Source organism: Pseudomonas sp. Sample_23 (assembly GCF_004307595.1).
In the GTDB taxonomy this organism is placed as follows: Bacteria; Pseudomonadota; Gammaproteobacteria; order Pseudomonadales; family Pseudomonadaceae; genus Aquipseudomonas; species Aquipseudomonas atacamensis.
The window spans coordinates 1-57,388 of sequence record NZ_RCNX01000036.1; the positions used below are offsets into that span (position 1 = coordinate 1).

The window sequence follows — 57,388 nt, forward strand, 5'->3', positions numbered from 1 at the left end:
TCACCCACACATTCACCGGATGGCATTAAAACGGTCTTGCTGCCACCAGAATCGAGCTGTAAAAAGGGGCCATCTTCGATGGGTGCGACCGCAAAGCGCGGCAGGCAACCCACCACCCGACCCGGCCATAGCGCCGGCTCTTTTTGTTTAAGGGGCAGGGCAATGACGAACGAGCAGCAGGCACTGTCAGAGATGCCGATCTGGTTAGTGATTGCCCTGTCATTGGTTGGCGGCGTTTCCGGCGAGATGTGGCGCGCTGAGAAGGACGGGGCGCGAGGGCTGGTCGTTACTGCGCCGCCTCGCACTTCGGTCCGGTGCCTGCATCGTGTGCGGCGTGTCAGCGATGATGTTGCTGTTCGGCGCGGGCCTGTCGATCTGGACGGCGGGCGCCTTGGGTTGCCTGACTGCGATGGCCGGCGCCGATGTCGCCATCGGCTTGTACGAACGTTGGGTAGCCAAGCGCCTGGACCTGAGCGAGGCGGAACCGAAGGCATGAGCCGGGCAGGCCGGGTAGGGGGCAGATTTCACGGGTCCTCCCCAAGGGCCGCCCCCTACACGGGTTATCGAACTCGCGGATTCTCTCTAGCTGAAACCTTCGCAGGGATGTCCGTCTTTCCAAAGGGATGGGGCAGGGCATGGCACTCGGATGTTGAGTCGACCGACCGGACCGGGCAGAAAACCGCCGGGGACCCTGGGGACTTTCGAAGGGTACGGGGTCGGAAACCCGCGGGATCGTGTTAGTGGGAGGCCCTCCAGCTTACTGAAATTTCAATCATTGAAATCTTGAAAGGATTCATTGAAAAATCGCTGAAAGCGGGCTTATGAACGCAGTCACATACCAGCCCAAAAGCGGCTTCGCCGCGCACATCGGTCGGTCACCGAGTTACATCTACATCACGTGGCTTTAGGAAAACGGCCGACTGCTCCTGTCGCCCAACGGCGCGCAGGTCGACGTGCTTGCGATTGAAGCGTGGATCCGCGATACCGCCGACCCAAGCAAGGCTTCCGTCGCTGCTCGCCATCTACAGGAGCGGCTTCAGCGTGATGTCTACAGCCACGTCGCAGCCCAATCCGAACCGACTAACATGGCTGCGCCGCCGCCCGTTTATCCTGCGCAAGGGCAGTCTTCGGACTTTCAGAAAGCGCGTGCACATCGAGAGCATTATCTAGCACGGATGGCGGAGGTGGAGTTTCGCAAAGCACAGGGAAGCTGGTGGAAATCAGATTCGTGCAAAATGCCGCTTCTGAAACGGCACGTTCCCTCAATCAGTCGTTGATGAGCCTGTCGCAACAATTGGTACCGCAATTAGATGTCTTGTCGGACCCATTGGGAGTGGAGCACCGACTGGCCGCAGCGCTGCGCTAACGGTTGAATGAAGCAGCTCAAGTGTCCATCGACGACTTTGGTTTTGCATTGGACGATTGCTGACGGTATGCCGAGCTCATTCGGCTTGCATCATTGTTCGGCTTCGTCTGCTATCGGCCAATTCTGTTGAAAAAGTCGGCCATGGCTGCCACGGCAGAAAAGTACGCGCCTGAGATCGAAATCTTTACTTTGGGCAGAGGCTTCCAGGCTCAGATTTCACTTAGCAGCGTGTAAAAAAGGCGTTTTCACCGGCCAATATTTAGGCCATTTGGGCGAACCGACTTATTAACAGAATCGGCCAAAACCAGCCGTTCAGCAAACGCTGTGATTGGCTAAAGTGAAGCACGTTCTAGCTGCGGGGCGACATGGGTGCTCCAATACCGCTGCAGCGGCAAGCACATCAGGTAGTAAATGAACCAGCACGCGTAGGGGCTGGAATGCAGGTAGCAGGCACCAGCTTGCCGTGTGCTATCTCGTGGCGCAGACACGGACCGCCTTTGAAATTGAACAACAGGTCAATAGTGTAGATCAGGTCGAGGCCGAAAACCGACTCTAACTGTTCTCGTCGGTTACTCAGCAGCCCGCTAAGTGACCAGTCTTCTTGCAGCATTTCTTCGTCCAGCTTTGATGTATCGATTCCAGCGTCACTGAGCACATGGCGTAGCGAGTTTTCGAGCTGTGGGAACAGCAGATGGCAGGCGGATACCATGTCGCCTTGTAGGAAACGCGCGAGGCCCGCATGTCGCGAAGCGCTGCATTCGACTGTGGATTCAACCGGTCGATGCAACACACTAGATTCTGAGTAAGTAGGAGGAGAGTTACAGATCGCCGCTGGCGTGCCGCCACAGTGCGACGAGCCGGCGGACTTCCAGACCTTCCGCGTGGGCGTGTTCGGGCTGGATGAACTGGGTAATATCGAGCGTACTATGGCTAGGCTGGAACAGGCACTAGATAAGAGGTTGGCGGGGTAGTTGTGATTTGTAAGCGCACAACAAAGCAGTGCAGTACGTGCAGTGCCTTGTTATGCGGTCTGATTGAATCACTTTGCGGTTCACACTAAGGCTGGCAGGCCTAGCTCTTTTAGGAACGCATTGTGTTTTTCCCGTGCCTCCTGAATGGTTTTTTCCAGTGTGACCAGTTCGGCATTCACGATTTGTAAGTCAATCTCTACCTCTGCGCTGGCCGTGCTGATGTAGCGAGAGATATTCAGATTGTAGTCGTGCTTCTCGATCTCCTCCATCGTCACCCGGCGGGCATAGCGGGGCTCTTCCTTGCGAAACTGGTAAGTCTCGATGATCTTGGCGATGTTCTCATCCGTCAGCTGGTTCTGACGCTTGCCTTTAACGAAGTGCTCAGCCGCGTTGATGAACAGCACGTCGTCCGGTTGCTTGCATTTTTTTAGCACGAGAATGCAAACCGGGATACCGGTGGAGTAAAAGAGGTTGGATGGCAAGCCGATCACGGTGTCGATGTGGCCGTCCTTTAGCAGCTTGGTGCGGATGCGCTCCTCAACTCCGCCACGGAATAGCACGCCGTGGGGCAGGATGATGGCCATCACGCCCTCGTCTTTCAGGAAGTGAAAGCCATGCAGCAGAAAGGCAAAGTCGGCAGCCGATTTGGGGGCCAGGCCGTGGTTTTTGAAGCGCACGTCGTCGGCCAGGGCATCGGTGGGCTCCCAGCGGTAGCTGAAGGGTGGGTTGGCCACGATGGCGTCGAACGCGGGTTTTTTGGCAGGATTCAACTCGCGCAGGATGTCCCAGTCGTTGGTCAGGGTGTCGCCATGATAGATCTCGAACTCGGTGTCCTTAACCCCGTGCAGCAGCATGTTCATGCGGGCCAGGTTGTAGGTGGTGATGTTCTTTTCCTGACCGTAAATCTTGCCAATTCCATGCGATCCCATACGCTTGCGGACATTAAGCAGCAACGAACCGGAGCCGCAGGCGAAGTCCATCACGCTTTCCAGGCGCTGCTTACGACCAGTTTTCGGATCCTGGCTGTCGAGGGTCACAATGGTGGAAAGGATGTCGGAAATTTGCTGGGGCGTGTAGAACTCTCCCGCCTTCTTGCCTGAGCCAGCGGCAAACTGACCGATTAGGTATTCATAGGCATCGCCCAGCGCATCAATGTTCGTGGAGAAGTCCGCCAGACCCTCAGCGATTTTTTGAATGATGCTGCAGAGCTTGGAGTTGCGATCCGTGTAGTTTTTGCCCAGCTTTGGGGAGCTCAAGTCAATTTCCGAGAACAGACCCTGAAAGGTGCTCTCGAAAGACTCGGTTTCGATGTATTTGAAACCCTCCTGCAGTGTGTTGAGCAGTTCACCGTTCTGAGTGCGGGCCATATTGGCAATGCTGTTCCACAGATGCAGCGGCTCGATGACGTAATGCACCTTGCGGCGCATCTGCTTTTCAAATTCGATGATGTCGTCCGGGTTGTTGGCGTACCAAAGGGCCAGCGGTACACGGCGATCGTCACCTTCAACTTTGGGGTAATCGCTGCCTAGCTCCTTCTTCGCCGCCGCCTCATAGTTGTCTGACAGGTAGCGCAAGAAGAGAAAGGACAGCATGTAGTCGCGGAAATCATCCGCATCCATGGCCCCGCGCAATTGGTCGGCAATGGCCCAGAGGGTCTTGCCCAGTTGTATTTGGTTTTGTTCGGACATGGTAATTAATTCGCTTCGCTGGAAAACAGCATCTCGTTAAAGGGATGGGTAGCAATAAATGTTCGGAAGATCCTCCGAAAGTGATCTTTGTTCTCGTCCATCATTTCCCTGGGCTCGTACAACGAATAATCGCCGTGACTCATTAAGTCGATGATTCGCTTATGTAGTGTCCTGTCGGGATCATCTTCTTCAACCCTGATGCAGTCACTCCAGCTATTCAAACCGAAAAAGTTAGCTGTTTGCTCCATGACGCGGCGCAGCATATTGAAATGGTGTGTGTACAGGGCACCTGACGACAGTAATTCGTTCAGCTCTACCAACGTTGCAAGATGGTGCAGAAATGGCTTGCTGGTCGTATCTTCAAGTATATATTTATCTGACGTTGCTCCCTTTTTGAGGAAGTGCCGATGAGCCTTGTTTTTCAACTCATTGCTTAAGACGTTAAAGAACAGAACGTGATGCGACGAAACAACCGTCCTCGGCCCCTTGTCTGTTCTCGTTAACAACTGTGCCAGATGATTCGCTACCGTGATTGCGTTGTGCTCGTCGAGGGAGGAAATCGGGTCGTCGATATAAATGTATTTTACCCAGATATAGGTATCCGCTCCGTCCAGGACGAGCTGAACGACAGCAAGAAAGAAGCACCAGATGAAAATATTCTCCTCGCCGCGGGAAACCTTAATGTGTGTTTCCATCTGGGTTCGTTCTTCGAGGGGATTCGCTACATTCTCGTCAAAATTTGGATTCGTCACCTTTCGAGAAAAGATCACCTCCCAATTGTCGGTATCGATTCGAAAATCAAAGTCCGCATAGCGATCGAGGAAGGGACGGATACGGGTTTCCATCTCCAGTTCCCACAGTGCGGTGATGAAACGCGAGTTTCGGTTTATTTTAAGCTTCCGCTCACGATCTTCTTCGAGGTCGTTGTCCCAATAAAAAAGATCTTCGGTGAACGCATTGAAATAAAGGGTGTCAGGCTGATCGTCGACCTTGCCTAAGTCTTTAAAAGTTGTAGAGAGGCGTGTTTTTCCAGTGCCGTTATAAGCGTAGAGAATGACAAATTTTTTGCTCGTCAGCTCTTGGCGCAGATGGGATGCTAAATCCTTTAAATTGGCAAAAGACCGTGGCATTACGCTTCGACCTCTTCTGGCAATGGAAAAATTTTCTGCATCAACCCCTTTTTATGGCTCTTTATGGTATCGAGCTTGCAGCTTTGGGCAACGATCAGATCATCAAGCGACGAGAGGAAGGCGGAAATTTTTTGTTGTTCCAAATCGGATGGCACCAGAATTGGCAGGTTTTTCAAAATACTTCCTGTTATCAATGGTTGTCCTGAACCGAAAATCAGCCTATTTATATTTATTTTTCCTAGATAGTGAAAGAGGAAATCAATATTGGTTGAGGGCTTGAGGCTGAGCACAAGAGTGTTGTCAGTTACACCAAACGCACCTTTAGCTTTAGTCAATAGCCCGGCGTTCGCGCCTACCCTGGCGACTAATATTCGCTCACCGCTAAAGCTCGGGTTTTTCGTTTTGCCAATTACACTAGTCGAACCGTAAAGATCAAAGGCTCCATCAGGGTCAAGCTGATCTCGGCCCGATGAAATACTGCTGCAAAGATAGTTTAGTTGGCTCTCGGCCCATGGTTCTCGGAATTCGGAGAAGCGCAGACTAGGTTGAGTTTCTCCCTCACGGGGAAAAAGTTGCTGCATCAGCCCTTTTTTATGGTTCCTGAGCGCGTCAACTTTCCTGGCTTGCAAGGCAAGCAGCTCGTCTACCGAATCAAGGCAATCAGCGATTTTTTGTTGCTCTTTCAGTTCGGGAACACAGATATCTCCTTTAAGAACATCTGCATTATTTACCTTCATGTCATTCTTCGCGCCCTTTTTTACAATGGGCTGCAAATACGAATTTAGGTTGAAATCTCCGGAGAAGAAGTGATCCAAGTACGTCGCAGAGCAACATTGGAAAGGCCGATAGACGGCATATAGGGTCGAAACGATACCTCGCTTCCCTTTGTTTTCTTTGATTATGCCGAAAGGGTTCCTTTTCAGCGGGCTCTTTGTGTAAACAATGTCACCGTGCTCAACAACGTGATAGTCCTTCACGCTCACTCCCGCATATGAGCGTCCCATAAATTCGATTTGATTGACGCAGCCATGCTCTCCAGACACCGACAGCACATCGCTTGGGCCAAGTTCGAGTGTCCTATTTCGATGTTTCGCCTCAAATAACAATTCGTTGAGTTTCCTAACACGCCAACCCTCCGCGTTTCGAAACTGCGGAAAACGCAGTTTTGGCATCAGCGTGGATTGGCCGTTTTCGTTTTGGCTCGTGCTCTTTGTCTTACTGCTCATACGCGCTGAGTCCCGATATATCGCGGCCTTGGGCACGTTTGCTGAGTAGGGGGTGTAAATCTTCCATGAGGGCAAGTTCGGCCTTGGTGCGGGCTTTCCAGCCAAGCTCCAGCGGGGCCATAAGGTCGCTAAGCTGTTCCCCATCGAAGATCATGCGTTGCAGGATGCTGTCTACAAAGCTATGTAGGGCTGCGGGGGGCAGGTGGTGTTTGCTCGCGATGGCGGCGAGTTCGACGGAGTCTTTTTCTTTTTTGAACCGGGCATAGCCGTCGCGGATGGCGGTTTCACTCAGACCTTCTCCGGCTTTAAGGGTTGCGATGTAGGCAGCAATGTCCTCGCGTTCGTTCATAAACTTGGCATCGGCCTGGATCAGGCCGATAAGCTGCTCGCGGCTCATCTTCTGCTTGCCCGGACCCTGCTGCGAGAAGCGGGACATGAGCCCCACAATGTAGTCGTAGTCAATGACAGCGGAGGCGAAGAGGACGAACTCGAAATCGAGCTGGTCCACCTCGTCTGCTGGGCCATCTGCGTCTTTGCCGCCCTTGCCCTGCTGGGCCTTGATTCGCTGGGCCGTTTCCAGATAAGCGCCGCGAAAGCCGAGCAGATTTTCCTTGGGCAGGATGTGCTCAATAGCGACTGCGTTGTCCTCAGTGAGGTCGGTGTATTGGTCAAGCTGAGTCTTGAGTCGCTGCACTTCCTTGAAGCGGCTGATGAAGGCTGCGCGGGCTTCGTCGCCCTTGAGGTTGGGTACAGCCTCGGGGGCGCAGCTGAGGCCCTGCGATTGCATGAAATCGTCCAACTTTTGCACGGCAGCTTGCAGTTTTTCAATAACTACGGGGGCCTTGTCCACCAGCCAGATTTCTCGTGCCTGCGGGCCAGATTTTTCGCCAGAGAACCGAGTGATAGCGGTATCCACAGCCTCTTGCTGCTGGCGGAAGTCGAGGATGTTGCCGTAGGGCTTGGTGCTGTTGAGTACGCGGTTGGTGCGCGAAAAGGCCTGGATCAAGCCGTGGTACTTGAGGGGTTTGTCCACGTAGAGCGTGTTCAGGTATTTGGAATCGAAGCCGGTCAGGAGCATATCCACCACGATGGTGATGTCGATTTTCTGCGCGTGCGGGTGGTCGGTATTGGGCCACTGTTGGTCTTTGATGCGCTTTTGCACATCCTGGTAGTAGAGGTCGAAGTCACTGACGCTGTGGTTGGTTCCAAAGCGGTTGTTGTAGTCGGCAAGGATGGCCTTCAGCGCAGCCTTTTTGCTCTCAGGGTCTACCTCGTTGTCTTGCTTTTCCTGCGGTAGGTCTTCCTGAATCTGCTTCACATCAGCATCGTCCTCGGCGGGCGGCGAGAACACGCAGGCGATGTTAAGCGGCCGAAAGTCGGGGTCGGCAAGCTGCTTGGCTCTTTGCAAATCGGCAAACAGTCTGTGGTATTCGATGGCATCGTTAATGCTGGCGGTGGCGAGGATGGCATTGAAACGGCGCTGGCCGGTGGCCATGTCGTGCTTGGCCAGGATAGCTTCGATGACCGCTCGCTTGGCCAGGCCCTCGCCGGGCTTGGGTATCTTTTTGCCTTCTGGCTTGAAGTAATCGATACGGAAGCGCAGGACATTTGCGTCTTCAATGGCGTGGGTGATGGTGTAAGCGTGCAGTTGCTTCTGGAAGAGTTCCTCTGTTGTTTGGTACCAGGCCTGCTGGTCTTCCACCTTAACGCGGGAGGCATTGTCTTCAAAGATGGGCGTGCCGGTGAAGCCGAATAGTTGGGCCTTGGGGAAGAACGCTTTGATGGCCTTGTGGTTCTCGCCAAACTGGGAGCGGTGGCATTCGTCAAAGATGAAGACAATGCGTTTGTCGCGCAGCGGGGCCAACTGCTCTTTGTAGGTAAGCTGATCGTTTCTTTTGCGCTGCTTATTGCGCTTGCTGTTTTCATCCAGGGCGAGGCCGAGCTTCTGGATGGTGGTGACGATGACTTTGTCGGCGTAGTCCTCGGAAAGCAGGCGACGCACGAGTGCTCCGGTGTTGGTGTTTTCCTCGACGCAGCCCTCTTGGAACTTGTTGAACTCCTCGCGCGTCTGGCGATCGAGGTCTTTGCGGTCCACCACAAAGAGGCATTTCTCGATGTCAGGGTTGTCCTTGAGCAGGGTTGAGGCTTTGAAAGATGTGAGCGTTTTGCCGCTGCCGGTGGTGTGCCAGATGTAGCCGTTGCCGCAATTTTGATGGATGCAGTCCACGATGGCCTTGACGGCATAGACCTGATACGGGCGCATCATCATGAGCTTTTGCTCGCTGGCAATTAGCACCATGTAGCGGCTGAGTATTTGGCCGAGTGTGCATTTGACGAGGAAGGTCTCGGCGAAGCTGTCGATGTGAGTGATTTTCTTGTTCGCCTCGTCGGCAAACTGGTAGATGGGTAGAAAACGCTCGTCGGCGTTGAATCCGAAATGGCGGGCGTTATTGTTGGCGAAGTACCAGGTGTCAGTGCGGTTGCTGACGATGAACAGTTGGAGAAAGCACAGCAGGGTTTTGGTATAGCCGTTGCCGGGGTCGTTTTTGTATTCGACGATCTGCTCCATGGCTCGCCGTGGGCTGATACCAAGCGTCTTCAGCTCCACTTGTACGCACGGAACACCGTTGATGAGGATGAGAACGTCGAAGCGGTGGTGGCTGTTGTCGGTGTTAATGCGCAGCTGGTTGACGACCTCGAAGGTGTTTTTGCACCAGTCCTTGATATTTACCAGCGTGTAGTTTAGCGGGGTGCCGTCTTCGCGGGTGAAGGCATTACGCTCGCGAACGGTGCGGGCTGCGGCGAAAACATCGGGAGTGACGATCTCGTCGAGCAAGCGCGCGAATTCGCCATCGCTGAGGTGAACGCGATTGAGCGCCTCGAATTTTTCGCGGAAGTTGCGCTCCAGTGAGGCGCGGTCTGTGATATCTGGGCGATAGGCATATTTGAGCTCAATTAGCTTGTCGATAAAGCTTTGTTCGATTTTTTGCTCACTCATTGATGGTGCTCTGCAATCTTCATATGGCCAGTAGTAAAACATGACTATTGTGAATCTCCACGTGCCAACCGGAAAAGGGCCTGCAGTTGAGCTGCGCGGAGATACAGAATCCATGGCGCTTGGCCAGGACCATGCTGTTCTTGTCGTAGCCGCTACCGATCAGTCCGGCCACTTGAATGTCGCGACCCAGGCATTGGTTGAGCATGGCTTCGTCGCGGGCGGCGATGCCAGCATCCGTGTGTGGGGAGGCCGGCCAGATGACTCTCAGATTTATTTAAAGGGCAACCGTCTGCTTTTGGCCGAAAGCGGTCAGTACACCCGCCTGTTCGCTTTCGACATTATGAGGTTCGTCTGGCATCTGGTAAGTCGCCCGATTTGGAGTTAACGCTGCGCGGGATTCGTCGCTGGTTTTCCGTTCGCATAAGATGAATGCTAATCGACAGCAGGTGGTTGATTTTTTACTTAGCATTGATTCGACGAATGGAATCCAAGTGGAAAATGGAGCGTCTTGATAGGGTGGCACGAAGAGAGGGCGTATTTTGCGAGGTGCGCAAGAAGTTGCGCAGTTGGTCATAATATTTTGCTGTCCAGTTGCCCTACAGGCCACGATTCACGTGGTCTGGAGCCAAGTGCGCAAAAAGTTGCGCAGTACTGCGCAAAAAGTTGCGCACTTTTTCTAAGATTTCCTCAGGTTGGCGCTCAGAAAATCATGAGAACTCTCTCAACCTATTGATCTGTGAAGGTATCTTTAGAACTGGCATATTTTTTGATTGTTGGTTGCCACTCTGGCAGGCAATGGTGCCTGCCAGTGTTATGTCCCGAAGCAAGGAGAGCATCCCCATGGCAACACCAGCGTACATGTCGGTTACCGGCGAAAAACAAGGCCTGATCACTGCCGGCGCTTTCACCGCCGACTCCGTTGGCAACACCTACCAGGAAGGCCACGAAGACCAGGTCATGGTTCAGGCTTTCACCCACGACGTGATCATCCCGCGTGACCCGCAATCCGGTCAGCCAACCGGTCAGCGCGTTCACAAGCCAGTTGTGATCACTAAGGTCTACGACAAGGCTTCGCCACTGCTGCAAGCAGCTCTGACTTCCGGCGAGCGCATGAGCGAAATCGTTATCCAGTGGTACCGCACCTCGGCTCAAGGCACCCAAGAGCACTACTACACCACCAAACTGGAAGACGCGATCATCGTCGCCATCAACAACAAAATGCACAACTGCCAGGATCCAGGCAACTCGCACTTCACCCACCTGGAAGAAGTGCAGTTCACCTACCGCAAAATCACGTGGACCCACGAAGTATCCGGTACTTCGGGTTCTGATGACTGGCGTGCTCCAGTCGTTTAATTACGGCTGATGTTTTATTCGCCCCGGTCGGTATGGCTGATCGGGGTGGCTTGATCTAAAGAATTCTTGCGTGCATCAGGCTTGTTGACTGATGCCCGACGCAGCATTGCGCGAGGAACAAGGGATGTTCTCACCGGCCAACCAGCCTCATTTCAATCTGACCATCGATGGCATCGACAGCGATTTTCAAGTGCTGTCCTTCACGGGTCGGGAGGCGCTCAATACACCCTTCGAATTCGAACTGGAACTGGTCAGCGAAAAGGCTTCGATCAACCTCGAAAGCGTGCTGCATAAACTGGCGTTTCTTCAGCTGTCTCCGACCGGCACCGGTATTCATGGCCTGGTCTACAGCATTGCTCAAGGCGAAGCGGGCAAGCGCCTGACGCGCTACAAAATTTTTCTGCGTCCGCAACTGGCGTATCTGGCGCATCGGGTCAACCAGCGCATATTCCAGCAGATGACCGTGCAGCAGATCATCAGCAAGGTACTGGAAGAGCACGGGATCCTGGCCAGCGATTACCATTTCCAACTCAGCGCGATTTACCCGGAGCGCATCTACTGCGTACAGTACGATGAGTCCGACCTGCATTTCATCCAGAGGCTGTGCGAAGAGGAGGGGATTCATTACCACTTCCAGCACACATCCAGTGGTCACAAGCTCAACTTCGGCGATGACCAGACGGTATTCCCGAAGCTGGCGCCTGTGGCTTATCAGCAAGATTCTGGGCTCGTTGCCGACAAGCCTGTCGTCAAGCGTTTCGGCTTGCGGTTGGTTACCCGCACGAGTCGCACCACACGGCGCGACTACGATTTCGTCAAACCCAAGATCGAACTGGAAAGTGATGCAAAGAGCTCCGCTCAGCCGGATCTCGAGGATTACGATTACCCGGGCCGATTCGTAGATCGTGACCGTGGCAAGCACTTGGCCAATCGTGCGCTTGAGCGCCATCGAACTGACTACCGTCTGGCGGAAGGCAACAGTGATCAGCCGATTTTGGTCAGTGGACATTTCCTTGCGCTGACCGATCATGCCAATCCGACCTGGAATGACCTCTGGTTGCTTACCGAGATCTTCCACGAAGGCAAACAGCCTCAGGTGCTTGAGGAGTCGGTGACGAGTGACACCACTGATCTCAAGGATGATTTCCATCAGGGCTACCGCAATCGCTTCAGCGCAATCCCTTGGGACGTGCCGTACCGTCCACCACTCGAACACCCCAAGCCAAAAGTTCTCGGCTCTCAGAGCGCTGTAGTTACCGGTCCTGAGGGTGAGGAGATCTACTGCGACCAATACGGACGAGTGAAGGTACAGTTCTTCTGGGATCGCGAAGGCCAACATGACGACATGACCACGTGCTGGATGCGCGTAGCGTCCAGTTGGGCGGCCGAGACGTTCGGTTCGATCAACATTCCGCGCGTCGGCATGGAGGTTTTGGTCAGCTTCCTCGAAGGCGATCCCGATCAACCTTTGATCACCGGCTGCCTGTACCACGGTGCGAACCTGCCGCCGTACAAACTGCCTGACTTCAAAACTCTCGCCACGGTCAAGAGCAAGGAATACAAGGGCAGCCGTGCCAACGAGTTGCGTATTGATGACACGACCAGTGAAATCAGCATCGCTCTTCGCAGCGACCACGGTGCGAGTGCAATCAATCTCGGCTATCTGACTCATCCGCGCCCAAGTGGCGGCCAGCCGCGCGGCGAAGGTTTCGAACTGCGTACAGATCGTCATGGCGCGGTGCGAGCTGGCGCGGGTCTCCTGATAACCACGGAGCCTCGGCCCAACGAATCCAAACACCATAAGGATCTGCCGGAAACCGCTGAGCGTCTGGCCACCGCGAGCGACCAGCAGGACGGTTTCGCGGTTCAAGCCAAAGAACTGCAGGCGCAGGAAGCTGGCGATCAGGACGATGTGGCCAAGGCATTGCACGCTCAGCATCAAGGCGTGCTCGGCAGTGGCCCGGCCAACCTCACTGCTAATGAGTTTCCAGAGTTCACCGAACCGCATCTGGTGCTTGCCAGTCCGGCCGGCATCGCCCTGACCACGCCGCGCTCCAGCCACATCGCTACGGGTGAACATCTGGCATTGAGCAGCACCGGGCATACCAGTCTGTCGATCGGTAAACGTCTGCTGGCCAGTGCTAGTCGAGGAATGCGCCTATTCGTTCAGAGCATGGGATGGCGTCTGGTCGCCGCGTCCGGCGATATTGACGTGCGGGCACTCAAGGACAGCATTAACTTGCTGGCCAAGCTCAATATCACTGCCAATGCTGACCGCATCACCATCACGGCCAAAACCGAATTGGTGATCCAAGGGGGCGGCAGTGCCACGACTTACAACGCTGGTGGCATTACTCACGCTACCAGCGGCCCGTACACGGCCCACGCGGCCAACTTCGCCTATACCGGAGCGAAGAGTTTGGCCGGCGTGTTCCCTGATCCCCCGAAACCAGGCAAGGGCAATCTTGAGTTGTTCAACCAGTACGCCGGACGCCAAGGCATCAAGGAAGGTGATTACGAAGTCATCGATGCGCTGGGCAAAAGCATCAAGGGCAAACTCGACGGCAAGGGTTTTGCGAGCGTTTCTGGTGCTGCACCGGGACCGGCGCGCGTGCTGTTCGGCAAGGATCCGGCCGATACCTGGAGCGAAGGCAGCTATATCGGCAAGCCGGAGTGGCCATTGAATCCGCCAGGCGCGGACGAAGCTCCAAGCCAAGTGCAAGCAATGGTTGCTCAGGTGTTGCCAAGCAAGAGTTGGGATGTGCTGGAGAAGGGCAAGGATATGGCTCAGACAGAGATGAGTGCTGTACAGACGGCGCAAGGTGCAATGCAAACGGCGCAACAGGTCAAAGGTGCTGTACAGGGCGGAGTGGCTGGCTTGCCAAAACTGGCGAGTGCAGCGACACCGAGCGCGTCGAGCATTCTTAGCGCAGCCAGCAAGGCGGGCAAGCTGCCAAGCCTTCCGGCCCCGTCCTTGCCCAAACCAGCGTTTAAGACAGCTGACCTGTTGAATGGAGAGGTGCTGTCATGACTGAAGCTGCCGTTGCCAAGAAGCGCGAGCCTCAGGTAGCCGTCGTTCCGCTCAACACGCTGGATGTGCAGGACGTGGGTCGTGGTGCCGCTCGGTTTGATGCCTGGCTGCGATCCATCAGCGGTGATGTGGTCACACTTGATCGAATCAAAGGGGTCGCCGGGTCACTGCCGGTTGTAGGCAACATCATGGCGCTGGTCGATGCGCTTGGCGACATCGTCACGCTTACCAAAAGCAAGCAGCGGGAGTTGCTTGATTGGGTCAGCCTGGGTATCAACCTGATCGGTGTTTTACCAGCCCCTCCGACCATGGCTGCTGCTCGTATGAGTTTGCGCCCGACCTTGTTTTTGGTACGTCAGGAGCTGCGTAACAGCGCCAAGATGCTGTTAGGCGACTCAATGATCGAAGTGCTGGTCGGGCACTTGAACGCCACCATCGTCGGCACGATCGATGACTTCGTAAAACAGGCCCAAGGCAAACTTTCGGGCATTCTCGCCGATGCTGGAAAACTGGGCGAGAGCGCAGTTACCGAAATCGCAAAGGGTCTCGAGGTCGTTGTAAACGGCAAGCTCGACTCTAAAGGCGATGCGCGTGCAGCGGGGCAGAAGATCACGGCGGCGGGCAATCAACTGCTTAGCGATCCCAAGGCGGCCATCAGCAATATCTTTGGGGCTGCATTCAGTGCCTACAAAGCCGTCGGTAAAGGGGTGGCCAACAGCGCGGCGAAGAACCTTCTGCCGGACCAGGCTAAAAAACTGGTGATGACGCACACCGGCACGTTGAGAGCGATGGGGCCGGAAATCAAAACCCAACTGAGTAAGTTGGGTGACCCGGGAACGCGGCACTCCATCGGTTGGTTGTTGCAAATGCTCAGCGGTGCCGTGGAGACCTGGCGTAAGCGCCGAGGGCATGGACAGAGCGCTAGCGTGAAACCCAATGCCACAAGTAAGGCGCAGAACAAAGCAGGTGAAGGCCGGCTCGAAGCCAGCAGCCGTCAGGCTCCTGCGAACGCTAACGCCAATGGCCAGAAAAATGGTGCATGCGCGGGTACTTGCAACAGTATTAGCTTCGCGTTGGGCTCCGAGTCGCTAAGCCATACCGATTTCAGCCTCCCAGGTCCATTTCCTATTGAATGGGTGCGTACCTACAGCTCCCGGTTCGATGCCTTTGACAATGGCGAACTGGGCGCTCGGTGGGTGACAGAGTTCACCACCCGATTTGATTGCAAGGGCGATGGTCTGGTTTTCTTTGGCGCCGACGGTCGTAGCATCGATTTTCCTCTGCCCAAGGTGGGCCTCTTTCACTATGACCCCGTAGAGAATCTCACGCTGGTTCGCTCCGGCGAGGATCAACTGCTGGTCTGCTTCGGTTTCGAGCGTAAAGAAACCTATGTCCGTCGTGGTCGTTCCTTCTGGCTGACGGATGTCAAAATGCGCAGTGGCGCGGGGCTGATGCTGCACTATGAGCATCGGCACGGGGACGCCCTGGTATTGTCTGACCTGATTACCTATCAAGGGGATATCACGCAGGTCCACTTGCACGTGGGAACCCTGCTTGATGATCAAGGACGGCTGGCCGGTCTTTGGGAAATCCGTGACGGCGCGCCTGTACGGCAACTCTGTGATTACCAATACAACGTCCACGGCGATCTGATCCAGGCTCAGGATGAAAACGGTGCTGCCTGGAACTATCAGTATCAGCATCATCTGCTGACTCGATACACCGATCGCACCGGCCGCGGATTGAATCTGGAGTGGGACGGCCACACCTCACACGCCAAGGCCGTGCGCGAGTGGGCGGATGACGGCAGTTTCGATACTCGTCTTGAATGGGACGAAAACATCCGCCTGACATATGTCACCGATGCCCATGGCAACGAGACTTGGCACTACTACGACATCAAAGGCTACACCTACCGGATTCGGTATCCCGATGAACGTTCAGAGTGGTTCTTTCGCGATGACGCAAAAAACATCATTCGTCACGTTCATACAGACGGGACCTCCGATCGATACAGCTATGACGAGCGCGGTAATTTGCTCGAGCACATCAGTCCCGATGGCAGTGTCGCTCACTACGCCTACGATGATCTCAATCAACTGATCAAGGTTAGTGATGCAGAAGGTGGGCAATGGCAGCGAGCTTACGATGATGCCGGCAATTTGGTGGAGTCGGTCGATCCGCTTGGAAACAAGACGGAGTATGCCTTCGACAAAGCAGGTCAGTTGATCGCTATCAAGGACGCAATCGGCAACGAGAAAGCGCTTGAGTACAACGATGCTGGTCAGCTTCTGAAATATACCGATTGCTCTGGCAAGACCAGCGAATGGGAATACAACGATCGCGGTCAGATGATCTGTTTTACCGATGCAGCAGGACAAAGCACCGAGTATGAGTACAAGGCTGGACATATCGCCCTGATTACGCATCCAGATAAAACTCAGGAGCGATTCGAGCGTGATGCCGAAGGGCGTCTGCTTGCCCATATTGACGGTCTGGATCGCTGCACGACATGGAGCTATAACGCTGCCGGGTTGATTGCCGAGCGCGTAGACGCCTGCGAGCAAACGCTTCGCTACCGTTGGGACCGGCTGGGTCGTCTTGTAGCGCTGGAAAACGAAAACGAGCAGCGCACCCAATTTCACTATGACCCTGTCGGAAGGTTGCTTGAGGAAAAAGGATTCGATGGCGTTGCTACGCGCTATCAGTACGATTCCGAGAGCGGGCGTTTGGCGAGAGCCATTACCGGTGAGCGTGTCATTTCGATGTCGTTTGACCCCATGGGACGGCTTGTCGAACGCCATGCGAGCTTGGGCAATACGTCTCAAAGTGAATCCTTTGCGTATGACGGTAACGGCAACATGGTTTTGGCCACGAATGACCAAAGCCGGCTGCTGTGGTTCTATGATTTGGCCGGTAATCTGATCAGAGAGCATCAGCATTACCAGAGCCTGGATGCACCGCTCGTTGCAATCTGGAGGCACGAGTACGACCCCCTCAACCAGTGCGTAGCTACGACCCGCCCGGATGGTCACCGGGTGAGCTGGCTGACGTACGGCAGTGGGCATTTGCTTGCGTTGAAACTCGATAATCACGAGCTGGTCGGTTATGAGCGAGATGACCTACATCGTGAGGTAGTTCGTCATCAAGGCAATCGTCTGCGTCAGACTCAAAAATGGGACCCGGCAGGACGCCTGCAGGAGCAATTGCTAGGCCGAAGTGATGACAATTCCACTTTGCTCAAGCGCGAATACAAATACGATGCGGTCGGCCAGTTGACCGAGCTAAACGACACGCGTCGCGGACCGCTGTCCTATCGTTACGATCCAGTCGGAAGACTGATCAGTGCAGCAAGCCGCCTTGGGGTTGAGAAATTCGCTTTCGATCCAGCCAGTAACCTGCTCGATGAAAAGGTGACAGAAGTACGCCGGCCTCTTGATCAGGCCCCAATGCGTAGTCGGTTGGTAGACAATCTGCTACGGGAATACGTCGGCACCCATTACGAATATGACGATCGTGGCAATCAAACGCTGCGTTGGCACAATGGTCAACGCAGTCGACTGCAGTGGGATCTGTTCGATAGGTTGGTTCATTTCGAGGATGATCGTCTCTCGGTCAAATACGCCTACGACGCCTTGGGTCGCCGGCTGTATAAGCATTCAACCGCCCATTATACAAATCGTCCTGAAGCAGGTTCCCACTGGAATAAAAATGAGCAGGGACGCGTTCAGCGTTTGCTTGGCTGTGGCCTGACTTTGTACGGGTGGGACGGAGATAATCTTTCCTGGGAAAGCAGTCCTGCGCCTATCGATGGGGGGACTGGTCGCACAGTCCATTACGTATATGAACCCGGCACGTTTGTTCCGGTAGCTCAAGCGATCAGACACGCCTCGATTGATCTTCTAAGCCAGCCTGAATATGTCGGTGGAGAGAGTCTTGAAGATGACCCGCTTTGGAGACATGCACCCAAAGCACAACCGTTTGATGCCTTGGCTTGGTATCAGTGTGACCATTTAGGCACACCATTGGAGCTCACCGATCAGGACGGTCAGGTCGCCTGGAGCGCTCAATACAAGGCGTGGGGACAGGCAAAAGAACAGACATCAGCCTCAGCAGTACGGCATGGACTGAGCAATCCAATTCGTTTCCAAGGTCAGTACCACGATCATGAAACAGGCTTGCACTATAACCGATACAGATACTACGACCCCCATGTAGGTCGCTTCATCTCAAAGGACCCGATAGGTCTGATGGGTGGCATAAACCTTCATCAATACGCACCTAACCCAACCCAATGGGTGGACCCTTTAGGGCTGGTGAAGAAACCGCCATCCAAACGCGCCCTAAAAGACGGCGCTGGAGCATCGCCTCAAGATATCGCTGCGAGTAAAGTCGGCGGGGGCAGTCGAAAAGGGCAGGCGGCGTGTCGCAAGAAACTCATCGATAAAAGTAAGCCGGTGGGCGTCTACAAGTGCTGGCGGTGCGGACATACCTCTACCAATCCTGATGACATGCACCTGGGGCATAAGAATGTGGCCACCTCAAATGGGGGCAACCTTGCCGATGTCAACGTAGATCTTGAGGGCGCTTCGTGTAACCTGAGTGCGGGAAATAGCGGTTACGTGAAAGAAGGGATGTCGTGTGTCGAACGTGGAAGTTGTGGAGCGCCATATGGACGATAAAGAATTGCCTGTACTGATTCAGGTGTTTGTATCAGATGACGGTGGCCCGGTATTCGAGGAGCTCCCTGCAATTGCGATGGGGCAGGATACATATGAGCTGTTGTCTTCACCTGGTCTTGCGCTGAATCTGGCTCGAGGTGATGTCATCTCGATAAAAAACAAAAACACCCACGCCGAAGTCCTCAAGCGCGGCGGGAATTTTTGTATTCATATCTACGCCGATTTCATCCCTGAGGATGTCATTGCTCAGCTCGAAACTGATGTCGGCAAAGAGCTGGGTGGAACACTTGATGGCGTTTTCGAAGGCAATCTTTCATTGGCTGTGCCGTCGAGCAACGGGATGGACAGAATCAATGAGTTTTTTGATCGTTTCCGCGAGAAAACCGGCCTCGAATGGTATTACGCCAACGTCTACAAGAACATAGATGATGAAGAGGATGAAACGCTGCTGAATTGGTGGCTGCAGAGCTGATTGATTCGAATAGCGATCTCGCTGACAACAATCGAAGCTTGGGTAAACACAAATGTGTCGGCTAGATCTACGAAACGCAGTGTGAGCTCGAAGGGCGCGTGACAGGTCGTTAGTGACTGCAGCGCGCTTCATCGGCCAGCCAGAAAATATGAACGAGGGCGACCCTCTTTCGAACGTTTGCCTGGCCGATATGAATCCAGGATTTAGTCAAAGGAGTGACACCATGAAAGATGTAATCCGCTTGGGCGACTCCACCACGCACGGTGGCAAGGTGCTCGAAGCCTTCTCTCGAACCGACCTCAACGGCAAGCCCATTGCCGGTGTCGGCCATAAGGTCAGTTGCCCGCTCTGCAAAGGGGTTTTCCCGATTGCTGAGGGCAGCAGCACCTACACCGTTGACGGTACGCCCATCGCTCTGGACGGTATGAAAACTGCCTGTGGGGCCGCGCTCATTGCGAGCGGTCCGAAAGGCGCAGTGATCAGCTGATCGACCTGACGACATCCTGGTTTCATTGCTAGCGAGCGGCGACGTGCAGTCGAAAGCTCTCAATAGCGATGAGCCTCATGACATCCCTGAATTCCCGAGCCTGTTGGCTGGTAAGACGCTTCCATGACGACCAATATCGCTGTTGCAATCAAACGTGAACCACAAGTCGCCGTTGTTCCGCTGAATCTGATCATGGTGGAAGACGTGGGTCGCAGTGCGGCTCAATTTGATGCCTGGTTGCGAGAGATCAGTGGCGATCTGGTGACATTGGAGCGCATCAAGACGGTCGCCGGCGCGCTGCCTGTTGTCGGCAACATCATGGCGCTGGTCGATGCGCTGAATGATGTTGTGACACTCTCCAACAGCCCACGACAAGATCCTTTGAACTGGGTCAGTCTCGGGATCAACCTGATCGGTGTCTTGCCGATGCCGCCGAACATGGCGGCCGCGCGGATGAGCTTGCGACCGACATTGTTCCTTGTCCGTCAGGAGGTCGCCAAGGTCGGCAAACTGGTATTGGGCGATGCGTTGATCAACGTCGTGGTTGGCCATCTGAACGCTGATATTGTTGGGGTGATCGATGATTTCGTTAAGCAGGCTCAAGCCAAACTCAAGGAGCTGCTCAATGATGCAGGAGAGCTTGGCGAAAAGATCCTCAATGAAATTGCCGTCGGGTTAGAGCGCGTCGTAAACGGACAGCTCGATGCCAAAGGCAATTTGAAAGCGGCAGAGCAGATGGCAAGCGCTGCCGGCGAACAACTACTACATGATCCTTTGAGCGCTATCAGCAATATCTTCGGCGCCGCGGCGAACGTTTACAAAGCAGCGGGCAAAGGCGTTGCCAACAGTGCGGCCGAGCATCTGTTGCCGGAGCAAGCAAAGAAAAAAGTTCTGATTCATACGAAATCGCTGCGCGCCATGGGACCTGAGCTGCGCACGCAGTTGAACAAGTTGAGTGATCCAGCCGTTCAAAGCTCCATCGGCGCGCTGCTGGTGGTGCTGACCAGCGCCGTTGCAGCCTGGCGTATGCGCAATGCGCATGGGCAGGGCGGTAACGTCAAACCGGGCATGACCAGTCAATCCCGACGCGTTGCCAGCGACGGCAAGGTCGAAGTCAGCCGTGCTGAGTCGAAGCCGAAGACGCGCCCCAATGATGAGAAAAACGAAGTATGCCCTGCGACCTGCAAACGCATCAGCTTTGCCATGGGTACGGAGACGTTTGATCACTCGGATTTCAGCTTGCCCGGCGCTTTCCCGATTGATTGGACCCGCACGTATTGCTCGGACTTAGGCGCCTATGATTCGGGCATCTTGGGCGCGCGCTGGATCACTCCGTTCACGACTCGCATCGATGAGCAGGACGATGGTCTGGTGTTTCACGATGCAGACGGCCGAAGCCACAACTATCCGCTACCCAAGATCGGGCAGTTTCATTACGACGCGATTGAAAACATCACCTTGCTGCATGTCAGCGAGGGGCAGTTGCTGCTATGCCGGGGTTTCGAGCGCAAGGAAACCTACAGCCGTCATGGGCAAAGTTACCTGCTGGTAGGTGTTGTGCTGCGCAGTGGCGCCGGAATCATGCTGCACCATGAGCATCGTCACGGTGAGGCGCCCGTGTTGTCCGACCTGATTACCTATCAGGAAAATGACATCACCAAGGTACATCGTCATCTCGGTACGCTGATTGATACTCATGGCCGTTTGACCGGCCTTTGGGAGATCCGTGACGGGGCGCCACAGCGTCAGCTGTGCGCTTATGAGTATGACGCGCAGGGCGACCTGATTCTCGCCCAGGATGAGAACGGTGCGGCTTGGTCGTATCAGTATGATCATCATCTGATCACGCGCTACACGGACCGGACCGGGCGTGGGATGAACTTGCAGTGGCAGGGCACGGGCGCTGATGCCAAGGCCGTGCGCGAGTGGGCCGATGACGGCAGTTTCGACACCCGTCTGGAATGGGATGAGAACATTCGTCTGACGTACGTGACGGATGCTCACGGCAACGAAACATGGCACTACTACGACAGCCTGGGCTACACGTATCGCATTCGTCACGCCGATGGCTTGTCGGAGTGGTTGTTCCGTGATGACGCAAAAAACGTCGTCCGGCATGTGCATCCCGATGGGGCCACTGACCGCTATAGCTACGACGAGCGTGGCAATCGGCTTGAGCATATTCGCGCCGACAATAGCGTGGTGCACTTCGCCTATGACAATCACGATCAACTGATCAAAATCATGGACGCAGAAGGGGGGCTATGGCTGCGCGCCTATGACGACGCCGGTAACCTGGTTGAAACGGTCGATCCGCTCGGCAACAAGACTGAATACGCCTATGACAAAAAGGGTCTGCCAATTGCCATCAAGGATGCCAACGGCAACGAGAAGACCCTCGAATACAACGATGCGGGTCAATTACTCAAGTATGTGGATTGCTCAGGGAAGACCAGTGCATGGAAGTATGACGATCGCGGCTTGATGATCTGCGCAACGGATGCAGCAGGGCAGAGCACCGAATACGAATACAAGGCTGGGCAGGTAGCGCTTATCCGGCATCCGGACAAAACAGAGGAGCGTTTTGAGCGCGATGCTGAGGGCAGGCTTCTGGCCCATGTCGACGGATTGGATCGCTGCACGACGTGGAGCTATACCGCAGCTGGTTTTGTCGAAGAACGCGTGGACGCTGCCGAACAGACGCTGCGGTATCGGTGGGATCGTTTGGGACGTTTGCAGGCGCTGGAGAACCAGAATGAACGCTCTGCGCAATTTCTCTACGACCCTGTAGGGCGCCTATTGACCGAAACGGGCTTTGACGGACGTCTGACTCGCTACCATTACGACATCGCGTCTGGACGCCTATCAAAGGTCGTCACCGGTGACCGTATTGTGACGGTAGCGTATGACGAGATGGGGCGTGTAACCGAGCGTCTAGCTTCGCTTGGCGACCAGTCTCAGGCGGAGCGTTACGCCTATGACGGCAGGGGTAACATGATCCTCGCCAGTAACGCAGACAGCCAATTGCAATGGTTCCATGACCTGGCCGGCAATATGGTGCGCGAGCATCAGCATTATCTCGGTTTGGACAAACCACTGGTTGCGGTCTGGCAGCACGAGTACGACGTGCTCAACCAGCGCGTGGCCACGATCCGTCCTGACGGTCATCGGATCAGTTGGTTGACGTACGGTAGCGGTCATCTTTTGGCATTGCGCCTGAACGAGCATGAGTTGCTTGGCTATGAGCGCGACGACCTGCATCGCGAAGTGGCTCGGCATCAAGGCAATCGTCTTGTGCAGACGCAGAAGTGGGACCCTGCCGGGCGCCTGCAAGAGCAACTGTTGGGCCGTAGTGATGACAAGTCGGTTTTGCTTAAGCGTGAGTACGCCTACGACGCCGCAGGACAACTGAACGAAATCAACGATACGCGCCGTGGCCAGTTGTCCTATCGCTATGATCCGGTGAGCCGATTGTTGAGCGCAGTGAGTCGTTTGGGTGTTGAAACCTTCGATTTTGACCCGGCGGGTAACCTGCTTGATGAGAAAGCGGCCGAGAGTCGGCGGCCTTTGGAGTTGACTTCCCCGCGCAGCAAGTTGGTCGATAACCTGTTGCGCGAGTATGCAGGGACTCACTACGAATACGATGAGCGTGGCAATCAGGTCAAGCGTTGGCGCGACGGTGCTTACAGCCAGATGCGTTGGGATCTGTTCGATCGGCTGGTGCATTTCGAGGACAGCAGGCTTTCGGTAGAGTTTGCCTACGACGCCCTTGGTCGGCGGTTATCCAAGAATTCAAAGGTGAACTACAAGCAGCGGCCGGCGGCAGGCTCACTGTGGAATAGCGCTGAGCACGCTCGGTTGCAGCGAGAGCACGGCTGTGGCTTTACGTTGTACGGCTGGGATGGCGATAACCTGGCTTGGGAAAGTGGTGCTGATCAGCAGGATGGGGAGGCGGGACGCACCATTCATTACGTTTTTGAGCCCGGAACGTTCATTCCTGTCGCTCAGGCGATGTCGAATCATTCCATTAATCTAATGGGATTGCCTGACTACGACGCGGATTACAGCTTAGAGGATGATCCGCTCTGGAATCGTTCCGCGGTATCGCCCCCAATCGATGTATTGAATTGGTACCAATGCGACCACTTGGGCACGCCTTTGGAGATGACCGATCAGAACGGTGACGTCGTATGGAGCGCTCAGTACAAGGCCTGGGGTGAGATTCGGGAGGAGCGGTCGCAGTGGGCGAAGCAGCAGGGTATTGCAAACCCTATTCGATTCCAAGGGCAGTACCATGATCATGAGACGGGGCTGCATTACAACAGGCATCGCTACTACGACCCGTCAGTGGGACGTTTCATAAGTCAGGATCCTATTGGTTACGAAGGGGGGCTCAACCTTTACCAGTATGTTCCTAATCCTATTGGGTGGACTGACCCGCGCGGACTGGCTCGTCAAAAAGGAATTACGCCCAACAACAAAGGCACACGCACTACAATCGAGTCGGGTAATCTGCAAGCTCCAGAAGTTGGATACAGCACGAAAGCAGGCGGGGAAGGTATTCAGCATCCTGTGGTTCAAGAGCTCTATGAATCGATACCAGACGATCAACGTTCTCCTTTTATTCATGGGCACTGCGGAGAAGCGGATGCGCTGAGTAAGATTGCCAAGGCTAACGATGTCAAATCTGTCGAAGCTTTGAGAGATCTCACGAGCGGCTCAACATCTACGACCGTAAGGAATGATGGTAAACAGTTGAAATTTTGCCGATCTTGCGCTCAAGTTATGGGTAAGCTCGGCGTATGTGATGGAGTTAAAGAATGAGCGATGAAAAAGAAATTGAAGAAGTCGAAAATCTTGAGGCGCGTCTCCTTGCCGCCGGCGTATCCATTAATCAGTTAGTGCGGTGCTACGCGGATTTTTTGCTTCATCTGATTGCAGGCGACGCTTTAAGTAGTATTTCTTCTGCAAAACTCGATCTTATGTCCAACTACCTGAGTAAGGCCGTAACTCCTGGAGTAATTGAGTCTAGTCAGGAGCAAAGGAAGGGGTTCTTTGTCGATCTTTGGCCAATTGAAAGGCAATATAGAGAATCGGATCCACCATTCGCGAATTTCGTACGATGTGTAATCTGTTGCTTCGGAAATGAGGAAGACTGGGAGCAGGATGATACGGGAGAGACCACACCTTTATGGTATTTTCTTTTCTATATCAAGAAGGTTTGTCCCGAAATAAAAAACGAATTTTTACAGTATTTTGAAGGTGCTTTCAGTGAGCGTGGATTATCTGAAAGGTAGGCTTTAGCTGTCGGCAATTTTTTGCGCGACAGTGGAGAGGTCCTTCGCACTGAAAACACTGGTGAACTATTACCCCTCACGAGCGGCAGTTTTCGGCCAAAGCAGACGATGGACATCCAACTGATACGTCAGTAGTGTGCTCAAAATTCATGTCGCTTTTCCCTCGCGTCATGTCGCGCTTCTGACGTGACAGTCAAGCCAATCAGGGAATTGCGGATGAACAAGTAGCGTTATCAGACATACATGTCGCGTTTAAGAAAACATGTATGCTGTCTAATTACTAACTAAGCAATAAAGCACAGGGGATTATAGCAAGTGTCATCGTTAACTGACTGGATTGTCGCCGGATCAAGTATCATCACAGCGGTCGGAGTGGTTTTTGTAGCGTTTCAGGCCCTTTTGGCTCAAAGGTCTTTAAAAGCAGATCATGAAAGATCCAGAAGAGAAAAGGCTATCAACCTTCTTATGCATATGGATGTGATTAGACAAAGGCAATCTTCCATTGCTAGAAAGTTTGCGGAAACACTAAGTTTTGAACAGTCAAGATCTCTATTGAGTCAAGAGAGCTTTAAGGTGGAGTCGAAGCACAGGGAGTTATTGCTGGGTTGTATTTCGAAGGAATCGAATCTCCACGAGACTACCAAGGATTCTAATGGTCAAATTGAAATTCCAGTATCAGACTGTGCTGATATCAGGTGGCAGATTGTATCTTATCTAAATAATCTTGAAAGTACGCTCTCAGCCTGGAGGCACAACGTGGCTGATAGAGATATATTGGAAGAACAATATCACTTTTTGGTTTCTCCATCAGATGGTCACTACCTGCTTAAAGAGTTCCGTAGAGCTGCAGGTGGGCCAAGGCATTTCCCATCAATAGAAGAATTTGTGTCGCATATCGAAAATAAATCAAACAACAGTAGTGGAAAGGTACAGGTTGCCTAACAAGGTATTACAGCGGACATGACGCTGAATGTGGCGTTAGCGTCCGCTTCTGGCCGGGAGCAAGCCCGACGCATTAGGCAGCAGCCGGCCAGAAGCAGTCATTCGGGAATGCCTGGGCTATCAACGAAATCGGCAAAGAGGTGTATCGAGCAAGCTGGCTCTGTCCAGGGATTTGCTTGCACAGCGGCGTGAACTATCGCACTCGTATTGACGAAGAGCGCGTTGCCATACTGCGATTGATGCACTTGACGATAGTTGGTATAAGCGATGCGCACGCCCTTGAGGAGCGTGTTCGCTGATACGCCAATCACGCGGCGGCTCTCAAAGTTGTCGGCGCGGACTTCACTTCCAATTATGAAATAGAGAGCTTCGTTCTCCGCCTTTAGAACCTGGGGACTAATCATCTTGAAGTCCACTCCGATTACCAATTCTTTGAGTGCGATCTGTGCTGTTGCCTGTCCACACCATTTCTACCTTCTGTCACTGGAATAAATTATGAGTTTTATGAAGACCGCTGCGTCATTGGCAATTGTCCAGATTCTGATTCTGGGAAGCGCTGCCTGGGCCCAACAGCCAACCAGTGAGACAGCAATTCAAGCTCAATTGCATGTTCCTGAGCCGTATGAGCTGACGCAAGGAACCTTTATCAACCTGACATTGGAGCGCGTTGATCCCAACCAGGTATCAGCGATGGTCTATGAGAACGTCTACGACGCCTTCGAGAACATCGCGATACCCAGAGGAAGCCGCTTGTTCGGACGCCAAGTCAACAAAATTAATGACGTACATGACGTGTATTTCACCCAGATACAGCTCAACAGCACCGGCCAAACCTATACCCTTCAACCGCCTTTACAGGCCACCACACCGCTCGGTGCAGCCGGCATCGTGGATTTTAAGCCTGCTGCTACTGCCGGAACCATGCTGCGCAAAGATCTCGTGATTCCACACTAAGTTGCCATCTACAGATGCATCGCCCCCAGCAATGACAGATTCGCGTTTCCACGATCCGTACGAAAGCTACATCCTCAATTTTGGATAAATAACTAAATGAGCGCTCTGCTTCTGAAAGCTCCACTAAACACAAAATTCCAAGCAGATGTTCAAAAGTACATCATCGAGCTAGAGTTGAAAATTAAACGCCTTCATTTCTTTCGAGCTGCGCAAGTCAAGAAACTGCTGCCGGCCCGAGAGAGTGCGGAGTTCTTCACTCAGTGCATTGAAGCGTTAGAGAAAGCGTTCGCTGGCGATCTCAACTCCTACTCAGCCATGCGCTGGATGTACTACCTTCGGCGTACACCTAATGCAGTTTTTAGTGGAGACCTATCTTCCACCGGCGTTAACTCCCGAGCATTAGCTGAAGTTTACGCAAATCGCAGTACGAAATCAGAAACAGCTACATATGGGAGTAATGGCTTCGTTTTTCCGATCAACGAAAGCACGTTAAGGCACGTCGCCCGATTTGCATCTTTCATTACGATTATTTATGACTTGCAAGTTGGATTCCGTTTCGCGAGTAAAGGGTCCGAATATGATTTTTCCAGCCAGCATCACCGCGCACTTATCAAAAGAAAATTCATGGCGGATCTACCAGCTTTTAAATCAGTCCTTCCACGCCGTGTGCGAAACCCGTTACTGGAGTCCGCCGTGCAGATTTATGACCAACGCCATAACTATCAACGGCGCACTTTCCAAGGGGTAGCGATGAGCCTGGCAGGCCTCGCTCATGACGACGCAGCAATCGGCGACATAAAAACCAGAGTTGATATCACGCAGGCGCTGTGGGGGATGCAAGACGAAAAAATCTTCTCGCCTCAAGAGTTTCTTGACGGAAACCCACGAGCTGAAATTTATGGAGGCGACCGGCAGATCATTGTTCGTTTCGGCCCGTCGAACATTGACTACGCAAGGCTTTTCGAGCTGTACCGCCTACCTGTTATGGCAAAAGTCGAAATTGATAACAACGCCGCGCTTTGCCTATTGCTGCTTTTCCTCGCCGGGCGCTGGCTTCAGAGACGGCGCTACTCGTTCCTTCGAGTCATGGAACTCGGCTACTTCATCATGGATTTCCAGCAGTGGGACGATTTCGCCGACGGGCAATACTCCAAGGCATGCGATGAGATCCGTCAGTATCTACCTCAGCTCCAAGCACCTGAAAACTACAGCGCATTCGTCACAAGTTGCTTGAACTTTAAAGGTGAGGTTTGGCCCCTCTCTCACGGGGATATCCTCCGGGTTACTAACGACTACGTATGTATTGACATGTGGGCCGCTTCTACGGGTTTCCTGGGCTGGTTCCAATTTCCCAAGACTCAAGGGCAGGTTGCTAATGAACGTGCAGCCAAGTTTGAGGACGTGGTTCAAGAGGTAATCGATTTGTCCCCTTGGGCAGACAGTTCCATTCAGAGGTTGCGGCAACGGGAGCTTAAAGTGGACGGGCAAGCTCTGACCGACATTGATGCTATCGGCTCCTACGATGGCGCCCTACTAGTGGTTTCGTGCAAAAGCATCCCATACACGCGCGAGTATGATCGCGGTACGCACAACGCCATTCGCAACGCAGCATCGACGGTGGACAAAGGGGTAGATTATTGGGCAAACATCGTCAGCAAACTCCAAGCTCGGAAGGAAGGTGATAATTTCAATTTCACAAGCTACAAGCAGATCATTGGAGTGGTTTGCACGCCCTTTGCGGTGTACACGAGCCATCCTGCGTCTCTGTCAATGTCTGTAGGTAAATTGCGATGGGCGTGCTCATTGGATGAGCTGTCGGAGTTTTTGAGAAGTAGCGCCTCAGGGATTACTGAATCGCCCAGAGTTTCGTAGACGGTTCTATGCCCTAGACCGAGGTAGATCAGAATGGTGGAGCTGCTGTTTTGAGGAACACCATTGAGCGTCCGATTCTGGCCGACCTCTGACGGTCACGACAGGCGGGAGTCGGCCATAAACGGACGTTGGCTAACGACCGCTACCGGCCAGAAGCGGTCAGTCATATCCGGCTGCTTCCGGCCAAACGCTGTTGTACCTAGCCATCACCGCCTATACCAATCAAAACTACCTGAAAGACGATCTGGACGGCTTAAGCGCTGCTATGGAATCCTTGGGGCACGTAGTCCCTTCCAGCAGAGTCAACCTTTTATGCTTATGCAACTCCTGAGCAGCATGCTGCCGTCACTTACAATCCAAAATACAAAGGTTCATCTCGCACAACACAATGGGTTTGAACACCCAATGGATGTATTCCTTGCAGGCGATTTCGATGATTGGCAGTCATGGCAGTCCCGAAGAAACTTTGAATGCGAGTACGTGATTGGTCTGGTAGAACTGCCTGGCACTAAGAAATGGTTACTGGCTGGTGTGTACGATTCACTCAAAGTCAACGAATCGAAGGGTAGTAAAGGGAATCGTGACTTCGTGTACGACTACCGTCGTGTGCCTGAATTTGCCGAGCTGGAAGGCCGCTTGATACTCGACTACACAAAACCACGAGGTAACTATCTCTGGCTTGAAACGTGCCTGAAAAGCATGGTTGTATCATCAATGCTGGAAAAGCCTATGACAGTCGGAAAATTTCCCGGCTTCAAGGAAGTAGATATATCTCACAGAGAATTGAACATTATCGCCCAACAGGGTCTAGAATCTTGGCAGACAGCGCTTTCCAGCGTAGCAGGTGTGTATCTCATATCTGACCGTACTGAAGGCGAGCATCAGCTATACGTAGGCTCGGCGACCGGGACGGGCGGTTTGTGGGAACGCTGGGTTAACTACTCTAATAACGGACATGGTGGAAATATCCGCATACGAGATCTGCGAACTAAGCGTGGCAAAAATTTCGCAGAAAATTTCAGGTTTAGCATTCTCGAAATTGCGGATAAACATACAGGGAAGGATGAAATGATGCAGAAAGAAATTTATTGGAAGCGCCGCCTTCTGACGCGCGACAGCGGACTAAACGGAAACTGAACAGATCGGATATGCCCCTTTGCCACCCGACTAAATATTCTTCTATATGATATTTTAACTGTCTTTAATCTTGAAGCGTGTAGATGCCATGGACCTGCCACCAGAGAAACTATACAAATACATTCCTTCTGCTAGAGTTGACGTATTACAACACCTGACAATACGATTTACTCAGCCATCCGCACTAAATGATCCATTCGAATTTAATCTGCTATTTAGTGAGGCTTTGTCAACTCAACAGCTTCGAGAGCACTACGAAAAAGCAGATAAACATGAAATTGCCTTAGAAGCAATTAACAGCCTCCCAGATGAACAGAAAGCTTTGCTTGCGCTATTACCGAAAGAGCAGCTTGTTCATATGCTTGAGCAATTCACCTCAACAATTTTCAATTCGGAACAAATCAATAGCATTCATGGAGCCTACATAGCACCATTAACATCAAAATTAAAAAATAAACTTTATGAAGGTCTTAATAAAACAATTGGCATTTTGAGCTTGAGCGCAACGCCTGTATCCCCTCCTATGTGGGCAAATTATGCAGAAAACTCAACAGGGTTTGTGCTGGAGTTTGATACTGCGCATCCTTTTTTCAACGGTCGGCGATCTGACAAGGATGAGTTTTATCACCTGCGTCGAGTAGTTTATGCTGATAGGCAGCCAGGTGCCACAATGATGGATATGCCGTTTGATACTTTTGTCCTGAAAAATAAAAGTTGGGAATACGAACAGGAATGGCGCATGCTCTTGCCATTAGATGCAGCATGCAAAAGATTTAAAACCCCATCCGGTGATGATGTGTCGTTATTTGATGTCCCGGCTACGGCAATTTCAAAAGTCATTATTGGCCTTAATTCAAAAAAGCAAACAATCAGCGAATTAGTAGGGATTTTGAAAAAGAGCAACCATTTCGCTCACGTCGGATTAGAAAAAATTCAGAAAGGCTCCACGGGTTTTGAATTGACCAAGTTTAAAAATGAATAGCGAATCTCTACACTGAAAGCTGCCCGACGATTGCATAACTATAATTACTGCTTTTGACACAACTCGAAATGCAGCCCGCTATGGGTATCGATAGTCCAAAGTGCGAATGGCTGCTCATGGCCGAAAGCTGCCGCTGGCGAATGGAGAGCAAAGGGCCTATTCCTAACCATCTTTATTGATTTTCGCTGCTCTTGGCTCGTTATTCAATCAAGTGGAAATCGTCTCGCTGTTTGGGATCGGTAGTCGCACCTCGGCAGTTCTCACCTTTAGATGGGGGGTGACCTGGGATGAAAATTAGCCCTTCATTCTCGAATGCGTAAGCCAATGCCTGCATCGTTACCTCATTCAACTTCCTTGTACCGCTCTCAAGATCTTTGATGGCTTTCACAGAAACGGAAGAACGGAAGGCTAATGCCTCGATGCTCCAGTCCAGCATTTCTCTTGCTACAGAGCAGTGACGTGCAGAAAAGGTGGCCGGCAGTCGTTGAAAAAAAGCTAACAGGGCAGCGTCCTCCGCCGCTTCGGATACGGATCTAGCTTTTGAGAAATTGACAATTTCAGCACTCATGAAAGACGTCCTTTTGCTGTATGGATGAACAGTATCTAGAGTAGCGTCTCGGATTCTCTTTAGCTAGAGGGGGCAGCAGCTGTAGAAATGCCCGAGCTGAAAATCGGGAAATTGACTCAAAATTTTCCAGCAATCTTTAGGGCAAATTTAGGGCATATATTAGGTCTGTGCAGGCCGTTCTATACCAATTCAAATGATTCGAAGTCCGCGCTATGAAGGTCTATAGCGGTATGGCTGGGGTGTGCCGTGGGTTCGAATCCCTATCTCTCCGCCATTATTGAACAAGACGAAGCCCCCGTAATCATTGCTGATTACGGGGGCTTTTTCGTTTCTGGCGTTTCGTTCGTGAGGCTTTTCGGGTACAACCTGCCGACTGCATAAAAGGAACAGCTCGATGAGTGAAGTTCAGCCGTTGGCGGGTGATGACGACGTTAGGCCGCAGGCCGTGAGTCTGCGCGAGGCGTTCTGGTTCTGGTTGAAGCTGGGCTTTATCAGTTTCGGCGGGCCGGCCGGGCAGATTTCGATCATGCACCAGGAGTTGGTCGAGCGGCGGCGCTGGATTTCCGAGCGGCGTTTTCTGCATGCCTTGAACTATTGCATGTTGCTGCCCGGGCCTGAGGCGCAGCAATTGGCGACTTACATTGGCTGGCTGATGCATCGCAGCTGGGGCGGGATTGTGGCCGGGGCGTTGTTCGTGTTGCCTTCGCTGTTCATCCTGATTTTCCTGTCGTGGCTCTATATCGCCTTCGGTGAAGTGCCGGTGGTCGCTGGGCTGTTTTACGGGATCAAGCCTGCGGTGACGGCCATTGTCGTGCAGGCGGCGCATCGCATCGGTTCGCGGGCGCTGAAGAATAATTGGCTGTGGGCGATTGCGGCGGCGTCGTTTACGGCGATTTTTGCGTTCAATGTGCCGTTCCCGTTGATCGTGCTGGGTGCTGCGGTGACTGGCTATTTTGGCGGTCGCCTGGCACCGGAGAAATTCAGGGCCGGCGGGCATAGCGCAGCGAAGAAGTCTTTCGGCACGGCGTTGATCGACGACGACACGCCAACCCCGGCCCATGCCCGTTTCAGCTGGACGAAACTGGCCACGCTCGCCGTGATTGGCGTCGCGCTTTGGGCGTTGCCGATGGGAGTATTGACCGCGCTATTCGGCTGGCAGGGCACGTTGACGCAAATGAGCTGGTTCTTCACCAAAGCTGCGCTGCTTACCTTTGGCGGAGCTTATGCGGTGTTGCCCTATGTCTATCAAGGTGCGGTCGGCCACTACGGCTGGCTGACGCCGACGCAGATGATCGACGGCCTGGCGCTGGGCGAAACCACACCGGGGCCGCTGATCATGGTGGTGGCGTTTGTCGGTTTTGTCGGGGCTTATGTGGCGCAGGTGTTCGGCGCCGATCAGGTGTTTCTCGCCGGAGCGGTCGCCGCCGCGCTGGTGACGTGGTTTACCTTTCTGCCCTCATTCCTGTTCATCCTCGCCGGCGGCCCGCTGGTGGAGTCGACGCACGACGAACTCAAATTCACCGCACCACTGACCGCGATCACCGCTGCGGTGGTTGGGGTGATTCTCAATCTGGCGTGTTTCTTCGGCTACCACGTGCTCTGGCCGCAAGGCTTCAGCGGCAGCCTGGATTGGCCATCGGCGTTGATTGCGCTTGCCGCGGCCATTGCCCTGTTTCGCTTCAAGCGCGGAGTGATTCAGGTGTTGCTGGGCTGTGCGCTGGTTGGGTTGGTGGTGCATTTGCTGCGTTAGTGATCGCGGCGCTGGAAATCGAATCGCGCGCTGGAGACTCGATTCCGGCAATAAGTTCCGGTCATTCCAGTGCGAATACCCCCAGCGGTATAGCCCCGTTTCGCTTGTTGGCGCGGTTCAAACCATTTGTCCTGTCGCCGCAAATTTTTTGAAATTTCCGCAACGACAATGCTTCACAAAAGGGTAGGCAAACTTTTACCCAGAACTTGCCACGCTTACCCGACTGAGGAGATTTGTCATGTTTCTACATAACAAGCGACTTCAATACACCGTTCGTGTCGCCGAGCCCAATCCGGGGCTGGCCAATCTGTTGCTCGAGCAGTTTGGCGGCGCACAAGGTGAACTGGCGGCGGCTTCGCGCTATTTCACTCAAGCCCTGGCCGAGGACGATCCGGGACGCAAGGACTTGCTGATGGATATCGCCACTGAAGAACTCAGCCATTTGGAAATCATTGGCTCGATCATCGTCATGCTCAACAAGGGCGCGAAAGGCCGGATGGCCGAAGGCGTCGAGCAGGAGGGCGAGCTGTATCGCTCGCTCAATGGCAACGGCAATGACTCGCACATCACCAGCCTGCTCTACGGTGCCGGTTCGCCGCTGACCAACTCTGCCGGTGTGCCATGGACGGCGGCGTACGTCGATACCATCGGTGAGCCGACCGCCGACATGCGCTCCAATATTGCTGCTGAAGCACGGGCGAAGATCGTCTATGAGCGCTTGATGAACGTGACCGATGACCCCGGCGTGAAAGAGGCTCTGGGCTTTCTGATGACCCGTGAGATCGCCCACCAGTTGTCGTTCGAAAAAGCCCTGCATTCGATTCAGCCAAACTTCCCGCAAGGCAAGCTGCCCGGCATGCCTGAGTTCACCAACGTCTACTTCAACATGTCGCAAGGCACCGAAAGCATGCGCGGCCCGTGGAATCAGGGCGACGATTGGGAGTTCGTCGAAACCCCGACGCCAGCGGTCGACGGCGGCGATGGCTTGGCCACCGTGCAACTGGACAGCGCCGACGAAGCGCTGCTGGAAAACATGAAGATGCGCACCATGTCCGACCCCAACAGCGAGCCGGTCACCGGTGCGGATCTGGGCTCCGGCGCGCAGGCCAAGCCTGGTTTGTAAGGCACGTGGGGCGCGCCGGACATCGAGCGGCGCGCCCCGGTTGATCACTGTGAAATCATCAAGAAGAGGACTCGACAATGGCTACTCCACAGGAAAACCTGCTCGACTGGCTGCGTGATGCCCATGCCATGGAGCAACAGGCCGAGCAAATGCTCAAGGCACAATCCAAGCGTCTGGAACATTACCCGCAGCTCAAGGCGCGCATCGATCAGCACATCGAAGAAACCCTCGGCCAGCAGAAACTCATCGACGAATGCCTGCAACGTCTGGGCGGTGAATCCTCGACGATGAAAGACCTGGGCGGCAAATTGATGGCGTTCGGTCAGGCTGTCGGCGGCTCCTTGATGAGCGATGAAGTGATCAAGGGCGCCATGGCCGGCTACGTTTTCGAGAACATGGAGGTCGCCAGCTATACCGTGCTGATCGCAGCGGCGAAAGCGGCGGGGGACACGCAGACGCAGAAGGCCTGCGAACAGATTCTGCCGCAGGAAGTGGCCATGGCTGAATGGCTGCTCAAGCATTTGCCGCAACTGACCGACGCGTTTCTGGAACGCTCGGCGGATCCGGACAAAGAAGCCAAGAAGTAACCCTTGCCACCGGCGTCCGCCTGCCAGACGGGCGGACGCGCTATCAAATTACGGTGCGACCTGCAGCGGCTTGCGCTCGATCTCCACCGGTTGCAAATGACCCAGCCGATCCAAGTGATAGCGTTGCAGATCCCGCGCCAGAATCAGGTGGCCGTCATACAGCGCCGCCGCTTCACTGCGCACATCTTCGATGGATGGACTCAGCGCCGGGTTGGCCTGATAGCGCGCGCTAAAGTGCGTCAGCACCAGGTTGCGCACCCCAGCGGATTCGGCGAAACCGGCGACAGCGGCGGCGCTACTGTGGCCGTAACTGGCTCGAGCGCGGTCGATTGCTGCCTGCACGAATGTCGCTTCATGCACCAGCACGTCCGCCGATTGCGCCACTTCTGCCAGCAGTGCCGGCCGATCGTTGTCGCCGCAGACGATGATGCGCCGATCAGGTCGCGCGCTCAGCAGATAGTCGCGAGCGTGCAGCATTCGCCCGTCAACCTCCACGTCCTGACCATGGGCCAACTGACCCCAGAGCGGGCCGCGTTCGATGCCTTCAGCGTCGAGTCGCTGCACGTCGAGACGCGGTTCCGGATCGGACTCGGTAAATACATAACCGTGACACGGCACACGGTGCGACAACTCGACGGTCTGCACCTGGACGTTGAGGTTGCGCCATTCGGTAAGCGTTTCCACGGCGTGCAGGTTGATCTCGAAGGGCAGATGCGATTGCGTCACCTCGAGGCTCATTCTCAGCCATGGCTGCAGCGCCGCCGGCAGAATAATGTCCAGCGGCCGCGTGCGTCCGGACATGCCGGTGCTCGCCAGCAGACCCGGCAAGCCCAGGCAGTGATCGGCGTGCACATGAGTGATGAAAATCGCCCGCAATTCACTCAGTGACAGCGGCGTGCGCAGCACCTGATGCTGAGTGCCTTCACCGCAATCGATCAGGTACCAGCCCTTGCCGGCAGAGGCGATCAATGCTGTTGCGCTGACGTTGCGCTGGCGGGTCGGCACGCCGGCAGACGTGCCCAGAAACAACAAATCCACGGTGGTTCTCCCTGGCGGATCGGATTTCAGATCTTGCGTGCAGTTCTCGGTGAGCTTTCGACAATCAGCGAGGCGATTCGGATCCATCGAAGTACCGGGACAATTCATCGGACACCCGCCGTTGCGGTGTGCGGCCTTGGCACTTCGCTCGCTGATGATGGTCACAGCGAAACGGAGTCACTTAGCGGAGGTCAACTTGCCCAGAAAATCCAGGCCGATCGTCGACCGCGCCGATGCGGCGACCCTTTCGCAAGAACGCAAAGATGTGTTTTTCGCGGCGGTGCAGGTCAGCCGTATGGCCATGATTGTCACCGATCCAGCGCAGCCCGACGATCCCATCATTTTTGCCAACAATGCGTTTCTTGAACTCAGCGGCTACGAGCTGGAAGAAGTGCTCGGGCGCAACTGCAGGTTTCTGCAAGGCGAGCAGACTGATCGTTCCGTCTTGCAACAGGTCAAGCAAGCGCTCAAACATCAACACGAAACCTGCGTGGAGGTACTCAACTATCGCAAGGATGGCTCGTCGTTCTGGAACGAGCTGTTCATCGCGCCACTATTCAACGAGCGCGGGCAACTGGTGTATTTCTTCGCCTCGCAAATGGACGTCAGCCGCCGACGCGACGCCGAGGACGGTTTGCGCTACAGCGAGAACATGGAAGCGCTGGGCCAGTTGACCGGTGGCATCGCTCACGATTTCAACAATCTGTTGCAAGTGATGATCGGCTACATCGAGCTGATCCAGCACACCGCCAAGCGGCCGAGCATTGATCCGCAACGCATCGTGGTCGGCGCCGGCCACGCTCGCGCGGCGGCGGAAAAAGCACGTTTGCTGACCCAGCATCTGCTGGCATTCTCCCGCCGACAGCGGCTCGAAGGCCGGGTGATCAATCTCAATGCCTTGCTTGAGCGCTCTGCGCTGCCGACGCATGAATCCGCCGATCTGGAACCGCGATTCGAACTGGCCGAGGATTTGTGGAACTGCCGGCTCGACCCGGCGCAGGCCGAGATGGCACTGAATCATCTGCTGTCCAATGCCCGCGATGCATTGGGGCAGCAGCAACAGCAACAGCCCGTGATCACCGTGCAGACGCGCAACGTCGTTGTCCCGGACGCGACCGATCCGCACCAGGGCGGACTGGCGGCGGGGCGTTACGTCTGCATCGCAATCGCCGATAACGGCGTGGGCATTGCCGCTGACGATCTCGAAAAGGTCATGGAACCGTTTTTCACCACCAAGGAGGAGGGCAACGGTGCCGGCCTCGGTTTGTCGATGGTTTACGGCTTCGTCAAGCAATCCGGCGGTGTGGTCAAAATCGAATCGACACCGGGGCTCGGCACCACGGTGCGCCTGTTCTTCCCGGCGGATGACAGTCAGCTATCGGCACCTGGCTCCGCTGAAACCGCAGAAAATCTCAAGGGCACGGAGCGCATCCTGATCGTCGAGGATCGCGCCGAAGTTGCTGAACTGGCGCGCTTCGTACTGTCCGAACAGGGTTACCGGACCACCATCGCTGCAGACGCGAGCGAGGCACTGGCGATGTTGCAGAGTAGCGACTTTGAGCTGGTCTTCACCGATCTGGTCATGCCCGGTGAGATGAACGGGCTGGCACTGGCGCGGGAAATCACCCAGCGCTATCCGACCATGAAGATCCTGCTGACGACCGGCTACTGCGCGGACGAGTCGACGCCCAATGAGCTGGCTGACAATGAGTTCGAATTGATCGCCAAGCCCTACGCGCCGGTGGATCTGTTGCGCAAGCTGCGCTCGATGCTCGGCTGAAAAAACGAACTGTCAGTGAACGTTCGGCGTCCATCCTTAAGACCACATTGAGCAACCAGTGAGGGGACGATCCCCGAGGAGATGTTTGCTATGAGTGATTATCCGATGGACGAAACCGATTCCGATCACCGCAACCGCCAGTTCGGTCAGGCGCTGGGGCTGGATGCTGACGAGGTGGAGTCGTGGGTCAGTGCAATCGAAGAGGACGGCAGCGGCATGGGCTACGTCGTGCATTTTTCCAGCGAGACGCCGGTGGACGTACTGGCCAAGGTGCAAGGGCTGGGCGATGACCTGATGATCAATATCGGGCCGATCGACTGAGCATCAGGGAGAACGGTTCATGCAGGAGCAACCTTTGGTGGTGATAAGCGGCGCCAGTGCTGGCGTGGGGCGCGCGGTGGCTCATCGATTTGCCGCTGGGGGCTACCGCATCGGCCTGTTGGCGCGTGATCCGGCGGGACTGGCCGCCACGCAAGCAGAGCTGCAAGCGTATGGCGTTCAGGTTGAAACGGTTAGCGTCGATGTCGCCGATGCGCTCGCCGTGCAAGAGGCCGCGCAGCAACTGGAAGCCACGCTTGGGCCGCTGGCGGTGTGGGTCAACGCGGCGATGGTCACGGTGCTCTCGCCGATAGAACAATTGCCCGCCGCCGAGATCGAGCGCGTCACTCAGGTGACCTATCTCGGTACGGTTCATGGCACCTTGGCGGCGCTGTCGTTGATGCGTGCGCGCAACAAGGGCCTGATCATCCAGGTCGGCTCGGCACTGGCCTATCGCGCCATTCCGTTGCAGGCCGCCTATTGCGGGGCGAAGTTCGCTGTGCGCGGTTTTACTGATTCATTGCGCTGTGAGTTGCTGCATGAGCGCAGCCATATTCGCGTGTGCATGGTGCAATTGCCGGCGATCAATACCCCGCAGTTCGATTGGGCACGCAACAAATTGCCCAAGCGTCCCCAACCGGTGCCACCGATTCACGACCCCGATGTGGCAGCACGGGCAATTTTCAGTGTGGTAAAGCGTCCGCCGCGAGAGTTGTGGCTGGGGTGGTCGACGATCAAAGCGATTGTCGGCCAGTCGGTCATGCCCGGTCTGCTCGACCGTTTGATGGCGCGAAGTGCATGGTCCGGTCAGCAGACCAATGAGCCTGAAGACAACGAGCACCCGGACAATCTGTTCGAAGCGCAGCCGGATCGGCATCAGACCCGTGGCCGCTTTATCGGCCGCTCAAAGGACGCGGCGCTGGCCTTGACTTCGACTCAAGTGCTGGCGGTATCGGCAGTAATCGCCGTACTGGTGGCCGTGGTTCTATTACAGCTTTGATTGTTCCCCGTTAGTCAGGGGTTGACGGATTTCAGTGCGCCAGCGGAGGGCTTGAGTTTTTCCTGCAGGTCGCGGGCAGTTTTTGCCTGTTTCTCGATGTCCGGCAATGCGGATTGGGCGAAAGCCTTGAGCTGCGGATTTTGTGATGACATCGCTTCTTTCTTGAACAGCATCAGCTTTTGCTCAAGGGTTTCGGCCTGGCTGTCGATGTAAATGCGGTCGAACGAGTCATCCCTTGATTCAAGGCGTAGCTGCTTGGCTTTGGATGCCACCGAGGGTTCAGCGGGAACCACCATATGCTGGCTTTGCCCCAGCTGCCTGATTTGTTTATCGAAACGCTCATGGTCGGAGATCATTTGTCTGGCGAACGCTTTGACTTCGGGCAAAATTGCCTTTTCCAAGGCGATGCGCGAACTGTTGTGCTGGAACAGGCTTTGCTGTGCCGCCTCTTCGATGAAGGCGTCGATAGTGTCTGCATGGCCTGGCTGGACGCTCATAGCCAAGACCGCAAGGCAGATCGCGGCGAGTGATTTCATGGCGCGTAACCTCCGCAGCATCGATGGATGGTGGCGGCCCGGGATCGGCTCATGGCTGCTGATAGTGGCCGGGGACGTTGTCGCCTTCGTCGGGCCTGGTGCGTTTCTGCACCTGGACGTCGCTCAGTGAAGCGGTCTTCAATTCGGCGAAAGCGGTCTTGACCAGGGTTTCAGCGAGACCCGGATCAAGGGTGTCGCCATCGTGGATCAGCGTGCGGCTTTGCGGCTGGTTGTCGACGATGAAACTGACGAGGTAGCGGTGCTCATGGGACATGGCTGAAATCCTTGGGTGCATGGCAGCAAAAATTGCAGTACATGCACCTTTGATGAACACCGCTGACAAGCATTCAAATAAACCCTTTGAAGGGCGACAGACGGTGCCGCTTTGCAGATGAACGGGACGTCGCTCAAATTTCCTTGATCGGCGTCTCGCCCTGTACGGCTTTGATCAGATTGATCACATGCAGGCAATCAGCCTTGTTCACATACGATTCGCCACTGGCCACGGTCTCGTGGTTACGCGCACGCAGCCGCCAGCGCCATTGGCCTTTGCCAGTGCTCGGGGTGCCTCGGGTTTGTCGGTAGATTTCGAAATACATGGGGTTCGCTCCCTGCGATGGATGTGCGCGCCAACCTGTGTGGCGCATCGACGCAAGCCTAGCGCAGCGGGTTTTTTTGGCTATCGGGGATTTGTTTCCAATCGTTCGCGAATGTTTCTGCAAAAGCCGCTGCATAAACGTTTATGGACGGCATCCCCAACGCCTTTCTACACTGCCGCTATTCCGGGAGCAGGGGCAATGGATGAACCGCAATGAACTACGCAAGGCCGACATCAACCTGATGGTGGTGTTCGAGACCCTGATGCTGGAGCGCAACGTGACCCGCGCGGCGGAGAAGCTGTTCCTCGGCCAGCCGACCATCAGTTCGGCACTCAACCGTTTGCGCACGATGCTCAATGATCCGCTGTTCATCCGCGTCGGCCATCGCATGGAACCGACGGCCCGCGCCGAAGACATTTACCGCCATCTCAAACCGGCACTGGATTCACTGTCGGCGGCGCTGAGCCTGACCCGCGATTTCGATCCCGCCACCAGCACCATGACCTTTCGCATCGGCCTGTCCGACGACGTCGAATTCGGCCTGCTGCCGCCGCTGTTGCGCGCGCTGCGCCAGGAAGCACCGAGCGTGGTGTTCGTGGTGCAGCATGTCGATTACTGGCGCATTCCCGACCTGTTGGCCGCCGGCGATATCACCGTCGGCATCAGCCAGACCCGGGGCCTGCCGGCCAACGCCAAACGCAAACTGCTGCGGCACATCCAGCCGAGCATTTTGCGCGCCGATGCCTCTGCTACACCGCTGACCCTCGACGAATATTGCGCTCGCCCGCATGTGCTGGTGTCGCACACGGCCAATGTCAGTGGCTACGCCGATGAGTGGCTGGCGGAACTGGGCCGCACGCGGCAGGTGGTGTTGTCGGTGCCGCAATACAGCGCACTGCCGGCGTTGCTGGCCGGCACCGACCTGATCGCCAGCCTGCCGGATTACACCGCAGCGGCGATGGCGGCGTCCGGGGCGCTGTTCCAGGAACCGTTTCCGTTCAAGACGCCGACATTGGACCTGTCGATGGTCTGGCTCAGCCACGTCGACAGCGACCCGGCCGAACGCTGGCTGCGCTCGCGGCTCGAAGCGTTCATGAGTGAACGGCCAGCTGAGCACTACGATCCCTTGTAGGAGCTGCCGCAGGCTGCGATCTTTTGATCTTGATTGTGAAAAACACAAAATCAAAAGCTCGCAGCCTCGTTTCACTCGACAGCTCCTACAGGGAATGCGTTGAGCCGACTGTGTTATATGTACGCCCCCCGCATCCGCCGACTGGAGATCCGCAATGCCACACCTGCACATGGAATACACCGCCAACCTGACGCAGTTGAACGCTGACATCGCCCTGATCCGGCTCAACAATACGCTGGTCGGTTCCGGTCAGTTTGGCGCGGAGTTCGACATCAAGAGCCGCGCGATCAAGATCGACAACTTCAAGGTCGGTACGGCGCAGGGCGAGCGCGCCTTCGTCCATGTGAAACTGGCCTTGCTCAGCGGGCGCTCGGCGGAGATCAAGAAGCAGCTCTCGCAAAGCCTGCTGGCGGTGTTGCAGGAGCTCTGCGAATGGCCGGCCGGGCTCGAAGTGCAACTGTGTGTCGAACTGCTCGACATCGATCGCGAGTCCTACAGCAAAGCCGCGATCGGCGTCTGACGCTCAGGCGTTTTCCAGCTCGCTGCACACCTGAATCACCTGCTCGCGCAGCCAGACGTTGGCGCTGTCCTGATCGGCGTTCTGGCTCCACTGCATGTCGAGGGTGAAACCCGGCAAGCCATTGGGCGCCTCGCAGTGGTTGAACACCGCGTCGTTGGTCAGCAAACGCTGGATACGCCGGGGCAGGGTGAGGATGAAATCGGTGCCGGTGATCATCTTCAACGCGGCGCTGTAGCTGTTCGAGCGCGCGACAATCTGACGTTTCTGCGCCTGCCGCGCCAGCCAGCCGTCGACCATGTTGGTGCTTGATGTCCATGGCGTCGGGAACACATGCCGACGTTCGGTGAATGCTTGCAGGCTCAACCGCGGTTCGAGTGGCGTGGCGCGTTTGTCGAAGACGCAGACCAGGTCATCTTCCAGCAGCATCCGTGATTTCAGATCCGCATGCTGGCGGTGAAAGTGCGGGCCGAAACTGATCACCAGATCGAGGCTGCCGTCGCGCAACTCTTCGGCCGGCACATCGGTTTCAAACTTGTGCATGTTGACCATCACCGGCAAGTCATCGAAGTCGAAGCGCTTCAACAGTCGCGGCAGAATCAATTGCTCGAAGTATTCCGGGGCGCAAATGTTGAAAGTCACCGCCTGCCGGCTCGGGTCGAAGGCCGGGGCACCGGCGTGGCAGAGGTTGATGCTTTCGATGATCTTCTGCACATGGCCGTACATGCTGCAGGCCTTGTAGGTCGGGCGCATGCCGGTGCGGGTGTTGATGAACAGTTCGTCTTCGAAACTGGTGCGCAGTTTCTTCAGGCAATAACTGACGGTGGACTGGCTGACGAACAGGGTTTCCGAGACATCGGTGACACTGCTCTGCTCGTACACGGCGACGAATACCATCAAGTCCTGCATGTCGAGCTTGCGAAGCAAATTACTGTTCAGCATGAGTTCCGTCTCGCTGTGCCCCCTTGCGCAGAATTCGCGCAAACGTGTGCGTACGATCCTAACGGAACGATGGTGCCAGGAGAAACCCTTGTAGGACATTTCACGGACACATGTGGGACAGAAACTTTTAGCAACACGACGTTGCCAATCTCGTGCGCAAAAGATGGCCAGAGGCCTCTAGCCCGGGCGAGGCAAGTGGCGCGCGTAGTGGCGAGGGTCGAAGCGCATCACCATCAGCAGCATGATCACCATCACCGCCGTCAACGCCCACCACGCGCCTTCGAAATTGCCCAGCCGATCGCGAATCATCCCTGCCAACAGCGGCGAGAGGCTGGCGATCAGATAACCGATCCCCTGTACAAACGCGGTCAGGCCACCGGCACGCTGCGGCTCGTCGCAATGATCCAGCGCGACGATCAGGCTCATCGGAAACAGACCGCCAATCCCCAGGCCCAACAGACAAGGCCACAGCAGGGCCAAATATTGCGGGACGAGTATCAGCCCGCAGAAACCGCCGATGATCAGCAACAGCAGAACCGCCACTATCCCACGCCGATCACGGCTGCGATTGGCGATCGCAGGCACTGCCAGGCCGGAAATGACCTCCATCGCTGTAAGAAAACCCAACAGCAGCCCAGCGTTCTGTTCACTCCAGCCTTTTTCCACGTAATACGGGGCGAGCCAGGCGAGGACACAGGTGTAGGACGCCGTACCGAGGCCAAAGAAAATCGCCAGCAACCAGGCGCGAGGGCGGGTGATGAAAGACTCCCGCCGGGTCACCGTTGATATGGCTTGCGCGGGCTGCAAGCACCAGACCAGCAACGCGACCAATGCCAACGCCGCCCAGATGGCCAGCCCCACGCGCCAGCTGCCGGCCTGCACCATCACCAGTGGCGCGAACGAGGCGGCAATCGCCGCGCCGCCCATGATTGACGTGACGTAGACGCCCATGCATAACGCCACGTTGTCAGCAAAGCGCGATTTGATCAGCGCCGGCATCAATGCCTGAATCAGGGCTATGCCAATGCCGGCCAGCATCGCGCTGACGATCAGCTCGATCGCCGAATCGATAAACAGCCGTGACACGCTCGCCAGCCCGATGATCAACAGCGACAGCAGCACCGTGCGTCGGTCGCCCAGGCGCTGGCTGATGCTCAGGCCGAAAAACATCGCCAGTCCCATGGCCATCACCGGCAGCATCGTCAGCAGAGAGGCAAGCGTGAAGCTCAACGGTATATCGCCACGGATCGCCGACAGCAGCGGCCCGATGGCTGCCATTGAGGGGCGCAGATTAAGTGCGACAAGGATGATCGCGAGCATCAGCCAAGCGGCGGGGCGGGTGTGATTCATCGGCGGGCCTTTGAGTGCGGAGGCTGATGATTAGGCTTGGCGTCGCCGACGTCGGCAAATCAGAAAGTCGCGGGCCAGACCTAAAAACTCGATAACACCCCTGTCCCGATGTGGGAGCGAGCCTGCTCGCGAATGCGTTCCTCCAGACAGACATTCATTTGCTGACACTGCGCTTTCGCGAGCAGGCTCGCTCCCACAGGACATTGCGAAGTGCCTGAAACTGAATAAAACCTGAACCATTCTCAAATACTCGCAAACCTTCACGTTCGTACTCCGAGGCAACTAATCATTAGCATCTTTTTCACGAAAAATTGATTCGCTGCCGCCTAAAGTTTGGCATGCCTCGGTGAATGAAATTTTCACAATCGACGAGGCTCTTCTTTCAGGAACAGTCACTCATATGTTGAAGTTAAAAGCCGTGCACCCGGAATGGGTGACGTTGTTTGCCAGCGCCTTTTTGTTGCTCGGTTTCAATCTGGTGCTTTGGCAACATCTGTTCGAGATCACCGCCGCCGATGGCAAGGGCATCGCCATGCGCGTTGCGTTTGGCGTGATGATCTTTGCCGCGTTCAACATAGTCCTGACATTATTCGCTTTCCGGCCACTGCTTAAACCACTATTGACCCTGTTGTTTTTAGTCAGCGCCGGCGTGGCTTATTTCATGAGCCAATATGGCGTGATGATCGATGCCGGCATGTTGCGCAACTTTGCCGAGACCAACGTCACGGAAGTGCGTGATCTGCTCTCATTGAAGTTGTTTGCTTATATTCTCTTGCTGGGTGTCCTGCCGTGTTTGTTGTTGTGGAAAGTTCCGGTCAGTTATCGGCGCTGGCATCGCGAGTTGTTCAGCAAAGTTATTGTCAGTGTTGCCTCGGCAGCGGTGATCGGTGTTGTCGCATTGGCCAACTATCAAGGCTTGTCGTCGCTGTTTCGCAATCACCACGAAATTCGCCTGATGCTGGTGCCGAGCAATTACATCGGCGCATCCATTGGTTATCTGCAAGAGCAAGTGGTCTCGGCGCAGCAGCCGTTCATCAAGATCGGCGAAGATGCCCAGCGCAATCCCGACTTGCAGCTACAGCCACGCAAATCCCTCACGGTGCTGGTGGTGGGGGAGAGTGCGCGGGCGCAGAACTTCGGCATTCTCGGTTACGACCGAGACACCACGCCGCAACTGGACAAGGAAGCGGGGCTGATCGCTTTCACTGACGTGCATTCCTGCGGCACGGAAACCGCAGTCTCGGTACCGTGCATGTTCTCCAATATGGGCCGCAAGGATTACAACGCCAGCAAGGCCAGGAATGAAGAGGGCTTGCTCGACGTACTCAAGCGTGCCGGCATCAATGTGATCTGGCGCGATAATCAGTCCGGCTGCAAAGGCACTTGCGACCGTGTCACGGTGCAGGATGTCAGCAAGTTGCAAGACCCGGCGTTGTGCGCCAACAGCGAATGTCGCGATGAAATCCTCCTGCAAGGGCTGCAAAGTTTTATCGAACATCTGGACAAGGACACCGTGCTGGTGCTGCATCAGATGGGCAGTCACGGCCCCGATTACTTCAAGCGTTATCCCAAGGAGTACGAACACTTCACTCCGGTCTGTGAAAGTAACGCGCTGAACAATTGCAGTCGCGAAAGTATCGTCAACGGTTACGACAACACCTTGGTCTACACCGACCATGTGCTGGCGAGCCTGATCGATGTGCTGCGCAGCAATCAGGACAAAGTCGACACCGCCATGCTCTATCTGTCGGACCACGGCGAATCGCTGGGCGAATACAACCTGTTTCTGCACGGCACGCCTTATATGCTGGCGCCCGAGCAACAGAAGCATGTAGCGATGCTGGCGTGGTTCTCCGACAGCTATCAGAAGGCCTACTCGGTCGACACCCATTGCCTGCAACTGAGCCGGGACAAACCGCTGAGCCAGGACAATCTGTTCCACTCGATGCTCGGCCTGCTGGAAGTGCGCAGCAGCGTCTATCAGCCGGCGCTGGACATGTTCGCCGGTTGTCGCGGCGCAGTGATCGACGGCGTGTTGGCCAAGCAGTGAAGCGTTCCCTGCCCGTCGCACCAATGCGACGGGCCTTTCTGTTTCTGCTGTCAGACTATTCTTGCTGACAGGCAAGACATTTCCTTACAGCTCTTGCCCTTCAAAGGCGCGTAAATCGTCGGTGGCGATATATACTGCGCGCCATTCTTCAAGGGAGAGCCGTGTGGCTATCGATATTCACTGGATTCGCGACAACGAAAGCCTCGCGCAGTTTTGCGCCGAGTGGCAGCAGCTGCCGTTCGTTGCCCTCGACACCGAATTCATGCGGGTCGACACCTTCTACCCGATTGCCGGCCTGTTGCAGATCGGCGACGGCAAACGCGCCTACCTGATCGACCCGCTTACCATCAACGCCTGGCAACCGCTGGCCGCGTTGCTGGAGAACCCGGCGGTGCTCAAAGTCCTGCACGCCTGCAGCGAAGACCTCGAAGTGCTGTTGCGCCTGACCGGCAGCCTGCCGGCGCCGTTGTTCGACACGCAACTGGCCGCCGCTTACCTGAACCTCGGCTTCTCGATGGGCTATTCGCGTCTGGTGCAGGAAGTGCTCGGCATCGACCTGCCCAAGGGCGAAACCCGCTCCGACTGGTTGCAGCGCCCGCTGTCCGATACCCAGATCAGCTATGCCGCCGAAGACGCCGTGCATCTGGCTGAGGTGTTCGTCGAGTTGCGGCCCAAGCTGTCCGCCGACAAGTTCGCCTGGGTGCTGGAGGATGGCGCCGAACTGGTTGCCAACCTGCGCCGCGAGACCGATCCGTACGAGGTCTATCGCGAGGCGAAACTGGCGTGGAAGCTGTCCCGTGCGCAACTGGCCGTGCTGCGTGAGCTGTGCGCCTGGCGCGAAAAAGAAGCCCGCGCCCGCGACCTGCCGCGCAACCGCATCGTCCGGGAACACTCGCTGTGGCCCCTGGCCCGCACGCAGCCGGATAACCTCGCGGCGCTGGGCAAGATCGAAGACATGCACCCGCGTACCGTACGTCAGGACGGTCAGTTTCTGCTTGATCTGATCAAGCGCTCTGGCAGTGTGGGGCCGGATCAATGGCCGCCGGCAGTGCCCGAGCCGTTGCCGATCGAAGCCGCTGCGTTGATCAAACAACTGCGCGCGCTGGGTCAGGCCGAGGCCGAACGCCTGGGTATTGCCCCGGAACTGATGCTGCGCAAGAAAACCCTCGAAGCGCTGGTCAAAAGCGGCTTCCCCGAGGGGCCTTACCAATTGCCCGATTCGCTGCGTGGCTGGCGCCGCGAATTGCTCGGCCAGAAGCTGCTCGACAGCCTGGCCACCGCCGGAGAACAGCCTTGAAACGTATTTGCTCCATCTACCAAAGCTCCAAGCGCAGCGGCATGTATCTCTACGTGCTCAAGAGCGATGCGCTCGAGCGCGTGCCGGATGCGCTGATGACGGCTTTCGGCAAAGCGAAGCATTCCTTCGATCTGGTGCTGTCGCCCGAGCGCAAGCTGGCCAGCGAAGACATCACCGTGGTTCTGGAAAACCTCGACAAGCAGGGCTATCACCTGCAGATGCCACCGGCCGAGGACGAGTACATCGAGCACTTGCCCGAAGAGTTGCTGCGACGCAACGACCCGGTCTGACCCGCGAGGCCCTGTCCTGGGCCTCGGTTAACCCTGGAACTGTTTTTACCGCGATGGCCGGCCCAAACCCGGCGGCTGTCTGCACGGTTTGCGAAAGGTTTGAAGATGCGCGTTCTGATTGCTGAACACGACCACGCGATATACGCCCGCCTGCTGCGTCAGGCACTGCCCGAGCTTGAAGTCCTGACCAGCGGCGACTCCGCCGAACTGGCGCGGCAGGCCGCCGATTGCCCGGTGTGGCTGGGCCAGCCGGATCTGCTCGCGACCCTGCTGCGCCAGGGCCATCAACCGCAATGGCTGCAATCGACCTGGGCCGGCATCACGCCGCTGCTCGCCGACGGCCTGCGCCGCGATTATCGCCTGACCCGCGCCGTGGGGATTTTCGGTCAGGTCATGGCCGAATACGTGCTGACCTACATCCTCGGCCACGAACGCGAAGTGCTGGCGCGGCTGGTCAGTCAGGTCGAGCGCAAGTGGGACAACCGCAGCGGCCAGAGTCTGGTCGGGCGCAAGGTGCTGATCGTCGGCACCGGTGACATCGGCCAGAGCGTTGCGCAGTTTCTGCGGCCGTTCGGCGTCGAGCTTTATGGCATCGCCAGCAGCGCCCGCGAACAGGCGCCGTTTGTCGAAGTCGGCGCGCTGGCGGATCTGCCGCGTCTGGTGGGCGAGGTGGACTACGTGGTCAATCTGCTGCCGAACACCGAACACACCCACGATATCTACGACGCGGCGCTGTTCAAGCAATTCAAACCGACCGGACTGTTCATCAACGCTGGACGCGGTGTGGCAGTGGTCGATGCCGATCTGGTTGAAGCTTTGAAAGAAGGGCACCTGGCCGGCGCGGTGATCGACGTCTGCCGTCAGGAACCATTGCCGCAACGCCATCCGTTCTGGACCGCGTGGGGCTTGCTCCTGACCGGGCACAGCTCGGCACCGACCTCGCCGGCGCTGATGGTGGATTTGTTTGTGCAGAATCTGAAAGCGTATGAGGCGGGTGAAGCGTTGCGCGGCGAGGTGGATTTCACCCGCGGTTACTGACTCACCCGATTTCGCTGTGGGAGCGAGCCTGCTCGCGAAGAGGGCGTGTCAGTCGACAACAGCGTGTCTGACACAGCGCTTTCGCGAGCAGGCTCGCTCCCACATTGGTTTCAAAGTGCAGCCACCAGTTTGCTCAGCGGGCGGCGCTGGCGCTGACAAGCGGATTTACCGACAGTCGCCAGCGCTTGGCCCTTGCGTCCGCTGGCACTAGACTGGCGGCCTTTTCACCACCTTGATGTTGATGCTTGAGCCATGGCCGCCATAGTCGAACCGTTCTGGAAACGCAAAACCCTCGATCAACTCGATCACGAGGAATGGGAATCGCTGTGCGACGGCTGCGGTCTGTGCTGCCTGCAAAAGCTCGAGGATGAAGAAGACAACAGCGTCTATTACACGCGCATCGCCTGCAAACTGCTGGATCTGAAAACCTGCCAGTGCAGCGATTATCCGAACCGGATCAAGTTTGTCCCGGACTGCATCCAGCTCACGCCGGGTCAGGCGGAAGAATTCAAATGGCTGCCGCCGACCTGCGGTTATCGTCTGGTCAGCGAGGGCAAGGATCTGCCGTTATGGCATCACCTGGTGTGTGGCGACCGCGATGCGGTGCACCATGAGCGGATTTCCCAGTCCGGGCGCATGCTCGCCGAAGGCAGCGTGCCGGAGGATGACTGGGAAGATCATCTGATTTTTCGCGCGGGCTGATGAGGTGGTGGGTTGTTGAACCCGTAAAGATCAAAAGATCGCAGCCTTCGGCAGCTCCTACAATGGAAAACGTGATTCCGTGTAGGAGCTGCCGGAGGCTGCGATCTTTTGCTTTAAAGCCTCAGACGCCGGCTTTCGGCGAGGTCAGCGAATCATTGCCGGTAACGGTTGCCGTTTCGGTGGCCACTTCGGCATTGGTCTTCAGCTTGCTCAGCTCTTCCCCAGCGCGTTCGATCTTCGCCCGCACGTTGCTCATGTCCTGACGGCCTTTTTCCAGCAGGCTTTTCGCCGAGCAGTGCCCGGTAATGCCACGGGCCACGGCCATGCCGCCGAGCGCCACTTGAATCAGGCCGAACACGCCGCCACGGCGCAGGCCCTTGCCGACCATCAGCACGCCGCCGGTCAACGAGCCGACGCGCTCCCAGCCATGCACGTTCTTGTGCGAAGGCGACTGGAACGGGGTGGATTCGATGCGTTCTACGCGTTTGAGCTCGCTCATGGTCTATCTCCAGGCAGGGTGCGATTGATAGATAAGCTGACTGCCAGGGCGGTCAGCTTGTTCCATCGAATGTGCGACGCTTCAGCGGAATTTCGGCCCGGAGCGGGTGTTCAGGCCTTTGGCCATGCGGTCGTAGAGCACGACGTTGACCGTGGCGGCGAGGTTCATGCAGCCGGTGGTCGGGATGTACACGACGTCTTCGCACCAGTCGCGAATCTCTTTATCCAGCGAGCCGTCTTCCGGCCCGAAGATGTACAGGGCGCGGTCGGGGTGGGTATATTCCGGCAGCGGCCGTGCGCCTTCGACCAGCTCTACCGCAACGGGCACGCAGTTGAGCGGAAGGATTTTTTTCAGGTCGTCGATGCCGATCAGCGGGATGTCGTAGTGCACGCGTTTGGTGTCGGTGACGAAGTCGGCGGCGCGTTCATAACGCTTGCCGGTGTAGAACACCGACGCCACGCCGTAACAGCCTGCGGCGCGCATCACCGAACCGACGTTCTCCGGTGATTTTGGGTTATACAAACCAATGCAGCTGTACCGTTTGTCTGCCACGAGCGGGGTGCCTTCGAGAAAAAGAGCGCGATTATACGGGGATTGGGGGAGGGCGGGCAGATTCGAGACTTGTGGTGTCTGGCAGGCCGCTTTCGCGAGCAGGCTCGCTCCCACATCCCCTGTGGGAGCGAGCCTGCTCGCGAAAGGGCCAGCTCAGGCGATGAAGATCTTCAGTCTTCTTTTTTCATCAGGCCAGCCAGGGCCGCAAACGGATTATGCGTGGCCTTGGCGATCTTTGGTGTGCTCAGCGAGCCTTCGCCGAAATACTGCTGATCGGTGTAACGCGAGTGTTCGTTGTCGTGGCAATACAGGCACAACAGCTCCCAGTTCGAGCCGTCCTGCGGGTTGTTGTCGTGGTTGTGGTCGCGGTGGTGCACGGTCAGTTCGCTCAGGCGCTTGCCGGAAAACTCACGGGCGCAGCGGCCGCAGACGTGCGGGTACATCTTCAGGGCCTTGTCGCGGTAGCCCATTTCCTTGTCGCGCTGGTTGTCGGCGAGGATGCGGTCCAGCTTCGACGTGTTGGTGGGGGTGGACGAACTCATGGGTTCACCTTTGCAGAAAGACTGATGACGGTTATGCGCAGAGTTTAGCTCAGCCCTTGAGCTTCTCGGCAATCCAGATCGTGTGGCGGGTGCCCTTGTTGCCGTGGGCGAAGACCTGGACTTCTTCGGCCTTGAAGCCGGCCTTCTTCAATTTGTCGGAAAACTGTCGGTCAGCGCTGGCCGACCACACCGCGAGCACGCCTTTGGGGCGCAGGGCCTTGGCGCAGGCATTCAGACCAGCGGCGGAGTACAGCCAACTGTTGGCCTTCTGGGTCAGACCTTCAGGGCCGTTGTCGACGTCGAGCATGATCGCGTCGAAACCGTTCGGCTCGCTTTGCAGCACGTTGGCCACATCTTCCATGCGGATCACCGTGCGCGGATCGAGCAATGGCCGACCGGACTTCTCCCCGAGCGGGCAGCGATTCCACTCGACTACGCCGGGCACCAGCTCAGCGACCACCACTTCGGCGGACTTGCCCAGGTGCTTGAGTGCCGAGGCGAGGGTGAAACCCATGCCCAGGCCGCCGATCAACACCCGCGAATTCGGCCGGCCGGCGACCTTGCGGCAGGGAATCTCGGCCAGCGCATCTTCAGAACCGTGCATGCGCGTGTTCATCAACTGTCCGCCGTCGCCGCCCTGGATCTTGATGACGAAATCCTCGCCATACTCGAACAGGCACAGGGCACCGCCGTTTTCAGGGATCGGGGTGGTGTCGAGCAGAACGAAACGTTTCATGGAAATCTCTACAAGGGGGAAGGCAAGCAGGCGCGTTGGGAGTAGCCTGAGCACAGACTAAAGGCCAAACGGAGCCCTTGATGAAGCGCACCATTCTAACGGTCATTACCCTGGCCGCGCTCGCGATTACTGCAGTGCAGGCCCAGCAGAGCGTTCCAGTCAGCCCGACGCCGCAACCCGGTTCGCCCGGCACTGCGACGCCGACGCCGTATCCGCAGATCACCCCGATCACCCTGCCCAAGTCGGGCGCCGGCAGCGGCAGCCCGCCGCTGGTACCGATCGAAATGCCCAGCCCGCCGAGCAAGGATCAACCGGTGCCGGGCATCGAGCCGAACGGCAACAAGGTCAAGTCCCCCGGCGGTTAAACCTGTTGTGCGGCGAGTTGGCCGTCGGCCATGCGCAGGCGTTTGGACAGCGAGACGGCGAGGGCGCGGATGATCTTTGCGGCGATTTTCGGTGCGTCGTTGAGCATTTTTTCCAGCGAATCCTTGCCCAGATTGAGCAACTGACAGTTGCTCGCCGCGATGCAGGTAGCCGAGCGGCGCTCGCCATCGAGCACGGCCATTTCACCGAAGGCGCGACCGCTGCGCAGGGTGGCCATGGTGATCACCTGGCCGTCGGCGCCGGTTTTCTGCACGGCGACCTGGCCGGTGTGGATGATGCACATGAAACTGCCGGCATCACCCTCGCGAAAAATCGCCTCGCCCTCAGCCACGGTGCTGATACTGAAATAGCCGGAAGCGGCCGCAAAGTCGGCCAGTTGCAATTGATCGAACAGGCCACAGTCCATCAGCCAGTCGCGGATTTCGTTGTTCAGAAAGGTCGGTTCAGACATGTCGATGCGGTCTTTTTGTTATCACATTTCAAGGCTATACACGGATCCCGTAGGAACGGGCTCTTGTGGCGAGGGGATTTATCCCCGCTCGGCTGCGCAGCAGTCGCAAATCCTGCCAACTCGGTGCTTCAGAAATACTGAGTTTGCAGGTTTTGGGGCCGCTTCGCAGCCCAACGGGGATAAATCCCCTCGCCACAATGGGTCTGGAATTAAGACCCAAGTGACCGACGGAGTTCCTCAGGCTAGGCCCAAAACCTTGAACACAAATGCATATTCGAGCGCTACGTCACGTAATCCCTGATAGCGTCCGCTCATGCCGCCATGCCCGGCACCCAATTCAGTCTTGAGCAGCAGCACATTGTCGTCGGTCTTGGTTGCGCGCAATTTCGCCACCCACTTGGCCGCCTCCCAATACTGCACACGGCTGTCGTTGTAGCCGGCGATCACCAGCATTGGCGGATAAGCCTGCGCGGTGACGTTTTCGTACGGCGCGTAAGCCTTGATCCGATCATAGACGTCCGGTTCTTCCGGGTTGCCCCATTCGTCGTATTCGGTAACGGTCAGGGGCAGCTCGGGGTCGAGCATGGTGTTGAGTACGTCGACGAACGGCACTTCGGCAATCGCCACGCCGAACAGGTCCGGGCGCTGGTTGAGCACCGCGCCGATCAGCAGGCCACCGGCGCTGCCGCCGCTGATCGCCAGTTTCTCCGCCGTGGTGATGCCGTTGAGAATCAGGAATTCGGCGCAAGCGATGAAGTCGCTGAAGGTGTTGTGTTTGTGTTCCTGCTTGCCGGCGCGATACCAGGCTTCGCCCAATTCACCACCACCACGTACGTGAGCGATGGCGAAGGCCATGCCGCGATCGAGCAGGCTCAGGCGTGCATGGGAAAACCACGGATCGAGGCTGGAACCGTAAGCGCCGTAACCATACAGATACAGCGGCACCGGTTTACCGACCATCTCGCGCTTCATCACCAGACTGATCGGCACCTGCGTGCCGTCGGGGGCGGTGGCCCATAGACGTTGGCTGACATAGGCGTCGGCATCAAATTGGCCGAGTACCGGAGTTTCCTTGAGCACCGTTTGCTCGCCGCTGGCGAGGATCAACTGGCGCACCTGAGCCGGGCGATTCAACGCTTCGTAGCGCAAGCGAATGCGATCGCTCTCGAATTCCAGGCTGTTTTGCACATGCAGACTGTAGGCCGCATCGGGCAACTGCACGCGATACGACGCCTGGCCCTGCGGGTGAACCTCGATGATCGGCAGACCACCTTCGCGCAGGCTCAAGGTCATAGCCTCTGCGTTGAGGCTGACGCCGTCGAGCATCACTTCTTCGTTGTGCGGGATAAGGTTCTGCCACTCGGCCTCGCTTGGCGGCACGCCAGTGTCCGGGGCCTGATACAGAGCGAAGTTGATGCCGTCGCGGTTGGTGCGGATAAACCAGGTCCAGACGCCATCGAGCAGGCCGTGGTCGACGTCGTATTCGTGATCTTCGACCCGTGGCGCCAGGCAGCTGAACGGCAGATGCGGCTGATTGGCTTCCAGCGCCCAGACTTCACTGGTGGTCTTGCTGCCCAGCGACAGCAGCAATTGCTGTTCGGAGCTGGCGCGGTAGCAATGCAGGAAGAACCGCCCATCCGGCTCGTGAAAAACCTCTTCAGCGGCAGTGCCATCGAGGCGATAGCGGAACAGTTTATGCGGGCGATGGGTGTCGTCGAGCACGCCGAAAAACAGGGTCAGGCTGTCGTTGGCCCAGGTCATGCTGCCGTCGCAGTCCTCGAATTCCAGTTCGCTGACCTTGTCGTTGGACAGCTCTTTGACGAACAGCGTGTAGACCTCGTCGCCCGAGGTATCGACGCTGTAGGCCAGGCGCTGGTGATCAGGACTGATGCTGAAAGCACCGAGCGAGAAGAAGCCGCCATTGGCCAGCGCATTCGGGTCGAGCAACAGTTGCTCGCGGCTTTCATCGAGGGTCAGGCTGTCGTCGGCAGGACGCGGGCAGCGGTAGTGCCGGGCGTATTCGTCACCGGCGGTGGTGCGCGTGTAATACAGATACGGGCCCCAAGGCGAGGGCAGGGACAGATCAGTCTCGAGAATCCGTCCCTTGATCTCATTGAACAGGCTTTCACGCAGCTCGGCCTGATCGGCGGTTTGCGCTTCCTGATAAGCGTTTTCAGCCTTGAGGTAGTCGAGCACCGCGTCGGTGTCGCGCTCCTGCAGCCAGGCATACGGGTCGGCGCCGGGCGCCCGCTGGGCAATCGGGGCAGTCATGACATTGGCGGATTGGGGCATGGAAGGCTCTCGGACAATATTCGGAATTGGGTTGTTCGCAGGTCTTGAAAGCGCCGCAGCCCTTGTGGGAGCGAGCCTGCTCGCGAAAGCGGTGTGTCAGGCAACGCTGTTGCAACTGACAGTCCGTATTCGGGAGCAGGCTCGCTCCCACAGGGGCGGCTGCTGGCCGTCTGGTATTGGGACAAGCCGCATGGGCGAAAAGTCGTTACTATAAGCGCCTATTTGCCTGCCTTGCCATGGACACCATGACCGAGAACGACTATCTGATCGCCTGGGGCCTTTACGCCTTTGCCGCCGTGGGCTGCCTGCTGGTATGGATGCGCCTGACCACCTGGATGTGGCGCTGGCTGCGCGAGCCGCTGCGTGTGCTGATGGCGGTGTTGCTGTTCAGCCCGACCATCGTCGATCCGGTGAAAGCCAAAGTTGCACCGGCCATCGCCATCACCGCCCTGGACATGCTGTTCAAGGTCGGCAACAACGCCTGGCGCGCGGTTTCCGATCTGTTCATGTACGGCATGATCGCCTTCGGGGCGTATCTGGTTTTCGTCTTGATCCGCCTGCCGATCGAGCGCGCCTCGACAGCGCGGCGTGAACGCGCCGAGGCCGCCAAGGCCGCGGCCCGTGCCGAAGAGCGCGACGATGATCAACCGTTCGGCGGCGCCGGTGATGACCGCTACGGCCGCCCGCCAGTGCCGAACAATCCGCAGCGCATGCGGGTCGAGCCGCGTCTGTAACCCGAGAGTCCGCACATGTGTGAATTATTGGGCATGAGTGCCAACGTGCCGACCGACATCGTGTTCAGCTTCACCGGCCTGATGCAGCGCGGCGGACGCACCGGCCCGCACCGCGACGGCTGGGGCATTGCCTTCTACGAGGGGCGCGGCTTGCGTCTGTTTCAGGACCCGGCGGCGAGCAGCGAGTCGGAAGTAGCCAATCTGGTGCAGCGTTATCCGATCAAGAGCGAAGTGGTCATCGGCCACATCCGCCAGGCCAACGTCGGCAAGGTCTGCCTGTCCAACACCCACCCGTTCGTCCGCGAACTGTGGGGGCGCAACTGGTGTTTCGCGCACAACGGTCAACTCGCCGACTTCACTCCGATCAAGAGTTTCTACCGCCCGGTCGGCGATACCGACAGCGAAGCGGCCTTCTGCGATTTGCTCAACCGGGTACGCGCAGCCTTCCCCGAGCCGGTCGATATCGAAGTGCTGCTGCCGGATCTGGTCGCAGCGTGCGCCGAATATCGCAGCAAAGGCGTGTTCAATTGCCTGCTCAGCGACGGTGACTGGCTGTTCTGTTACTGCTCGACCAAACTCGCTCAGATCACCCGCCGCGCACCGTTCGGCCCGGCGCGGCTCAAGGATGTCGATGTGATTGTCGACTTCCAGGCCGAAACCACGCCCAACGATGTGGTCACGGTGATTGCCACCGAGCCTCTGACCGAAAACGAAACCTGGACCCGCTACGAACCGGGCCAATGGAGCCTGTGGCGACGCGGCGAATGCGTCAGCCAGGGCAAGACCGAATAAGGATTTGCACCCATGTTGCTCAGTTATCTACGGCTGGTGTTGTTTGCGGCGGGCCTGTTGATCGGTGTCCAGGTCCCGGGGTTTATCAACGATTACGCCCAGCGTGTCGAAGCGCACCTGATCGAAGCGCAGACCGGCCTGCGCGGTTTCCAAGGCACGGCCGATCAGTTTTTCAAAGGCGACATGCAGGCGCTGGTCGCACATTACCGGGCCAGCGAAGACCCGATTTTCCGCAGCGATGCCGACAGCCTGAACACCTTGCTCACCCGCCAGGTCGCGCTGGACAAGCAATTCCAGGCGATGCAAGGCCCGTGGTATGTGCGCTTCCTGCAAGTGGTCCTGGCCGCTGATCCGGACATTCGCAAGGAAACCTGGAACGGCTACAGCTACCAGATCCTGCTGACGCCAGAGGCGATGATCTGGGGCATGAGCGGCGCGTTGCTGCTGTCGTTCGGTGTCGAATGCCTGTTCCGCCTGATCGACTGGGTCGTCCTCGGCGGCCGCCGCCTGCGCCAGAGCCGACCGATCGAAGATCGCGACGTCCGCGGCCTCTGATGATCGTTCCCACGCTCTGCGTGGGAATGCAGCCCGGGACGCTCTGCGTCCCCAAAGGCGAACGCAGAGCGTCCGTTGAGGCATTCCCACGCAGAGCGTGGGAACGATCATGACGTAAGGGAAATGTAATTTTTGCCGACTTTCTGCGCGTACTCTGCAAGCACCTGCTGACACAACGTCACAATCTCCTCGACCCACTCAACCCCGACCCGCCACGACACCACCACCGGCAGATTCGCCGGCCGCTGCTCGATGTCGAGCAAGATCAATTCGCCACGCGCCAGTTCCTCGGCCACCAGCACCGGCGGCAGCGCGCCGATACCGAAGCCATCGCGCAACAACCGGGTGATCGCTGACACCGAATTCACGCAATTCAAACGTGGCGCCATGACGCCGTTGGCCTGCATCAGGGCGACGATATCCTGATGCGGTCGTGAGTTTTTCGAATAGGTGATGATCCGCTCCTGCGCCAGTTCGGCGAGGTCGGCGTAGTCGCGGTTATAGATCGAATTGCTCGCGACGATCCAGCCCAGCGGATGGCTGGCCAGCTCCAGGCTGCGCACGCTTTCGTGACGGACCAGATCGGTTTGCAGGACCAGATCAAGGAAGCCTTTTTGCAGCTGATCGCAGAGGTTCAGCGCGG

The 57,388-nt window shown here is 56.3% G+C and carries 48 protein-coding genes and 4 pseudogenes (1 of these 52 cut by a window edge); 31 read left to right on the top strand and 21 right to left on the bottom strand.

Annotation, left to right across the window (positions count from 1 at the left end; genetic code table 11):
* Positions 1-162: 162 nt before the first annotated feature.
* Positions 163-496 (top strand): annotated as a pseudogene (locus tag D8U82_RS08860) (phage holin family protein).
* Positions 497-1,766: 1,270 nt separating this feature from the next.
* On the opposite strand, the gene D8U82_RS08875 reads toward D8U82_RS08860, so the two are convergent.
* The gene (locus D8U82_RS08875; protein ID WP_241668047.1) at positions 1,767-2,075 is read right to left on the bottom strand and encodes a hypothetical protein; all 309 of its coding nucleotides are present in this window, start codon (positions 2,073-2,075) and stop codon (positions 1,767-1,769) included.
* Between the two features lie 109 nt (positions 2,076-2,184).
* Between D8U82_RS08875 and D8U82_RS28425 the strand changes: the two are divergent.
* A pseudogene (locus D8U82_RS28425) lies at positions 2,185-2,337 on the top strand (alanine--glyoxylate aminotransferase family protein); the annotation flags it as partial.
* Positions 2,338-2,417: 80 nt separating this feature from the next.
* On the opposite strand, the gene D8U82_RS08885 reads toward D8U82_RS28425, so the two are convergent.
* The 5 genes and pseudogenes from D8U82_RS08885 to D8U82_RS28430 all read right to left on the bottom strand — a co-directional run.
* Positions 2,418-4,025: a type I restriction-modification system subunit M gene (locus tag D8U82_RS08885; protein ID WP_130902044.1), complete on the bottom strand. Its 1,608-nt coding sequence runs from the start codon at positions 4,023-4,025 to the stop codon at positions 2,418-2,420.
* A 5-nt stretch (positions 4,026-4,030) separates the two neighbouring features.
* On the bottom strand, positions 4,031-5,155 hold the full coding sequence (locus tag D8U82_RS08890; RefSeq protein ID WP_130902045.1) for an AAA family ATPase: 1,125 nt from the start codon (positions 5,153-5,155) through the stop codon (positions 4,031-4,033).
* The gene (locus D8U82_RS08895; protein ID WP_130902046.1) at positions 5,155-6,381 is read right to left on the bottom strand and encodes a restriction endonuclease subunit S; all 1,227 of its coding nucleotides are present in this window, start codon (positions 6,379-6,381) and stop codon (positions 5,155-5,157) included. Before D8U82_RS08895 ends, D8U82_RS08890 begins: the two co-directional genes overlap by 1 nt.
* Positions 6,371-9,379: a type I restriction endonuclease subunit R gene (locus D8U82_RS08900; protein ID WP_130902047.1), complete on the bottom strand. Its 3,009-nt coding sequence runs from the start codon at positions 9,377-9,379 to the stop codon at positions 6,371-6,373. Before D8U82_RS08900 ends, D8U82_RS08895 begins: the two co-directional genes overlap by 11 nt.
* Positions 9,380-9,398: 19 nt before the next feature.
* Positions 9,399-9,617: pseudogene (locus D8U82_RS28430) on the bottom strand (hypothetical protein); the annotation flags it as partial.
* A gap of 602 nt (positions 9,618-10,219) precedes the next feature.
* On the opposite strand from D8U82_RS28430, the gene D8U82_RS08910 reads away from it, so the two are divergent.
* The 8 genes from D8U82_RS08910 (at position 10,220) to D8U82_RS08945 (ending at position 25,646) form a co-directional block, all read left to right on the top strand.
* The gene (locus D8U82_RS08910; protein WP_007918282.1) at positions 10,220-10,735 is read left to right on the top strand and encodes an Hcp family type VI secretion system effector; all 516 of its coding nucleotides are present in this window, start codon (positions 10,220-10,222) and stop codon (positions 10,733-10,735) included.
* A 124-nt stretch (positions 10,736-10,859) separates the two neighbouring features.
* A complete protein-coding gene (gene tssI, locus D8U82_RS08915) occupies positions 10,860-13,766 on the top strand; it encodes a type VI secretion system tip protein TssI/VgrG (protein WP_130902049.1) in 2,907 nt (968 codons plus the stop codon).
* Positions 13,763-18,448, top strand: a complete 4,686-nt coding sequence (locus tag D8U82_RS08920) for an RHS repeat-associated core domain-containing protein (protein ID WP_130902050.1) — start codon at positions 13,763-13,765, stop codon at positions 18,446-18,448. The genes tssI and D8U82_RS08920 overlap by 4 nt, the downstream gene beginning before the upstream one ends.
* Positions 18,438-18,920, top strand: a complete 483-nt coding sequence (locus tag D8U82_RS08925) for a DUF4265 domain-containing protein (protein WP_130902051.1) — start codon at positions 18,438-18,440, stop codon at positions 18,918-18,920. The genes D8U82_RS08920 and D8U82_RS08925 overlap by 11 nt, the downstream gene beginning before the upstream one ends.
* A gap of 223 nt (positions 18,921-19,143) precedes the next feature.
* Entirely contained in the window at positions 19,144-19,407 is a 264-nt protein-coding gene (locus tag D8U82_RS08930) for a PAAR domain-containing protein (protein ID WP_130902052.1), read from the top strand.
* A gap of 123 nt (positions 19,408-19,530) precedes the next feature.
* Positions 19,531-24,231: an RHS repeat-associated core domain-containing protein gene (locus D8U82_RS08935; RefSeq protein WP_130902053.1), complete on the top strand. Its 4,701-nt coding sequence runs from the start codon at positions 19,531-19,533 to the stop codon at positions 24,229-24,231.
* Positions 24,228-24,704: a hypothetical protein gene (locus D8U82_RS08940; RefSeq protein WP_130902054.1), complete on the top strand. Its 477-nt coding sequence runs from the start codon at positions 24,228-24,230 to the stop codon at positions 24,702-24,704. Before D8U82_RS08935 ends, D8U82_RS08940 begins: the two co-directional genes overlap by 4 nt.
* A gap of 315 nt (positions 24,705-25,019) precedes the next feature.
* Entirely contained in the window at positions 25,020-25,646 is a 627-nt protein-coding gene (locus tag D8U82_RS08945) for a hypothetical protein (RefSeq protein WP_130902055.1), read from the top strand.
* A gap of 98 nt (positions 25,647-25,744) precedes the next feature.
* Here D8U82_RS08945 and D8U82_RS08950 read toward each other — a convergent pair whose 3' ends face one another.
* On the bottom strand, positions 25,745-26,050 hold the full coding sequence (locus D8U82_RS08950; RefSeq protein ID WP_130902056.1) for a hypothetical protein: 306 nt from the start codon (positions 26,048-26,050) through the stop codon (positions 25,745-25,747).
* A 91-nt stretch (positions 26,051-26,141) separates the two neighbouring features.
* Between D8U82_RS08950 and D8U82_RS08955 the strand changes: the two genes are divergently transcribed.
* The 4 genes from D8U82_RS08955 to D8U82_RS08970 all read left to right on the top strand — a co-directional run bounded on the left by D8U82_RS08955 (position 26,142) and on the right by D8U82_RS08970 (position 30,591).
* Positions 26,142-26,600: a hypothetical protein gene (locus tag D8U82_RS08955; protein WP_177434123.1), complete on the top strand. Its 459-nt coding sequence runs from the start codon at positions 26,142-26,144 to the stop codon at positions 26,598-26,600.
* A 96-nt stretch (positions 26,601-26,696) separates the two neighbouring features.
* Entirely contained in the window at positions 26,697-28,472 is a 1,776-nt protein-coding gene (locus D8U82_RS08960) for a hypothetical protein (RefSeq protein ID WP_130902057.1), read from the top strand.
* A gap of 312 nt (positions 28,473-28,784) precedes the next feature.
* A complete protein-coding gene (locus D8U82_RS08965) occupies positions 28,785-29,609 on the top strand; it encodes a GIY-YIG nuclease family protein (RefSeq protein ID WP_130902058.1) in 825 nt (274 codons plus the stop codon).
* A gap of 88 nt (positions 29,610-29,697) precedes the next feature.
* Positions 29,698-30,591 carry a DUF2971 domain-containing protein gene (locus D8U82_RS08970; protein ID WP_130902059.1) on the top strand — a complete coding sequence of 298 codons (894 nt, stop codon included), beginning with the start codon at positions 29,698-29,700 and terminating at the stop codon, positions 30,589-30,591.
* 199 nt (positions 30,592-30,790) lie between these two features.
* On the opposite strand, the gene D8U82_RS08975 is transcribed toward D8U82_RS08970, so the two are convergent.
* Positions 30,791-31,159, bottom strand: a complete 369-nt coding sequence (locus tag D8U82_RS08975; RefSeq protein WP_130902060.1) for a helix-turn-helix transcriptional regulator — start codon at positions 31,157-31,159, stop codon at positions 30,791-30,793.
* A gap of 394 nt (positions 31,160-31,553) precedes the next feature.
* On the opposite strand from D8U82_RS08975, the gene chrA reads away from it, so the two are divergent.
* From chrA to D8U82_RS08990, 3 genes are all read left to right on the top strand, one after another.
* Positions 31,554-32,909 carry a chromate efflux transporter gene (gene chrA, locus D8U82_RS08980; RefSeq protein ID WP_125925299.1) on the top strand — a complete coding sequence of 452 codons (1,356 nt, stop codon included), beginning with the start codon at positions 31,554-31,556 and terminating at the stop codon, positions 32,907-32,909.
* A gap of 238 nt (positions 32,910-33,147) precedes the next feature.
* Positions 33,148-34,032: a manganese catalase family protein gene (locus tag D8U82_RS08985; protein ID WP_125925300.1), complete on the top strand. Its 885-nt coding sequence runs from the start codon at positions 33,148-33,150 to the stop codon at positions 34,030-34,032.
* Between the two features lie 77 nt (positions 34,033-34,109).
* Positions 34,110-34,619 (top strand): DUF892 family protein, encoded by a 510-nt coding sequence (locus D8U82_RS08990; protein ID WP_024012005.1) that lies wholly within the window; start codon positions 34,110-34,112, stop codon positions 34,617-34,619.
* 48 nt (positions 34,620-34,667) lie between these two features.
* Here D8U82_RS08990 and D8U82_RS08995 read toward each other — a convergent pair whose 3' ends face one another.
* Positions 34,668-35,657, bottom strand: a complete 990-nt coding sequence (locus D8U82_RS08995) for a ribonuclease Z (protein WP_122700043.1) — start codon at positions 35,655-35,657, stop codon at positions 34,668-34,670.
* A gap of 196 nt (positions 35,658-35,853) precedes the next feature.
* Here D8U82_RS08995 and D8U82_RS09000 point away from each other — a divergent pair, with 196 nt between their 5' ends.
* The 3 genes from D8U82_RS09000 (at position 35,854) to D8U82_RS09010 (ending at position 38,755) form a co-directional block, all read left to right on the top strand.
* Positions 35,854-37,437, top strand: coding sequence for a histidine kinase famiy protein (locus D8U82_RS09000; RefSeq protein ID WP_241668048.1), 1,584 nt, complete (start codon positions 35,854-35,856; stop codon positions 37,435-37,437).
* A 90-nt stretch (positions 37,438-37,527) separates the two neighbouring features.
* Positions 37,528-37,758 carry a hypothetical protein gene (locus tag D8U82_RS09005; protein ID WP_071174678.1) on the top strand — a complete coding sequence of 77 codons (231 nt, stop codon included), beginning with the start codon at positions 37,528-37,530 and terminating at the stop codon, positions 37,756-37,758.
* Positions 37,759-37,777: 19 nt separating this feature from the next.
* A complete protein-coding gene (locus D8U82_RS09010) occupies positions 37,778-38,755 on the top strand; it encodes an SDR family oxidoreductase (RefSeq protein WP_130902061.1) in 978 nt (325 codons plus the stop codon).
* A gap of 14 nt (positions 38,756-38,769) precedes the next feature.
* Here D8U82_RS09010 and D8U82_RS09015 read toward each other — a convergent pair whose 3' ends face one another.
* The 3 genes from D8U82_RS09015 to D8U82_RS09025 all read right to left on the bottom strand — a co-directional run bounded on the left by D8U82_RS09015 (position 38,770) and on the right by D8U82_RS09025 (position 39,890).
* Positions 38,770-39,291 carry a DUF4142 domain-containing protein gene (locus D8U82_RS09015; protein WP_177434124.1) on the bottom strand — a complete coding sequence of 174 codons (522 nt, stop codon included), beginning with the start codon at positions 39,289-39,291 and terminating at the stop codon, positions 38,770-38,772.
* Between the two features lie 49 nt (positions 39,292-39,340).
* The gene (locus D8U82_RS09020; protein ID WP_122752025.1) at positions 39,341-39,565 is read right to left on the bottom strand and encodes a hypothetical protein; all 225 of its coding nucleotides are present in this window, start codon (positions 39,563-39,565) and stop codon (positions 39,341-39,343) included.
* Between the two features lie 133 nt (positions 39,566-39,698).
* Positions 39,699-39,890 carry a DUF1508 domain-containing protein gene (locus D8U82_RS09025; protein WP_016771242.1) on the bottom strand — a complete coding sequence of 64 codons (192 nt, stop codon included), beginning with the start codon at positions 39,888-39,890 and terminating at the stop codon, positions 39,699-39,701.
* 202 nt (positions 39,891-40,092) lie between these two features.
* Between D8U82_RS09025 and D8U82_RS09030 the strand changes: the two genes are divergently transcribed.
* Positions 40,093-41,022, top strand: coding sequence for a LysR substrate-binding domain-containing protein (locus tag D8U82_RS09030; protein WP_016771239.1), 930 nt, complete (start codon positions 40,093-40,095; stop codon positions 41,020-41,022).
* 154 nt (positions 41,023-41,176) lie between these two features.
* Positions 41,177-41,542, top strand: coding sequence for a 5-carboxymethyl-2-hydroxymuconate Delta-isomerase (locus D8U82_RS09035; RefSeq protein WP_016771238.1), 366 nt, complete (start codon positions 41,177-41,179; stop codon positions 41,540-41,542).
* 3 nt (positions 41,543-41,545) lie between these two features.
* Here D8U82_RS09035 and D8U82_RS09040 read toward each other — a convergent pair whose 3' ends face one another.
* Together D8U82_RS09040 and D8U82_RS09045 are read right to left on the bottom strand one after the other, a co-directional pair.
* Positions 41,546-42,481 carry a LysR family transcriptional regulator gene (locus D8U82_RS09040; protein ID WP_073472928.1) on the bottom strand — a complete coding sequence of 312 codons (936 nt, stop codon included), beginning with the start codon at positions 42,479-42,481 and terminating at the stop codon, positions 41,546-41,548.
* 177 nt (positions 42,482-42,658) lie between these two features.
* Positions 42,659-43,831 carry a cyanate transporter gene (locus D8U82_RS09045; RefSeq protein ID WP_130902063.1) on the bottom strand — a complete coding sequence of 391 codons (1,173 nt, stop codon included), beginning with the start codon at positions 43,829-43,831 and terminating at the stop codon, positions 42,659-42,661.
* Between the two features lie 400 nt (positions 43,832-44,231).
* Between D8U82_RS09045 and D8U82_RS09055 the strand changes: the two genes are divergently transcribed.
* From D8U82_RS09055 to D8U82_RS09075, 5 genes are all read left to right on the top strand, one after another.
* A complete protein-coding gene (locus D8U82_RS09055; RefSeq protein ID WP_130902065.1) occupies positions 44,232-45,881 on the top strand; it encodes a phosphoethanolamine--lipid A transferase in 1,650 nt (549 codons plus the stop codon).
* Positions 45,882-46,044: 163 nt separating this feature from the next.
* Positions 46,045-47,178, top strand: coding sequence for a ribonuclease D (gene rnd, locus D8U82_RS09060; protein ID WP_130902066.1), 1,134 nt, complete (start codon positions 46,045-46,047; stop codon positions 47,176-47,178).
* Positions 47,175-47,468 carry a YcgL domain-containing protein gene (locus D8U82_RS09065; RefSeq protein WP_016771234.1) on the top strand — a complete coding sequence of 98 codons (294 nt, stop codon included), beginning with the start codon at positions 47,175-47,177 and terminating at the stop codon, positions 47,466-47,468. Before rnd ends, D8U82_RS09065 begins: the two co-directional genes overlap by 4 nt.
* Positions 47,469-47,573: 105 nt before the next feature.
* Positions 47,574-48,506: a D-2-hydroxyacid dehydrogenase gene (locus tag D8U82_RS09070; protein ID WP_073472920.1), complete on the top strand. Its 933-nt coding sequence runs from the start codon at positions 47,574-47,576 to the stop codon at positions 48,504-48,506.
* A 252-nt stretch (positions 48,507-48,758) separates the two neighbouring features.
* Positions 48,759-49,208 (top strand): YcgN family cysteine cluster protein, encoded by a 450-nt coding sequence (locus D8U82_RS09075; RefSeq protein ID WP_016771232.1) that lies wholly within the window; start codon positions 48,759-48,761, stop codon positions 49,206-49,208.
* A 121-nt stretch (positions 49,209-49,329) separates the two neighbouring features.
* On the opposite strand, the gene D8U82_RS09080 is transcribed toward D8U82_RS09075, so the two are convergent.
* The 4 genes from D8U82_RS09080 to D8U82_RS09095 form a co-directional block, all read right to left on the bottom strand.
* Entirely contained in the window at positions 49,330-49,707 is a 378-nt protein-coding gene (locus D8U82_RS09080) for a DUF2892 domain-containing protein (RefSeq protein WP_110645006.1), read from the bottom strand.
* Positions 49,708-49,788: 81 nt separating this feature from the next.
* Entirely contained in the window at positions 49,789-50,259 is a 471-nt protein-coding gene (locus tag D8U82_RS09085; protein ID WP_007911337.1) for an RNA methyltransferase, read from the bottom strand.
* Positions 50,260-50,429: 170 nt separating this feature from the next.
* Entirely contained in the window at positions 50,430-50,801 is a 372-nt protein-coding gene (locus tag D8U82_RS09090; protein ID WP_007944009.1) for a YajD family HNH nuclease, read from the bottom strand.
* A 49-nt stretch (positions 50,802-50,850) separates the two neighbouring features.
* The gene (locus D8U82_RS09095) at positions 50,851-51,537 is read right to left on the bottom strand and encodes an MnmC family methyltransferase (protein WP_130902067.1); all 687 of its coding nucleotides are present in this window, start codon (positions 51,535-51,537) and stop codon (positions 50,851-50,853) included.
* Positions 51,538-51,617: 80 nt separating this feature from the next.
* Between D8U82_RS09095 and D8U82_RS09100 the strand changes: the two genes are divergently transcribed.
* Entirely contained in the window at positions 51,618-51,902 is a 285-nt protein-coding gene (locus D8U82_RS09100) for a hypothetical protein (RefSeq protein WP_016771228.1), read from the top strand.
* On the opposite strand, the gene D8U82_RS09105 is transcribed toward D8U82_RS09100, so the two are convergent.
* Complete coding sequence (locus D8U82_RS09105; RefSeq protein ID WP_016771227.1) at positions 51,899-52,372, bottom strand: cyclic nucleotide-binding domain-containing protein; 474 nt, start codon at positions 52,370-52,372, stop codon at positions 51,899-51,901. The genes D8U82_RS09100 and D8U82_RS09105 overlap by 4 nt on opposite strands.
* 237 nt (positions 52,373-52,609) lie before the next feature.
* On the bottom strand, positions 52,610-54,664 hold the full coding sequence (locus tag D8U82_RS09115) for a S9 family peptidase (protein WP_130902068.1): 2,055 nt from the start codon (positions 54,662-54,664) through the stop codon (positions 52,610-52,612).
* A 236-nt stretch (positions 54,665-54,900) separates the two neighbouring features.
* Between D8U82_RS09115 and D8U82_RS09120 the strand changes: the two genes are divergently transcribed.
* From D8U82_RS09120 to D8U82_RS09130, 3 genes are read left to right on the top strand one after another with little or no spacing between them, the layout of a single operon-like run.
* Positions 54,901-55,398 (top strand): MFS transporter, encoded by a 498-nt coding sequence (locus D8U82_RS09120; protein WP_125917781.1) that lies wholly within the window; start codon positions 54,901-54,903, stop codon positions 55,396-55,398.
* 15 nt (positions 55,399-55,413) lie between these two features.
* Entirely contained in the window at positions 55,414-56,190 is a 777-nt protein-coding gene (locus tag D8U82_RS09125) for a class II glutamine amidotransferase (RefSeq protein ID WP_024012022.1), read from the top strand.
* A 12-nt stretch (positions 56,191-56,202) separates the two neighbouring features.
* Entirely contained in the window at positions 56,203-56,745 is a 543-nt protein-coding gene (locus D8U82_RS09130; RefSeq protein WP_024012023.1) for a DUF2937 family protein, read from the top strand.
* Between the two features lie 107 nt (positions 56,746-56,852).
* On the opposite strand, the pseudogene D8U82_RS09135 reads toward D8U82_RS09130, so the two are convergent.
* Positions 56,853-57,388, bottom strand: a pseudogene (locus D8U82_RS09135) (LysR family transcriptional regulator); it runs 380 nt beyond the window's last position.

What these genes read in the sequence shown, in the direction of transcription:
- D8U82_RS08935 (WP_130902053.1), top strand. Translation starts at nt 19,531, where the DNA reads ATGACGACCAATATCGCTGTTGCAATCAAACGTGAACCACAAGTCGCC.
- D8U82_RS08975 (WP_130902060.1), bottom strand. Translation starts at nt 31,159, where the DNA reads ATGAGTGCTGAAATTGTCAATTTCTCAAAAGCTAGATCCGTATCCGAA.
- D8U82_RS09130 (WP_024012023.1), top strand. Translation starts at nt 56,203, where the DNA reads ATGTTGCTCAGTTATCTACGGCTGGTGTTGTTTGCGGCGGGCCTGTTG.
- D8U82_RS09040 (WP_073472928.1), bottom strand. Translation starts at nt 42,481, where the DNA reads ATGCTGAACAGTAATTTGCTTCGCAAGCTCGACATGCAGGACTTGATG.
- D8U82_RS09015 (WP_177434124.1), bottom strand. Translation starts at nt 39,291, where the DNA reads ATGAAATCACTCGCCGCGATCTGCCTTGCGGTCTTGGCTATGAGCGTC.
- D8U82_RS08950 (WP_130902056.1), bottom strand. Translation starts at nt 26,050, where the DNA reads ATGATTAGTCCCCAGGTTCTAAAGGCGGAGAACGAAGCTCTCTATTTC.
- D8U82_RS09125 (WP_024012022.1), top strand. Translation starts at nt 55,414, where the DNA reads ATGTGTGAATTATTGGGCATGAGTGCCAACGTGCCGACCGACATCGTG.
- D8U82_RS08920 (WP_130902050.1), top strand. Translation starts at nt 13,763, where the DNA reads ATGACTGAAGCTGCCGTTGCCAAGAAGCGCGAGCCTCAGGTAGCCGTC.
- D8U82_RS08960 (WP_130902057.1), top strand. Translation starts at nt 26,697, where the DNA reads ATGAGCGCTCTGCTTCTGAAAGCTCCACTAAACACAAAATTCCAAGCA.
- D8U82_RS08925 (WP_130902051.1), top strand. Translation starts at nt 18,438, where the DNA reads ATGGACGATAAAGAATTGCCTGTACTGATTCAGGTGTTTGTATCAGAT.
- D8U82_RS08885 (WP_130902044.1), bottom strand. Translation starts at nt 4,025, where the DNA reads ATGTCCGAACAAAACCAAATACAACTGGGCAAGACCCTCTGGGCCATT.
- tssI (WP_130902049.1), top strand. Translation starts at nt 10,860, where the DNA reads ATGTTCTCACCGGCCAACCAGCCTCATTTCAATCTGACCATCGATGGC.
- D8U82_RS08970 (WP_130902059.1), top strand. Translation starts at nt 29,698, where the DNA reads ATGGACCTGCCACCAGAGAAACTATACAAATACATTCCTTCTGCTAGA.
- D8U82_RS08890 (WP_130902045.1), bottom strand. Translation starts at nt 5,155, where the DNA reads ATGCCACGGTCTTTTGCCAATTTAAAGGATTTAGCATCCCATCTGCGC.
- D8U82_RS09005 (WP_071174678.1), top strand. Translation starts at nt 37,528, where the DNA reads ATGAGTGATTATCCGATGGACGAAACCGATTCCGATCACCGCAACCGC.
- D8U82_RS09090 (WP_007944009.1), bottom strand. Translation starts at nt 50,801, where the DNA reads ATGAGTTCGTCCACCCCCACCAACACGTCGAAGCTGGACCGCATCCTC.
- D8U82_RS09070 (WP_073472920.1), top strand. Translation starts at nt 47,574, where the DNA reads ATGCGCGTTCTGATTGCTGAACACGACCACGCGATATACGCCCGCCTG.
- D8U82_RS09080 (WP_110645006.1), bottom strand. Translation starts at nt 49,707, where the DNA reads ATGAGCGAGCTCAAACGCGTAGAACGCATCGAATCCACCCCGTTCCAG.
- D8U82_RS08990 (WP_024012005.1), top strand. Translation starts at nt 34,110, where the DNA reads ATGGCTACTCCACAGGAAAACCTGCTCGACTGGCTGCGTGATGCCCAT.
- D8U82_RS08900 (WP_130902047.1), bottom strand. Translation starts at nt 9,379, where the DNA reads ATGAGTGAGCAAAAAATCGAACAAAGCTTTATCGACAAGCTAATTGAG.
- D8U82_RS09030 (WP_016771239.1), top strand. Translation starts at nt 40,093, where the DNA reads ATGAACCGCAATGAACTACGCAAGGCCGACATCAACCTGATGGTGGTG.
- D8U82_RS09035 (WP_016771238.1), top strand. Translation starts at nt 41,177, where the DNA reads ATGCCACACCTGCACATGGAATACACCGCCAACCTGACGCAGTTGAAC.
- D8U82_RS09105 (WP_016771227.1), bottom strand. Translation starts at nt 52,372, where the DNA reads ATGTCTGAACCGACCTTTCTGAACAACGAAATCCGCGACTGGCTGATG.
- D8U82_RS08955 (WP_177434123.1), top strand. Translation starts at nt 26,142, where the DNA reads ATGAGTTTTATGAAGACCGCTGCGTCATTGGCAATTGTCCAGATTCTG.
- D8U82_RS09055 (WP_130902065.1), top strand. Translation starts at nt 44,232, where the DNA reads ATGTTGAAGTTAAAAGCCGTGCACCCGGAATGGGTGACGTTGTTTGCC.
- D8U82_RS08875 (WP_241668047.1), bottom strand. Translation starts at nt 2,075, where the DNA reads ATGGTATCCGCCTGCCATCTGCTGTTCCCACAGCTCGAAAACTCGCTA.
- D8U82_RS08940 (WP_130902054.1), top strand. Translation starts at nt 24,228, where the DNA reads ATGAGCGATGAAAAAGAAATTGAAGAAGTCGAAAATCTTGAGGCGCGT.
- D8U82_RS09100 (WP_016771228.1), top strand. Translation starts at nt 51,618, where the DNA reads ATGAAGCGCACCATTCTAACGGTCATTACCCTGGCCGCGCTCGCGATT.
- D8U82_RS09075 (WP_016771232.1), top strand. Translation starts at nt 48,759, where the DNA reads ATGGCCGCCATAGTCGAACCGTTCTGGAAACGCAAAACCCTCGATCAA.
- D8U82_RS09025 (WP_016771242.1), bottom strand. Translation starts at nt 39,890, where the DNA reads ATGTATTTCGAAATCTACCGACAAACCCGAGGCACCCCGAGCACTGGC.
- D8U82_RS09020 (WP_122752025.1), bottom strand. Translation starts at nt 39,565, where the DNA reads ATGTCCCATGAGCACCGCTACCTCGTCAGTTTCATCGTCGACAACCAG.
- D8U82_RS09095 (WP_130902067.1), bottom strand. Translation starts at nt 51,537, where the DNA reads ATGAAACGTTTCGTTCTGCTCGACACCACCCCGATCCCTGAAAACGGC.
- D8U82_RS09120 (WP_125917781.1), top strand. Translation starts at nt 54,901, where the DNA reads ATGGACACCATGACCGAGAACGACTATCTGATCGCCTGGGGCCTTTAC.
- D8U82_RS09115 (WP_130902068.1), bottom strand. Translation starts at nt 54,664, where the DNA reads ATGCCCCAATCCGCCAATGTCATGACTGCCCCGATTGCCCAGCGGGCG.
- D8U82_RS08985 (WP_125925300.1), top strand. Translation starts at nt 33,148, where the DNA reads ATGTTTCTACATAACAAGCGACTTCAATACACCGTTCGTGTCGCCGAG.
- D8U82_RS08965 (WP_130902058.1), top strand. Translation starts at nt 28,785, where the DNA reads ATGCTTATGCAACTCCTGAGCAGCATGCTGCCGTCACTTACAATCCAA.
- D8U82_RS08895 (WP_130902046.1), bottom strand. Translation starts at nt 6,381, where the DNA reads ATGAGCAGTAAGACAAAGAGCACGAGCCAAAACGAAAACGGCCAATCC.
- D8U82_RS08930 (WP_130902052.1), top strand. Translation starts at nt 19,144, where the DNA reads ATGAAAGATGTAATCCGCTTGGGCGACTCCACCACGCACGGTGGCAAG.
- chrA (WP_125925299.1), top strand. Translation starts at nt 31,554, where the DNA reads ATGAGTGAAGTTCAGCCGTTGGCGGGTGATGACGACGTTAGGCCGCAG.
- D8U82_RS09045 (WP_130902063.1), bottom strand. Translation starts at nt 43,831, where the DNA reads ATGAATCACACCCGCCCCGCCGCTTGGCTGATGCTCGCGATCATCCTT.
- D8U82_RS09010 (WP_130902061.1), top strand. Translation starts at nt 37,778, where the DNA reads ATGCAGGAGCAACCTTTGGTGGTGATAAGCGGCGCCAGTGCTGGCGTG.
- D8U82_RS08910 (WP_007918282.1), top strand. Translation starts at nt 10,220, where the DNA reads ATGGCAACACCAGCGTACATGTCGGTTACCGGCGAAAAACAAGGCCTG.